Annotated in this window: 62 protein-coding genes and 1 pseudogene (1 of these 63 cut by a window edge); 22 read left to right on the top strand and 41 right to left on the bottom strand. The window is 58.9% G+C overall.

Features of this window, described 5'->3' with window-relative positions; all coding sequences use genetic code 11:
- The 3 genes from ileS to murJ form a co-directional block, all read right to left on the bottom strand.
- A protein-coding gene (gene ileS / locus MKI83_RS15310; RefSeq protein ID WP_241588089.1) for an isoleucine--tRNA ligase crosses the window boundary here: on the bottom strand, nt 1-1,728 show its 5' portion. Its footprint begins 1,092 nt before the window's first position; the window shows 1,728 of its 2,820 coding nt (coding positions 1-1,728); it begins with the start codon at nt 1,726-1,728; the stop codon falls past the left edge of the window.
- Between the two features lie 40 nt (nt 1,729-1,768).
- Nucleotides 1,769-2,716 (bottom strand): bifunctional riboflavin kinase/FAD synthetase, encoded by a 948-nt coding sequence (ribF, locus tag MKI83_RS15305; protein WP_241588088.1) that lies wholly within the window; start codon nt 2,714-2,716, stop codon nt 1,769-1,771.
- A gap of 79 nt (nt 2,717-2,795) precedes the next feature.
- Entirely contained in the window at nt 2,796-4,343 is a 1,548-nt protein-coding gene (murJ, locus tag MKI83_RS15300) for a murein biosynthesis integral membrane protein MurJ (RefSeq protein WP_241588086.1), read from the bottom strand.
- A 154-nt stretch (nt 4,344-4,497) separates the two neighbouring features.
- Here murJ and rpsT point away from each other — a divergent pair, with 154 nt between their 5' ends.
- On the top strand, nt 4,498-4,770 hold the full coding sequence (rpsT, locus tag MKI83_RS15295) for a 30S ribosomal protein S20 (RefSeq protein ID WP_241588084.1): 273 nt from the start codon (nt 4,498-4,500) through the stop codon (nt 4,768-4,770).
- A 62-nt stretch (nt 4,771-4,832) separates the two neighbouring features.
- Here rpsT and MKI83_RS15290 read toward each other — a convergent pair whose 3' ends face one another.
- The 5 genes from MKI83_RS15290 to rplU form a co-directional block, all read right to left on the bottom strand.
- Nucleotides 4,833-5,309, bottom strand: coding sequence for a CreA family protein (locus MKI83_RS15290; protein WP_241588083.1), 477 nt, complete (start codon nt 5,307-5,309; stop codon nt 4,833-4,835).
- Between the two features lie 37 nt (nt 5,310-5,346).
- A complete protein-coding gene (proB, locus tag MKI83_RS15285; RefSeq protein WP_241588082.1) occupies nt 5,347-6,465 on the bottom strand; it encodes a glutamate 5-kinase in 1,119 nt (372 codons plus the stop codon).
- Between the two features lie 68 nt (nt 6,466-6,533).
- On the bottom strand, nt 6,534-7,757 hold the full coding sequence (gene cgtA, locus MKI83_RS15280; RefSeq protein WP_241588081.1) for an Obg family GTPase CgtA: 1,224 nt from the start codon (nt 7,755-7,757) through the stop codon (nt 6,534-6,536).
- Between the two features lie 101 nt (nt 7,758-7,858).
- On the bottom strand, nt 7,859-8,116 hold the full coding sequence (gene rpmA, locus MKI83_RS15275; protein WP_241588080.1) for a 50S ribosomal protein L27: 258 nt from the start codon (nt 8,114-8,116) through the stop codon (nt 7,859-7,861).
- Between the two features lie 23 nt (nt 8,117-8,139).
- Nucleotides 8,140-8,451 carry a 50S ribosomal protein L21 gene (gene rplU / locus MKI83_RS15270; protein WP_241588079.1) on the bottom strand — a complete coding sequence of 104 codons (312 nt, stop codon included), beginning with the start codon at nt 8,449-8,451 and terminating at the stop codon, nt 8,140-8,142.
- A gap of 319 nt (nt 8,452-8,770) precedes the next feature.
- Between rplU and MKI83_RS15265 the strand changes: the two genes are divergently transcribed.
- Nucleotides 8,771-9,739 carry a polyprenyl synthetase family protein gene (locus MKI83_RS15265; protein ID WP_241588078.1) on the top strand — a complete coding sequence of 323 codons (969 nt, stop codon included), beginning with the start codon at nt 8,771-8,773 and terminating at the stop codon, nt 9,737-9,739.
- 131 nt (nt 9,740-9,870) lie between these two features.
- Nucleotides 9,871-10,110, top strand: a complete 240-nt coding sequence (locus MKI83_RS15260) for a PA4570 family protein (RefSeq protein WP_241588077.1) — start codon at nt 9,871-9,873, stop codon at nt 10,108-10,110.
- A gap of 30 nt (nt 10,111-10,140) precedes the next feature.
- Here the strand turns inward: MKI83_RS15260 and MKI83_RS15255 are convergent, their stop codons facing one another.
- On the bottom strand, nt 10,141-10,776 hold the full coding sequence (locus tag MKI83_RS15255; protein ID WP_241588075.1) for a TetR/AcrR family transcriptional regulator: 636 nt from the start codon (nt 10,774-10,776) through the stop codon (nt 10,141-10,143).
- 214 nt (nt 10,777-10,990) lie between these two features.
- On the opposite strand from MKI83_RS15255, the gene MKI83_RS15250 reads away from it, so the two are divergent.
- From MKI83_RS15250 to MKI83_RS15240, 3 genes are all read left to right on the top strand, one after another.
- The gene (locus tag MKI83_RS15250; protein WP_241588074.1) at nt 10,991-12,514 is read left to right on the top strand and encodes a phytoene desaturase family protein; all 1,524 of its coding nucleotides are present in this window, start codon (nt 10,991-10,993) and stop codon (nt 12,512-12,514) included.
- The gene (locus tag MKI83_RS15245) at nt 12,507-13,673 is read left to right on the top strand and encodes an FAD-binding oxidoreductase (protein ID WP_241588073.1); all 1,167 of its coding nucleotides are present in this window, start codon (nt 12,507-12,509) and stop codon (nt 13,671-13,673) included. Before MKI83_RS15250 ends, MKI83_RS15245 begins: the two co-directional genes overlap by 8 nt.
- 62 nt (nt 13,674-13,735) lie before the next feature.
- A complete protein-coding gene (locus MKI83_RS15240) occupies nt 13,736-14,833 on the top strand; it encodes a DUF2855 family protein (protein WP_241588072.1) in 1,098 nt (365 codons plus the stop codon).
- A gap of 73 nt (nt 14,834-14,906) precedes the next feature.
- Here the strand turns inward: MKI83_RS15240 and bamJ are convergent, their stop codons facing one another.
- The 6 genes from bamJ to MKI83_RS15210 all read right to left on the bottom strand — a co-directional run bounded on the left by bamJ (nt 14,907) and on the right by MKI83_RS15210 (nt 20,263).
- Complete coding sequence (bamJ, locus tag MKI83_RS15235; protein WP_241588071.1) at nt 14,907-15,524, bottom strand: BamJ family beta-barrel-assembly machinery protein; 618 nt, start codon at nt 15,522-15,524, stop codon at nt 14,907-14,909.
- 90 nt (nt 15,525-15,614) lie between these two features.
- A complete protein-coding gene (locus tag MKI83_RS15230; protein WP_241588070.1) occupies nt 15,615-15,923 on the bottom strand; it encodes a DUF6482 family protein in 309 nt (102 codons plus the stop codon).
- A gap of 133 nt (nt 15,924-16,056) precedes the next feature.
- Nucleotides 16,057-16,545: a TIGR00645 family protein gene (locus MKI83_RS15225; protein WP_241588069.1), complete on the bottom strand. Its 489-nt coding sequence runs from the start codon at nt 16,543-16,545 to the stop codon at nt 16,057-16,059.
- Nucleotides 16,546-16,714: 169 nt separating this feature from the next.
- The gene (locus MKI83_RS15220) at nt 16,715-17,068 is read right to left on the bottom strand and encodes a PA4575 family protein (RefSeq protein ID WP_241588068.1); all 354 of its coding nucleotides are present in this window, start codon (nt 17,066-17,068) and stop codon (nt 16,715-16,717) included.
- Nucleotides 17,069-17,291: 223 nt separating this feature from the next.
- A complete protein-coding gene (locus MKI83_RS15215; RefSeq protein ID WP_241588066.1) occupies nt 17,292-19,829 on the bottom strand; it encodes a Lon protease family protein in 2,538 nt (845 codons plus the stop codon).
- Between the two features lie 101 nt (nt 19,830-19,930).
- Complete coding sequence (locus MKI83_RS15210; protein ID WP_241588064.1) at nt 19,931-20,263, bottom strand: TraR/DksA family transcriptional regulator; 333 nt, start codon at nt 20,261-20,263, stop codon at nt 19,931-19,933.
- A gap of 206 nt (nt 20,264-20,469) precedes the next feature.
- Between MKI83_RS15210 and ppa the strand changes: the two genes are divergently transcribed.
- From ppa to MKI83_RS15195, 3 genes are read left to right on the top strand one after another with little or no spacing between them, the layout of a single operon-like run.
- On the top strand, nt 20,470-20,997 hold the full coding sequence (ppa, locus tag MKI83_RS15205; RefSeq protein WP_241588063.1) for an inorganic diphosphatase: 528 nt from the start codon (nt 20,470-20,472) through the stop codon (nt 20,995-20,997).
- A gap of 59 nt (nt 20,998-21,056) precedes the next feature.
- A complete protein-coding gene (locus MKI83_RS15200) occupies nt 21,057-21,371 on the top strand; it encodes a MazG-like family protein (protein ID WP_241588061.1) in 315 nt (104 codons plus the stop codon).
- Nucleotides 21,368-22,126: a methyltransferase domain-containing protein gene (locus tag MKI83_RS15195; protein WP_241588060.1), complete on the top strand. Its 759-nt coding sequence runs from the start codon at nt 21,368-21,370 to the stop codon at nt 22,124-22,126. The genes MKI83_RS15200 and MKI83_RS15195 overlap by 4 nt, the downstream gene beginning before the upstream one ends.
- A 56-nt stretch (nt 22,127-22,182) precedes the next feature.
- Here MKI83_RS15195 and lipA read toward each other — a convergent pair whose 3' ends face one another.
- From lipA to MKI83_RS15130, 13 genes and pseudogenes are all read right to left on the bottom strand, one after another.
- Nucleotides 22,183-23,160: a lipoyl synthase gene (gene lipA / locus MKI83_RS15190; RefSeq protein WP_241588059.1), complete on the bottom strand. Its 978-nt coding sequence runs from the start codon at nt 23,158-23,160 to the stop codon at nt 22,183-22,185.
- On the bottom strand, nt 23,150-23,809 hold the full coding sequence (gene lipB, locus MKI83_RS15185; protein ID WP_241588058.1) for a lipoyl(octanoyl) transferase LipB: 660 nt from the start codon (nt 23,807-23,809) through the stop codon (nt 23,150-23,152). The genes lipA and lipB overlap by 11 nt, the downstream gene beginning before the upstream one ends.
- Entirely contained in the window at nt 23,810-24,082 is a 273-nt protein-coding gene (locus MKI83_RS15180) for an HP0495 family protein (protein ID WP_241588057.1), read from the bottom strand. It lies immediately after the preceding gene.
- Between the two features lie 66 nt (nt 24,083-24,148).
- Nucleotides 24,149-25,222: pseudogene (locus MKI83_RS15175) on the bottom strand (D-alanyl-D-alanine carboxypeptidase family protein); the annotation flags it as partial.
- 170 nt (nt 25,223-25,392) lie between these two features.
- Nucleotides 25,393-26,364, bottom strand: coding sequence for a septal ring lytic transglycosylase RlpA family protein (locus MKI83_RS15170; protein ID WP_241588055.1), 972 nt, complete (start codon nt 26,362-26,364; stop codon nt 25,393-25,395).
- Nucleotides 26,364-27,359, bottom strand: coding sequence for a lytic murein transglycosylase B (mltB, locus tag MKI83_RS15165; protein ID WP_241588054.1), 996 nt, complete (start codon nt 27,357-27,359; stop codon nt 26,364-26,366). Before mltB ends, MKI83_RS15170 begins: the two co-directional genes overlap by 1 nt.
- 16 nt (nt 27,360-27,375) lie before the next feature.
- Entirely contained in the window at nt 27,376-28,479 is a 1,104-nt protein-coding gene (rodA, locus tag MKI83_RS15160; protein ID WP_241588227.1) for a rod shape-determining protein RodA, read from the bottom strand.
- 31 nt (nt 28,480-28,510) lie between these two features.
- Nucleotides 28,511-30,427: a penicillin-binding protein 2 gene (gene mrdA / locus MKI83_RS15155; RefSeq protein WP_241588053.1), complete on the bottom strand. Its 1,917-nt coding sequence runs from the start codon at nt 30,425-30,427 to the stop codon at nt 28,511-28,513.
- Nucleotides 30,428-30,441: 14 nt separating this feature from the next.
- Nucleotides 30,442-30,909 (bottom strand): 23S rRNA (pseudouridine(1915)-N(3))-methyltransferase RlmH, encoded by a 468-nt coding sequence (gene rlmH, locus MKI83_RS15150; protein WP_241588052.1) that lies wholly within the window; start codon nt 30,907-30,909, stop codon nt 30,442-30,444.
- Between the two features lie 5 nt (nt 30,910-30,914).
- The gene (gene rsfS, locus MKI83_RS15145) at nt 30,915-31,274 is read right to left on the bottom strand and encodes a ribosome silencing factor (RefSeq protein WP_241588050.1); all 360 of its coding nucleotides are present in this window, start codon (nt 31,272-31,274) and stop codon (nt 30,915-30,917) included.
- A 14-nt stretch (nt 31,275-31,288) separates the two neighbouring features.
- On the bottom strand, nt 31,289-31,939 hold the full coding sequence (gene nadD, locus MKI83_RS15140) for a nicotinate-nucleotide adenylyltransferase (protein ID WP_241588048.1): 651 nt from the start codon (nt 31,937-31,939) through the stop codon (nt 31,289-31,291).
- Entirely contained in the window at nt 31,939-33,198 is a 1,260-nt protein-coding gene (locus MKI83_RS15135) for a glutamate-5-semialdehyde dehydrogenase (RefSeq protein ID WP_241588046.1), read from the bottom strand. The genes nadD and MKI83_RS15135 overlap by 1 nt, the downstream gene beginning before the upstream one ends.
- 77 nt (nt 33,199-33,275) lie before the next feature.
- Entirely contained in the window at nt 33,276-34,166 is an 891-nt protein-coding gene (locus tag MKI83_RS15130) for an SdiA-regulated domain-containing protein (protein ID WP_241588044.1), read from the bottom strand.
- A 291-nt stretch (nt 34,167-34,457) separates the two neighbouring features.
- Between MKI83_RS15130 and MKI83_RS15125 the strand changes: the two genes are divergently transcribed.
- Nucleotides 34,458-35,690, top strand: coding sequence for an alpha/beta fold hydrolase (locus MKI83_RS15125; protein WP_370867417.1), 1,233 nt, complete (start codon nt 34,458-34,460; stop codon nt 35,688-35,690).
- Nucleotides 35,691-35,708: 18 nt separating this feature from the next.
- On the opposite strand, the gene MKI83_RS15120 is transcribed toward MKI83_RS15125, so the two are convergent.
- On the bottom strand, nt 35,709-36,563 hold the full coding sequence (locus MKI83_RS15120) for a class I SAM-dependent methyltransferase (RefSeq protein ID WP_370867416.1): 855 nt from the start codon (nt 36,561-36,563) through the stop codon (nt 35,709-35,711).
- 51 nt (nt 36,564-36,614) lie between these two features.
- Here MKI83_RS15120 and MKI83_RS15115 point away from each other — a divergent pair, with 51 nt between their 5' ends.
- Entirely contained in the window at nt 36,615-37,967 is a 1,353-nt protein-coding gene (locus MKI83_RS15115; RefSeq protein ID WP_241588038.1) for a DedA family protein, read from the top strand.
- Between the two features lie 14 nt (nt 37,968-37,981).
- Here MKI83_RS15115 and MKI83_RS15110 read toward each other — a convergent pair whose 3' ends face one another.
- From MKI83_RS15110 to MKI83_RS15100, 3 genes are read right to left on the bottom strand one after another with little or no spacing between them, the layout of a single operon-like run.
- The gene (locus MKI83_RS15110; RefSeq protein ID WP_241588037.1) at nt 37,982-38,575 is read right to left on the bottom strand and encodes an LON peptidase substrate-binding domain-containing protein; all 594 of its coding nucleotides are present in this window, start codon (nt 38,573-38,575) and stop codon (nt 37,982-37,984) included.
- Nucleotides 38,572-39,285, bottom strand: a complete 714-nt coding sequence (locus MKI83_RS15105) for an LrgB family protein (protein WP_241588036.1) — start codon at nt 39,283-39,285, stop codon at nt 38,572-38,574. The genes MKI83_RS15110 and MKI83_RS15105 overlap by 4 nt, the downstream gene beginning before the upstream one ends.
- Nucleotides 39,278-39,655: a CidA/LrgA family protein gene (locus MKI83_RS15100; protein WP_241588035.1), complete on the bottom strand. Its 378-nt coding sequence runs from the start codon at nt 39,653-39,655 to the stop codon at nt 39,278-39,280. The genes MKI83_RS15105 and MKI83_RS15100 overlap by 8 nt, the downstream gene beginning before the upstream one ends.
- A gap of 186 nt (nt 39,656-39,841) precedes the next feature.
- On the opposite strand from MKI83_RS15100, the gene MKI83_RS15095 reads away from it, so the two are divergent.
- Nucleotides 39,842-40,297 (top strand): MaoC family dehydratase, encoded by a 456-nt coding sequence (locus MKI83_RS15095; RefSeq protein ID WP_241588034.1) that lies wholly within the window; start codon nt 39,842-39,844, stop codon nt 40,295-40,297.
- A gap of 170 nt (nt 40,298-40,467) precedes the next feature.
- Entirely contained in the window at nt 40,468-41,124 is a 657-nt protein-coding gene (locus MKI83_RS15090) for an oxidoreductase (RefSeq protein ID WP_241588033.1), read from the top strand.
- A gap of 22 nt (nt 41,125-41,146) precedes the next feature.
- On the opposite strand, the gene MKI83_RS15085 is transcribed toward MKI83_RS15090, so the two are convergent.
- Complete coding sequence (locus MKI83_RS15085; protein ID WP_241588032.1) at nt 41,147-41,419, bottom strand: HP1242/YdcH family protein; 273 nt, start codon at nt 41,417-41,419, stop codon at nt 41,147-41,149.
- 131 nt (nt 41,420-41,550) lie between these two features.
- Here MKI83_RS15085 and mscL point away from each other — a divergent pair, with 131 nt between their 5' ends.
- The 4 genes from mscL (at nt 41,551) to MKI83_RS15065 (ending at nt 44,383) form a co-directional block, all read left to right on the top strand.
- Entirely contained in the window at nt 41,551-41,955 is a 405-nt protein-coding gene (mscL, locus tag MKI83_RS15080) for a large-conductance mechanosensitive channel protein MscL (protein WP_241588031.1), read from the top strand.
- A 72-nt stretch (nt 41,956-42,027) separates the two neighbouring features.
- Complete coding sequence (locus tag MKI83_RS15075) at nt 42,028-43,152, top strand: methyltransferase (RefSeq protein WP_241588226.1); 1,125 nt, start codon at nt 42,028-42,030, stop codon at nt 43,150-43,152.
- A gap of 9 nt (nt 43,153-43,161) precedes the next feature.
- On the top strand, nt 43,162-43,569 hold the full coding sequence (locus MKI83_RS15070) for a group II truncated hemoglobin (RefSeq protein WP_241588030.1): 408 nt from the start codon (nt 43,162-43,164) through the stop codon (nt 43,567-43,569).
- A gap of 91 nt (nt 43,570-43,660) precedes the next feature.
- Nucleotides 43,661-44,383 (top strand): CTP synthase C-terminal region-related (seleno)protein, encoded by a 723-nt coding sequence (locus tag MKI83_RS15065; RefSeq protein WP_241588028.1) that lies wholly within the window; start codon nt 43,661-43,663, stop codon nt 44,381-44,383.
- On the opposite strand, the gene MKI83_RS15060 is transcribed toward MKI83_RS15065, so the two are convergent.
- The 5 genes from MKI83_RS15060 to MKI83_RS15040 all read right to left on the bottom strand — a co-directional run bounded on the left by MKI83_RS15060 (nt 44,380) and on the right by MKI83_RS15040 (nt 48,347).
- Nucleotides 44,380-44,679 carry an EF-hand domain-containing protein gene (locus tag MKI83_RS15060; protein WP_241588026.1) on the bottom strand — a complete coding sequence of 100 codons (300 nt, stop codon included), beginning with the start codon at nt 44,677-44,679 and terminating at the stop codon, nt 44,380-44,382. The two genes, MKI83_RS15065 and MKI83_RS15060, sit on opposite strands and share 4 nt — an antisense overlap.
- Nucleotides 44,680-44,829: 150 nt before the next feature.
- Entirely contained in the window at nt 44,830-45,312 is a 483-nt protein-coding gene (locus tag MKI83_RS15055; RefSeq protein WP_241588024.1) for a hypothetical protein, read from the bottom strand.
- A 93-nt stretch (nt 45,313-45,405) separates the two neighbouring features.
- Complete coding sequence (locus MKI83_RS15050; RefSeq protein ID WP_241588022.1) at nt 45,406-46,101, bottom strand: response regulator; 696 nt, start codon at nt 46,099-46,101, stop codon at nt 45,406-45,408.
- A gap of 15 nt (nt 46,102-46,116) precedes the next feature.
- Nucleotides 46,117-47,577 carry an ATP-binding protein gene (locus tag MKI83_RS15045; RefSeq protein ID WP_241588020.1) on the bottom strand — a complete coding sequence of 487 codons (1,461 nt, stop codon included), beginning with the start codon at nt 47,575-47,577 and terminating at the stop codon, nt 46,117-46,119.
- A 137-nt stretch (nt 47,578-47,714) separates the two neighbouring features.
- Nucleotides 47,715-48,347, bottom strand: coding sequence for a TetR/AcrR family transcriptional regulator (locus MKI83_RS15040; protein ID WP_241588019.1), 633 nt, complete (start codon nt 48,345-48,347; stop codon nt 47,715-47,717).
- A gap of 141 nt (nt 48,348-48,488) precedes the next feature.
- On the opposite strand from MKI83_RS15040, the gene MKI83_RS15035 reads away from it, so the two are divergent.
- From MKI83_RS15035 to MKI83_RS15020, 4 genes are all read left to right on the top strand, one after another.
- Nucleotides 48,489-48,929 carry a hotdog fold domain-containing protein gene (locus tag MKI83_RS15035; RefSeq protein WP_241588018.1) on the top strand — a complete coding sequence of 147 codons (441 nt, stop codon included), beginning with the start codon at nt 48,489-48,491 and terminating at the stop codon, nt 48,927-48,929.
- A gap of 143 nt (nt 48,930-49,072) precedes the next feature.
- Complete coding sequence (locus MKI83_RS15030; RefSeq protein WP_241588017.1) at nt 49,073-50,413, top strand: MATE family efflux transporter; 1,341 nt, start codon at nt 49,073-49,075, stop codon at nt 50,411-50,413.
- Nucleotides 50,377-51,474: a sensor domain-containing diguanylate cyclase gene (locus MKI83_RS15025; RefSeq protein WP_306423269.1), complete on the top strand. Its 1,098-nt coding sequence runs from the start codon at nt 50,377-50,379 to the stop codon at nt 51,472-51,474. Before MKI83_RS15030 ends, MKI83_RS15025 begins: the two co-directional genes overlap by 37 nt.
- A 4-nt stretch (nt 51,475-51,478) precedes the next feature.
- Entirely contained in the window at nt 51,479-51,913 is a 435-nt protein-coding gene (locus MKI83_RS15020) for a DUF2214 family protein (RefSeq protein WP_241588016.1), read from the top strand.
- Nucleotides 51,914-51,922: 9 nt separating this feature from the next.
- On the opposite strand, the gene MKI83_RS15015 is transcribed toward MKI83_RS15020, so the two are convergent.
- Genes MKI83_RS15015 through MKI83_RS15005 form a run of 3 tightly spaced genes read right to left on the bottom strand, consistent with a single transcriptional unit; the run spans nt 51,923 to nt 54,180 of the window.
- A complete protein-coding gene (locus MKI83_RS15015) occupies nt 51,923-52,453 on the bottom strand; it encodes a DUF1569 domain-containing protein (protein WP_241588015.1) in 531 nt (176 codons plus the stop codon).
- Between the two features lie 42 nt (nt 52,454-52,495).
- Complete coding sequence (locus tag MKI83_RS15010) at nt 52,496-53,398, bottom strand: alpha/beta fold hydrolase (RefSeq protein WP_241588014.1); 903 nt, start codon at nt 53,396-53,398, stop codon at nt 52,496-52,498.
- The gene (locus tag MKI83_RS15005; protein WP_370867408.1) at nt 53,398-54,180 is read right to left on the bottom strand and encodes a class II aldolase/adducin family protein; all 783 of its coding nucleotides are present in this window, start codon (nt 54,178-54,180) and stop codon (nt 53,398-53,400) included. Before MKI83_RS15005 ends, MKI83_RS15010 begins: the two co-directional genes overlap by 1 nt.
- Nucleotides 54,181-54,300: 120 nt before the next feature.
- On the opposite strand from MKI83_RS15005, the gene MKI83_RS15000 reads away from it, so the two are divergent.
- Complete coding sequence (locus MKI83_RS15000) at nt 54,301-54,528, top strand: cyclic nucleotide-binding domain-containing protein (protein WP_241588012.1); 228 nt, start codon at nt 54,301-54,303, stop codon at nt 54,526-54,528.
- Nucleotides 54,529-54,583 lie beyond the last annotated feature (55 nt).

The raw sequence follows: 54,583 nt of genomic DNA, 5'->3' as shown, positions 1-54,583 counted from the left end.
CAGTGACGACTGGAACCAGCCGCGATGCTGGTCGGAGCCTTCCAGGTACAAGTCGGCGGGGAAGCCAAGCTCTTCGCGGCGCTCCAGCACCGCCGCATGCGTGACGCCGGAGTCAAACCAAACATCCAGCGTATCGGTGACTTTGACGTATTCAGCGGCATCGGCACCGATAAGCTCGGCGGCATCCAGCTCAAACCAAGCATCGATGCCATTCTCGGCAATACGCTGCGCCACCTGTTCGAACAGCTCCTGCGTGCGCGGGTGCAGCTCTTCGGTGTCTTTGTGGATAAACAGGGTGATCGGCACGCCCCATGTGCGCTGGCGCGACACACACCAATCAGGGCTTTGCTCCAGCATGCCCTCGATACGGTTTTGGCCCCACTCCGGCACCCAGCGCACGCCTTTGACGGCGGCTTTGGCGTCATCCAGCAGGCCTTTCTCGTCCATCGAGATAAACCACTGCGGCGTGGCACGGTAAATCAGCGGCGTTTTGGTGCGCCAGCAGTGCGGGTAGCTGTGCTGGAATTTCTTCACGCACACCAGCTTGCCACTCTCACGCAGGGCACCGAGTACCGGCTCATCGGCCTTGTACACGTGCACGCCGGCAAATTGGCCGGCCGCCGCACTATAAGTGCCATCAGCTTGAACCAAATTTAACGTGCCGAGACCATAGGCTTGGCCGACTTGGAAGTCTTCAATACCGTGGTCGGGGGCGGTATGCACCGCGCCGGTACCGGCATCTAAGGTGACGTGATCACCGAGGATCACCGGCACTTCGCGGTCAAACACTGGATGCGTCAGCAGCAAGCCTTCCAGCGCGGCGCCACGGCAAACACCCAGCTCTTGCCAGTCGTCTACACCCCAGCGCGGCATGATGTCTTTGAGCAAGTCGGTCGCCAGCACCAGGCGCTCGACACCGTTACCGGCGTCCAACTGCACCAAGCTGTACTCCAGCTCGGCATTCAGGGCCACGGCTTGGTTGGCTGGAATGGTCCACGGTGTGGTGGTCCAGATCACCAGCGAGGCAACACCTTGGCCTGCGGCATCAGGGAAGGCGGCCAACAATTTGGCTTGATCGACGGCGGTGAAACGCACATCGATGGCGGTCGAGGTCTTGTCTTGGTATTCCACCTCGGCCTCGGCCAGAGCACTCTGCCCGACCACGCTCCAGTACACCGGCTTGTAGCCTTTGACCAAGTGGCCATTGGCAACGATGCGACCTAGGCTGCGCACGATGTCGGCTTCGGTCTGGAAGTTCATCGTCAGGTAGGGGTTGTCCCAGTCACCCAGCACGCCCAAGCGGATAAAGTCGCGCTTCTGCCCGGCCACTTGGGTGGCGGCATACTCTCGGCACTTTTGGCGAAACTCGCGGTAGGGCACCTTGTCGCCGGCACGACCGATCATCGTCTCGACTTTGTGCTCAATCGGTAGACCGTGACAGTCCCAGCCGGGCACGTAGGGCGCATCGAAGCCAGCCAATGTCTTGGACTTTACAATGATGTCCTTGAGGATTTTGTTCACTGCATGGCCGATGTGGATATCACCGTTGGCATACGGCGGGCCATCGTGCAGCACGAACTTGGGCCGACCGGCGCTAATCGCACGAATCTTCTGGTACAGGCCAATGCTGTCCCATGCCTTGAGCATGTCGGGTTCGCGCTGGGCCAGACCGGCTTTCATGGGAAAGTCGGTTTCCGGAAGATTGAGGGTTGCTTTGTAGTCGGTCATGGCTCTGGGCTCATTCCTGCTTGCATAAAGAACTGCCCTGTCACACAGGGCGCGATAATGGGTGTTGCTGCCAGTAGGCGCGTGCCGCGGCGATATCTTGCTCAATCGCGGCTTTGAGGGCGTCTAGTCCAGCAAATTTTTGTTCGTCACGTACTTTGGCATGAAACTGCACGCTCAGGCGCTGGCCGTATAAATCACCGGCAAAATCCAGCAAATGCACCTCAAGGTGGGCCTGCCCGTCGCCCTGCACTGTCGGGCGCTCGCCAATGTTAGCCACGCCAGCCCAACGCTGCCCGCCGCGCTCGGCGCTCACCACGTACACCCCATGCAGCGGCGCACGCAAACGCTTGAGTTGGATATTCGCCGTCGGCACACCAATTGTGCGGCCGAGCTTTTGTCCGTGCAGCACGCGCCCTTGAATCACATAAGGACGCCCCAGCAGGCTTTCTGCCGTCGCGAAGTCGCCACTATCAAGCGCTGCGCGAATCCGTGTGCTGCTGACTCGCTCAGCTCCCAGCGCCACGGTTTGATTGTTTTCGACGCTAAACCCCAGCTGCGTGCCAGTCTGCTGTAAAAAAGCAAAATCACCGGCACGGTCGCAGCCAAAGCGAAAATCATCGCCCACTTGCAGATGCTGAACACCCAAGCCGTCGCAGAGAATTTTTTGCACGAAGGCGTCGGCGGTCAGTTCACGCAAGCGCTCGTTGAAGGCCAGACACAGCACACGATCGACACCCGCCTCAGCCAACAGGGCCAGCTTGTCACGCAAGCGACTCAAGCGCGCCGGCGCTTGTTTGCCGGCAAAAAACTCCCGCGGCTGCGGCTCAAACAACACCACGCAGCTGGGCAGATCGGCGCGCGCGGCAGCGTCATGCAAACGCGCCAGAATCGCCTGATGCCCCATGTGGACACCATCGAAGTTACCGATGCTGACCACATGCCCACGGTGCCTTGGGCGCAGATTGTGCAAACCTCTAACCAACTCCATAGTGCTTTGCTTTAGCAGCGCCTTACCAAAATCAAAAGAGGGCGATTATAGCCTTGCCACAAGCTCACTGACCAACCGCTCAGTGACGCAAATGCCGCGGACGCAACCCCGCCAACAGCAAAGCCAAGACATAAGCGGCCCCGCCGGCAGCCACCAAGACACTCATCCAGCCAGCTCGCATCTGCCAGCCCCACGCAAACCAGGTGGCATGTTCAGGATTTAGCCACACCACCACGGCCAACATCGCCGCGCAAGCCAGCAGCAACTGCAACAAGAAGCGCCCCCAGCCCGGCGCAAACTCGTACACGCCGGCCTTACGCAGCCCCCACAGCAATAGCGTGGTGTTGAGCATCGCCGACAGCGACGTCGCCAGCGCCAAGCCCACGTGCTGCAACGGCCAGATCAGAATCAGGTTCATCACCATGTTGGCGACCATGCAAATAATCGCGATGCGCACTGGCGTTTTGGTGTCTTGCCGCGCAAAGAAGCCGGGCGCCAGAACCTTGATCAGCATGAAAGTCAGAACGCCGAGCGAATACGCCTGCAGCGCTAAGGCCGATTGTTCGACCGCCACTTGCGTCATGGCGCCGTAAAAAAACAAGGTCGCGATCAAGGGCTCCGCCAACAAGGCCAAGGCCAAGGCTGCCGGCACGCCAACCAGCAAGACCATGCGCAGCGCCCAGTCGATGGTTTTACTGAACGCCTTGGGATCGCTACTGGCATGCTGCCGCGACAGCGACGGCAAAATCACCGTGCCGATGGCGATACCGAAGGCTCCCAAGGGCAATTCCGACAAACGGTCAGCGTAATACAGCCACGACACACTGCCCGTTTGTAAGAACGAAGCCAGCACAGTATCGAGCAACAAATTGATCTGACTGACCGACACGCCAAACAACGCCGGCAGCATCAAGGTCATGATTTTACGCACGCCCTCGTCTTTAAAGCCCCAGCGCGGGCGCGGCAAAAGGCCGATACGCGCCATAAATGGCAGCTGAAACAGCAACTGCGCTACCCCAGCAATGAACACCCCCCACGCCAAGGCAAACACGGGTTCAGCAAAGTACGGGGTTAAACCTACGGTGGCGGCAATCATGCAGATATTCAGCAGCACCGGGGTAAACGACGGCACGGCAAAGCGCCCATAGCTGTTGAGCACGCTGCCGCAAAACGCGGTCAGTGAAATCAGCAATAGATAAGGAAAGGTGATAGCCAGCATCTCGCCAGCCAACGCCAGCTTGGCCGGCTCGCTATGAAATCCTGGCGCAAACACTGTGATCAACACCGGCGCGCCAGCCACCCCCAGCAGGGTGACACCACTGAGCACCACCCCCAGCGTACCGGCGGTGCGCGCCACTAACAGCTTGACCTCGTCAAAGCTGCGCTGCGATTGGTACTCCGCCAGCACCGGCACGAAGGCTTGCGCAAACGCCCCTTCGGCAAATAGTCGGCGCAAAAAGTTGGGGATTTTGAACGCAACAAAGAAAGCATCCGCCGCCGAGCCGGAGCCAAAATAGGCAGCCACCACCATGTCGCGGACCATGCCCAAGACGCGCGACAACAGTGTCATGACACTGACCACCGCACTGGATCGCAACAAGCCGCTTTTTGCCGGCGCCGTCGTCATAGCCTACCCCTAAGAATTTACGGCGCCGAGTGTAACCAACTGCAAGGCCGTCACTCCAGCACGACGCATTATTTAGGGTTGACAGCACGACGCATGGGCGGCATCATCTGCCGCCTTATTTGGTAACCCCCCCAGTATTTCGAGGAGCTCGACGGTGGCTAATATCCCCTCCGCCAAGAAACGCGCTAAGCAGGCTGAGAAGCGCCGCAGCCACAATGCTAGCCTGCGTTCTATGGTTCGCACTTACATCAAAAACGTCGTTAAGGCCGTTGCTGCCAAAGACGCCGAAAAAGCCCAGGCTGCATACGTTGCTGCTGTTCCGGTCATCGACCGCATGGCCGACAAGGGCATCATCCACAAGAACAAGGCTGCTCGTCATAAGAGCCGTCTGAACGCTCAGGTTAAAGCGCTGTCACAAGCCGCCTGATCGGTTCTACCGGATGCAACAAAAAAACCAGCCTAGTGCTGGTTTTTTTGTTGCCGTAACACTTATTCGGCGGAAGCCTGCGGCCACGGCATCAGTGGGATCGCAGTAATACTGTTTTGCGGACTCCCCTCGATCAGACGATCGCTGTACACCAAATAGACCAGCACCCCACGCTTTTGATCATGAAAGCGCACCACCTGCATGCTCTTGAACACCAGCGAAGTGCGCTGCTTAAACACCTCTTCACCGTCTTTAAGCGGCTCAAGAATACGGATCGGCCCAACCTGCCGACACGCAATCGAAGCTTCCGAGCGATCTTCCGCCAAGCCCAGCCCACCTTTGATGCCACCGGTTTTAGCCCGCGACAAATAACAGGTCACACCCTCGACCTTGGGGTCATCAAAGGCCTCAACCACCACCTTGTCATTCGGCCCCAGCCACTTGAACACCGTGGCCACCTCGCCGATTTCCTCTGCCGGCGCAGCCACAGAAAAACCCAGCGCGCCTAACAAGCCAACAACCAATCCGTATTGCTTCATCGCATAGCCCTCATAACCGCAGCGTGACAACACCGAGTTACACCAGCACCAAGTTGTCGCGGTGCAGCAACTCCAAGTCATCGACATAGCCCAACAAGCGCTCAATCGCCTCACTGGGCTGGCCGGCAATTTTCGCCGCCTCAAGCGCACTGTAATTGACCAGCCCGCGCGCCACTTCAGCGCCTTGCACATCCACACACGCTACCATCTCACCACGGCGAAATTGGCCGCGCACTTCGCGCACACCCACAGGCAGCAAGCTCTTGTGCCCGTCACGCAAGGCGCGCACGGCGCCATCATCCAGCACCAAGGTGCCGCGCATTTGTAAATGCCCAGCCAGCCACTGCTTACGCGCCACCAACGGGGTGCGCTCAGGCGTTAGCAAGGTACCAATACGCTCGCCAGCCTTTAGGCGCGTGATCACCTGTTCAATGCGCCCACCAATGATGACCGTGTGACTGCCCGAGCGCGCCGCCAGTCGTGCCGCACGCAACTTAGTCGCCATGCCGCCACGACCTAAGGCGCCCGCACTGCCGCCAGCCTTCGCATCCAAAGAGGGGTCATCGGCGCGCGCCTCAAAAATCAGCTGCGCATCGGGATTGCTACGCGGATCGGCCTCAAACATACCGTCACGATCAGTGAGAATGACCAGCAAATCCGCCTCAACCAAATTGGCCACCAGCGCCGCCAAGGTGTCGTTATCACCAAAGCGGATTTCATCGGTGACCACGGTGTCATTCTCGTTAATCACCGGAATAACGCCAAAATCCACCAGACTGCGCAGCGCGCTCCGAGCATTGAGGTAGCGCTTACGATCGGACAAGTCGTCGTGCGTCAGCAGCACTTGCGCGGTGTGCAAACCATGCTGTTTAAAGCTCGATTCCCACGCCTGCACCAAGCCCATTTGCCCCACTGCGGCAGCTGCCTGCAGCTCATGCATGGCCTTGGGCCGCTCACTCCAGCCCAGCGTACGCATACCCGCCGCGACCGCACCGGAAGACACCAGCACCAGCTCCACGCCCGCCTGATGCAACGCCACCAACTGCTCGACCCACACCGCCATGGAGTTGCGGTCCAAGCCCTTGCCGTCATCGGTCAGCAATGCACTGCCGATCTTCACCACCCAACGCTCTGCCTGTTGAACCTTCTCGCGCATTGCCTTCCATCCACACAAACGAAGGGCGGTCAGCGACCGCCCATCCAATCCAACGTTACGCCACGCGACTAGTCACGCACGTAGATGATCTCCGGACCATCTTCGTCGTCTTCACCCCAGTCATCGTCCAGATCTTCGTCTTCTTCACCCTTGGGCAGCAAGCCCTGCTTACGCAAGGCGCGACGATCATCCAGCTCCTGAATGTGAGAACGAGCCTCAGCCTCGATGCGCTCATCCAGCTCTTTAAGCTCAGCAGCGAAGGCTTCGTCTTCTTCTAACAACTCACCACGACGCTCAATGTAGCTCATGATTTCGCGGCAAAGCTGCTCGGTGCCTTCGCGCTCCAGCGCAGACACCACATACACCTTGCCCTGCCAGTTCAAGCGATCAACCACCGCCTGTACGCGCTCTTGTTGCTCATCCTCGAGCAACTGATCGGCCTTATTCAGCACCAGCCAACGCTCGCGCTCCATCAGCGCCGGGCTGAACTTCTCCAGCTCATTGAGGATGATTTCGGCCGCATCCGCCGGATCAGACAAATCCAGCGGCGCCATATCGACCAAATGCAGCAACAAACGTGTGCGCGACAAGTGCTTCAGGAAGCGCGTGCCCAAGCCTGCGCCACCAGCAGCCCCTTCGATCAAGCCAGGGATATCCGCCAACACAAAGCTGCGATGCGAACCAACCCGCACGACACCTAAGTTCGGCACGATAGTGGTGAACGGGTAGTCCGCCACTTTCGGCTTAGCCGCCGAGACTGCGCGAATAAAGGTGCTCTTGCCCGCATTCGGCATACCGAGCAAGCCAACATCGGCCAACACCTTGAGTTCCATCTTCAGGTCACGGGCTTCGCCCAATGTACCCTTACTGGTTTGCCGCGGCGCGCGGTTAACACTGGACTTAAACCGCGTGTTACCCAAACCATGCCAGCCGCCCTTGGCTACCAGCAAACGCTGACCATCTTCTTTGAGGTCACCGATGATTTCTTGCGTGCCCGCATCGATCACTGTCGTACCGATCGGCACCGTCAGGATGACATCTTCACCCTTAGCGCCGGTGCAGTCTTTACTGCCGCCATTTTGCCCACGCTGCGCTTGAAAGCGCCGCGTGTAGCGGTAATCGACCAGGGTATTGAGGTTAACGTCAGCTACCAGATAAACCGAGCCGCCGTCACCGCCGTCGCCACCATCCGGGCCGCCTTTTTCAATGAACTTTTCACGGCGGAAGCTCATGCAACCATTGCCGCCATCGCCAGCCTGAACGCGGATGCTGACTTCGTCTACGAATCTCATGGGAATGTCTCCCATCCTGTGGGGATGGGCTCACTGTAGAACAATATGACTAGAAACAAAAAAGCCCCGTCATCGACAGGGCTCTTTCACTCAAGCAGTGATTAGGCGTTAACCACGGTCACATACTTGCGGTTAAAGGCGCCCTTAACCACGAACTTGATCACGCCGTCAGCCTTAGCGAACAGGGTGTGATCTTTGCCCATGCCAACATTGCTGCCAGCGTGGAACTTAGTACCGCGCTGACGCACGATGATGTTGCCGGCTTTGACCACTTGGCCGCCGTACATTTTCACGCCTAAGCGTTTAGCTTCTGAGTCGCGGCCGTTACGTGTACTACCGCCAGCTTTTTTGTGTGCCATGGATGCAATCCTCCAAAAAAGGTTTAGGCCTGAATGCCGGTGATCTTGATTTCAGTGAACCACTGACGGTGGCCCTGACGCTTCATGTGGTGCTTACGACGACGGAACTTGATGATGCGAATTTTTTCGCCGCGACCATGAGTAACCACTTCAGCAGTTACTTTGGCGCCTTCAACAACCGGCGCACCGATTTTAACGTCATCACCGTTGCCAACCAGCAACACGCGATCGAAAGCAATGGCTTCGCCAGTAGCGACTTCCAGCTTCTCGACCTTAAGGAACTCACCTTCGGCAACTTTGTATTGCTTGCCACCGGTAACAATTACTGCGTACATGTATGTTCTCCGTTAATCCTGCTCACCCGGCGCTTTATAGAAAGAATAATCGACCGGCATGGCTGTCTGGTTTGCGAGACCTCCCGCTTACCAGACGATTGCGTTGGCAGGGAAAACCTGGGTAATAGATTCAGGGGCCGCGATTTTACGCAAACCCTCAAGCGCAAGCAAGCCTGAACTCGCGATAAAGCAACAGCCACGCCGCACCACGCCTTTACCCAACGGATGCAGTCTTGCCTCTTTAGTTTAAGCGCCCGCCTTGACACCCCTCGCCCCCACACCTAGCATGCCGCGCATCTCTAGAGGAAGCCCGCCGCCCATGCAGCCACAGGCCATTATTGAACTGGTTGCCGACGACTTCAGCGCCGTCGACAGCGAAATCCGCACCCGTTTGCAGTCGCGCGTACCGCTGGTCGGCAAAATTGGCGACTACATTGTCTCGGCGGGCGGCAAGCGCCTGCGCCCCCTTTTGGTGCTCTTAGTTGCCAACGCGCTGGGCACCTCGCCTGGCAATCACCGTTTGCTCGCGGCCATCATCGAGTTCCTGCATACCGCCACCTTGCTGCACGACGATGTGGTCGATGCGTCCGGCATGCGTCGCGGCCGCTCAACCGCCAACGCTTTATGGGGCAACGCGCCCAGCGTGCTGGTCGGTGACTTCTTGTATTCACGCTCGTTCGAAATGATGGTCGAGCTCGGCTCGATGCCGGTGATGCAGGTGCTCTCGCAGGCGACCCGCGTGATCGCTGAGGGCGAAGTCCTGCAGCTGTCTAAAGTGCGCGACGCCAGCACCAGCGAAGAAACCTATATGGAAGTGATTCGCTGCAAGACCGCCATGCTGTTTGAAGCCTCCACGCATACCGCCGCGATCCTCTGCGGCGCCAGCGATGAGCAACGCGAAGCCTTACGCCAATACGGCGACGCGCTCGGCATCGCCTTCCAGCTGGCTGACGACTTGCTCGACTACCGCGGCAATGCCGATGAAATGGGCAAAAACGTGGGCGATGATCTCGCCGAAGGCAAGCCGACACTACCGTTGATCTTTACCATGCGCGAAGGCACTGCCGAGCAGGCCGCACTGGTGCGTGAAGCGATTCAAAAAGGCGGCAGCAGCGACATCACTGCGATCGGCCAAGCCGTCGAGGCCAGTGGCTCGCTTGATTACACCGCCAAGCTGGCCCAGCAATTCGCCAATCAAGCTGTAGAACTACTGCAAACCCTACCCGCCTCGCCCTACCGCGAAGCCCTTGAAGCGCTAGCCCGTTTCTCGGTAGCGCGCACGCACTAAATCGCCGGCGGCCAACGCGGCCGCCCTTGCCACCATGACACTCACGCAGCAGCGACCGTTGGTCATTCTGCATTTGCCTTGCGCTTAAATGGTAATTATTATCATTTGCAATTAAAGCAAGGAGGTGTGCCATGACTTATCTCATTGATGCTTGGCTTGAGCGACCGGAACCCCGTTTGCGCATTTTGCATTGCGGCAGCGGTCGTGTGTGCGCAGAGTTTGATAGCGCCGCGATTCGCGAATTGGTCGATCAAGGCGATCTTGATCTGCACGAGCTAGAGCAAACCCCACCACACGCGCTCAAAGAAACCGTGCGCCAGCTGTTTTTACTCTGCTACGCCCGTGCCTTAGGGCAAAGCCATTGGCTGTAGCGTCAACCCGCACTCGGCAGGCATCCCGTATTAGCCTGCCGCCACATCGCGCAATCCAGCGTCGAGCAGACGACTCAAGCCTTGCAGCGCCTTCTCAACAAACCGCTCATCACTGGCGCCCGTCGGCAGCGGCAACACGCCATGAATCACCAACGCCGCCAAGCCATGGGTATAAGACCAACTGGCCAACGCCGCGCTGCGGACCTCGGTGGAATCAACAGGCTTGGCCAATACCTCGGCAATGATGCGGTGCAGCTCACCGAAGGCTTCAGTGCGCGCATGCAACAGCGCCGGAATGAGATCTTCCGGGGTTAACTCGGGGCCAAACATCAGCTGATACAACGCCGGATTAGCGCGTGCGAAGGCAAAGTAAGCCAGCACGCCATCGCGCATTTTCTGTGCCGCACTGGCGGAGGCCGCACGCCGGCTTAATGCCGCGCCCAGCTCACGAAACCCTTGCGCTGCCAACTCGCCCAGCAGCTCGCTGCGGTTGGCGTAATGGTGATAAGCCGCGGTAGAGCTAACCCCCACACGCTCGGAAACAGCGCGCAGCGAGAGCTTGCTCGGCCCCACCTCAACCAGCAGTTGCCGCGCCGCTGCTAACAGCTGCGGGGCTAAATTACCGACGTGGTAGGTATCGCGCTTACGGGGTTTGGCCTGACTCATCGACTCTCATGCTTGTACGTGCAAGGTGGTACGACATCCTATCACCAGAAAGAATCTTAACACTGATAAGATAGCACTCGTACTCTTGCCCAACGATTTGGCCCACGTCGCCTCATTCGATTCGTCGTCCAGCCATGATCAATACACACGCAGCAAGTGCGCCGAGGCGCTCTTTTTTGCCCAAATCTTAGCACTGTTAAGTTGAGGTTAAGACATGCACCAGTACGACGCCGTGGTGATCGGCGCCGGCAACGCCGGCCTAACCGCAGCCACCGCCTTACAGCGCGGCGGTAGCAAAACGCTGCTGTTAGAAAAACACAATATTCCTGGCGGCTGCGCCACCTCGTTTGTGCGTGGTGAGTTTGAGTTTGAAGTCGCCCTGCATCAGCTCAGCGGGCTGGGTACTGCAGAGAAGCCCTTCATCATGCGCAAGGTGTTCGACACCCTAGGCGTGCTGGATAAAGTCGAGTTCATTCAAGAGCACTCGCTGTACCGCTTGGCCGTGCCGGGGCAGGTCGACATTACCCTACCCGCAAGCTGGAGTGGCTTAAAGCGCACGCTGGTTGAGCTTTTTCCCGCCGAAAGCGACGCCATTGGCCGCTTTCTGAAACTCTGCGAAACCATTTGTCTAGAAAGCTTTATGACCCTGCCGCAAGCCCGCCGCTCCGGCAGCGAGGCGACACTCAAGAGCATGTGTCCTCACTACGTTGAGTACGGTTTCCAAAGCGCCAAAGCAGTGATCGACAGCTTTTTTAGCGACCACACGCTGAAAACCGTCATCTCGGCCTACTGGTGCTACCTTGGCGTGCCACCGAGCCAAATTCCTTTTCCCGACCTAGCCGTGATGATTTACGCCTACGCGGCCTTCAAACCTTGGCATATCAAGGGTGGCTCGCAGGCGATGTCCAACGCCTTGGTTGAGTCATTTCTTGAGGCCGGCGGCGAAGTCCGCTTTAACTGTGGCGCTGAAAAAATCCTCACGGAAAACGGCGCAGTGTGTGGTGTAACACTAGAAAGCGGTGAGACCGTGCGCTGCAAAGCCGTAGTTTCTAACGCCAGCCCGCTGCACACCTTCAATGAAATGCTCGACAGCGAGCAGCCACCGCTGGCCATCCAGCAAGACATGAAGTCGCGCCGCATGGGCACCTCCGCCGTGGTGATCTACATGGGGCTCGACTGTACGCCGCAAGAATTGGGCGTCACCACGGCCTCCAGCTTCATCTACGAAACCATGGATGACGAGGCCATCTACCGCAGCATGAACAGCTTGGAAGCCCCCATGGGCGGTATGTTCACCTGCTACAACTTTGAAGACCCAGACTGTGCGCCTGCGGGTAAAAGCCAAGTCGTTTTGGTGTGCCTGCAGTACGGTGACGTATGGAAAGACGTCGCCGCCGAAGACTACGCCGCCACCAAGTACGCCTTTGCCGAGCGCCTGATCGACATGGTGGCCAAGGTCTACCCCAAGCTGCGCGAGCACATCGAAGAAGTCGAAGTCGCCACTCCGCTGACCATGATGCGTTACCTCAACACGCCCAGCGGCGCGATCTACGGCTTCCGCCAAAGCACCGAAGATTCCGCCTTACTGCGCGAGCGCCTCAAGGGCGTACCGGGCTTGTACATGGCCGGCTCGTGGACGGGCATGGGCGGTTTTCAACCCACCTACATGGCCGGCGAATCCACCGCACGCGCCGTGCTTAAACACCTAAAAAAGGCTGGCGAGGTGCAACATGTCTGACTTTGAATTACTCAAGACCATCAAGGGCTACAGCGAAGCACTCGCCGCCAAGCAAGCACTCGAACGCAGCGGCAGCGGCTTTCAAGAAGTGAAAGGCGCGGTGCGCAATGCCGTTGTGCAGCTGCACCCCAAGCGTTTGCCGTTAGTCGTCAGCGCGATCATTGACGACACGCCCAGCACGAAAACATTGCGTGTGAAGGCCGCCGATGGCCATCGCCTGCCGCCGTTTCAGGCTGGGCAATACATCAACGTGTTTGTTGATATCGATGGTGTCGCCACCGCGCGGCCTTACGCCATATCCTCATCACCGCTGGAGCGTGACTTTTACGACCTGACCGTCAAGCGCGCCGAAGGCGGCTATGTCTCGCATTACCTGCTCGATCGCGTCGCGCCCGGCGAGCGCTTACTCAGCTCCGGGCCGATGGGCAGCTTTCACTACAACCCGATCTTCCACGGCCAAGACTTAGTGTTTATCGCCGGCGGCTCCGGCAGCGCACCGGCACGCAGCATGTTGCTGAACATTCTCGAGCGCGATCAACCGCTGCACTTTCACATGATTTACGCCAACAGCTACAGCGATGACGTGATCTATGCCGAGCAACTGCGCGCCTTAGCCGCCGAGCACGCCAACTTCACCTTGGATGAGCTGATTTCGCGTCCCGAGCCCGGCTACAGCGGCCGCAGCGGACGCATCAGCAGCGAGTTACTGCAAACACTGCTGGGGCCAAACCTCGACGGTAAAATGTTCTACCTGTGCGGCCCCACGCCCTTTAACGAAGCCTGCTTGGCGCAGCTATTGGCCTTGGGCGTGAAGCGTCGCCGCATCCGCATCGAGGCCAACGGCGCCCCCAAAGCACCGCAGCTCAACGCCGACTGGCCAGCCGGCGTCAACGTGGACGACGAAGTGACCATTGCCGTTAAAGGCCGTGGCAGCTTCAAAGCACGCGTCGGTGAGCCGCTGCTCAATAGCCTTGAACGCAACGGCTACTCGGCCGAAAACGCCTGCCGCTCCGGTGAATGCAGCCTGTGCCGGATCAAGCTGCTGTCCGGCGCCGTGCACAATCCGCCAGAAGCCCACTTACGCAAATCTGACCGTGATTTTGGTTGGATTTACGCCTGCGTGGCCTTCCCCACCGAAGACATTGAAGTCTTGCTCTAAGCTGCTTGGGCTGAGTGCGCCACGGCTCAGCCCACGCTTAAGCGTCCGCACGGAGTTACCCTATGAGCAATGCCCAGACCTTTACCGTCACTCGACAGCCGCTTGGCGCACACCAATTGCAAACCCAAGCGTTACCGTCAACCTTGCGCGACGGACAAGTCTTGCTGCACATCGAGCACTTCGCCCTCACCGCTAACAACATCACCTACGCCGCACTGGGCGATGCGCTGGGGTATTGGCAGTTTTTCCCCGCCAGTGACAGCCAAGGGGTGATCCCGGTGTGGGGCTTTGCACAAGTGCTGCAGTCCAGCGTTGCAGGCATTAGCAATGGCGAGCGGTTTTACGGCTACTACCCCATGGCCACCCATCTGCTGGTGAATGCACAGCACATCACCGCACACGGTTTTACCGATGGCAGCGTGCACCGCCAAGACTTACCGGCGATCTACAACCAATACCTGCGCACCAGTACGGATCCGCTGTACCAAGCCGACAGCGAAGCGCTACAGATGCTGTTACGCCCGTTATTTACTACCTCATTCTTGCTGGATGACTTTTTCGCCAGCCAAGCGTGCTTTGGCGCCACCCAATTGTGCGTGACCAGCGCCTCCAGCAAGACGGCCATTGGCACGGCTTACCTGCTGCGTAACAACCGTGAGCACCGTGGGCAAAACTATGAGGTTGTGGGCTTAACCTCGGCGAGGAATCGCGCCTTTGTCGAAGGGCTTGGCTGTTACGATCGCGTACTGTGTTACGACGATCTCAGCGCGCTGTCCGCGCAAATCCCTTCCGCGATCATTGATCTGGCCGGTAATGCAGCGCTGTTGCAACGGCTGCACCAACAGCTCGGTGATGGTTTGCGTTATAGCTGCCGTGTAGGCGCCGCACACTGGACGCAAGCTTCTCTCAGCGCGGCGCCCTTGCACGGGCCAAAGCCGGTGATGTTTTTTGCCCCTAACGAGGCCTTGCGCATGGCCAAGCAACACGGCGCAGCCGCCTTTCAGCAGCAATTGGCGGCACAGTGGCAGACCTTTAGCGGCTTTGCGCAAACTTGGCTGAGACTCGAATACGGTCACGGCGAGGCGGCAATCGCCAGCGTGTACCACGACTTACTCAAGGGCCAAACGCGTCCAGAGGTCGGCCATCTGCTCGCACTCTAAAACCACACGCAAAAGCCGCCGGCATAAAAAACGGCCGCCCATGGGCGACCGTTTTAATGCAGCAAACGTAGCGTTACAGCACGTTGAGCAGCTCAACATCAAACACCAGCACCGAGTGCGGCGGAATGCTGCCAGCGCCTTGTGCGCCGTAGGCCAACTCGCTCGGCACGTGCAAGCGCCACTTGGCGCCTTCGCCCATCAATTGCAGTGCCTCAACCCAACCGGGGATCACGCCATTCACCGGGAACTCTGCCGGCTCGCCACGCTGATAAGACGAGTCAAACACGCTGCCGTCAATCAAGGTGCCGTGGTAGTGCGTGCGCACCTGATCGGTGGCGGCAGGCTTGCGGCCTGTGCCTTCCGTCAGCACTTCATATTGCAGGCCTGAGGCCAGCACGGTAATACCGTCGCGCTTGGCGTTTTCTGCCAAGTAATCCACACCGGCTTGCTGGGCTTGCTCAGCGCGGGCGGCGGCTTCAACCTGCATTTTTTCGCGGATCACTTTAAAGCTAGCACCTAAGGCCGCCACATCGACAGCGCTCGGCTCGTTATTAAAGGCTTGGCTCAAGCCAGCCAGCACTTGCTCCAACACCATGCCTGGCACAGGGTTGTCACGCAGTTGATCACCCATCTGGCGGCCAATGCCGTAGCTTACGCGGGCTTCATCGGTATCAGGTACTTGGTGCGACATGCGCGACTCCTAAATCATTACAAATACAAAGAGCCGCGCAGCCTACCATATTCGCCGGCCGAACTTGGGTCTTGGCCTGCGAAAATCCAGTTACCACGAGGGCTGGTTGTGCACCGGCACGCGCAGTGGCTCAGCCGCCTTGCCGGGCAGGCCGATCATTTCGTCGTGCACCACCGCGTGAACCAAATGCAACGGCACCTCAACCGGTATGCCTTGCAGCACTTCCCGCGCATGCTCAACCGAACGCAAGCGCAGCGCATGGCCATCGCCCTGCAATACCGGCAGCTTGCGGCCATCCATTTGCGCCTCCAGCACATAAATGCCGCCCTCGAGCGAGACGAGGTCCAGTGCTTCAATCTGCCCACCGTGGGCCAATACCGAGAGTTCTTGTACGTTCATGTCGTTCTCCTCTGCTAGTCACTTTATCTATACATCAAAAATACACATGTACAAGTTTTAAGCAGAAAACCCGACCAACGCGCATAAAAAAACCGCAGCCTACGCCGCGGTTTCTAGACCCAACACCCATGGATCAGTGCTTGGTTAGCTTATCCAGATAGCCCATAAAGAAGGCGGATGCGACAAAGGTCATGTGGATGATCACGTACCACATCAAATACACCGGCTCGATGTTCTGGGCATCCATGAACACCCGCAGCAAGTGAATCGACGAAATCGCCACAATCGAGGCGGCCACTTTGCTCTTCAGCGAGCTGGAGTCCATCTTGCCTAGCCACGACAGGCGCTCTTTACCTTCGGCTAAGTTGATCTGCGAAACGAAGTTCTCGTAGCCCGAGATCATCACCATCACCAGCAAACCGCCAACCAGCGCCATATCCACCATCGACAAAATGGACAGCACCAAGTTGGCTTCAGACATGGCGAACACGTTGGGGATGACATGCACGGCTTCTTGGAAGAACTTCAGCGCCAAAGCCAACAGGGCCAGCGACAAGCCGAGATAAATCGGTGCCAGCAACCAACGGGCGGAATACATAGCGGTTTCAATAAGACGTTCCATAACGCTCCTCAGTCAGGGATGAACGATGCGGCGCGAGTATACCGGCACGCTGTCGACAAACAAGTTGCAGGTAATCCCCAGCTTCTGTGGATAACTCTGTGGGCGAGCTTAGGGTAACCGGCTCGGGCCTTAGTGCGGCGCTGCTTATAGCCGATTGTTCAAGAAATGCTCACAACGGCGGCACATCGTCGGGGCTGAATTGGTAATTGCCCGCATGCTCGCGGCGTTCGGCTTGAATCCGCTTGCGCTCAGCGGCTAAGGACAAGCGCCAAGTCAGCGGCTCGTCGATCAGCGCGTAGCCTTGCTTCAACAAGGCTTGAACGATCTGCGACAACTGCGCCACACCCAGCGCAGCCCCGTGATACGGGCCTTGCGCCTTAATGACACTGGGTAACTGCCCAGCGCGACCGGCGGCCAGTAACCCCACCCACAAGCCCTGATCGGCGTCTAACGACGCCAGCTCGACCTCAACCCGAAGCGGCGGGCGTTGTGCTGGATGCTGTAAACACCAAACGTGCGGCATGGCTCCTCACTGCTGATGTGGCAACACGCGGTAACACAGTCGTCACGCGTTTGTCTTCCTGCGAGTTGATTCGCGCGTGTTGCGGGTTATCCCCGTTAGCTGTGGATAACTCTGTGGATGTCCTTGGGGAAAGCCGAGCAAAGCGAGTCTGGCCGGTACTTGCCGCACACTGTGCAGTGACCGACCAGACAGACTGTGGCGCACCAGCCAGTCAGGCGCCTGATCAGTCGCATTCCTCATCGGGCTCGGCCGACTTAGCGCGGCGTGCGGCCGGCTTGCTGCGCGTACGCTTGGCCGGCGCTGCCGTCTCACTGTTGCCCTCACTGCCGGGCTGGCTGGCGGCCTCCGGCTCGTCAGCTTCCTCCTCGCTGGGGTCTTCGCCCAGGTGCGCAATTTCCTGCAGGCGCTCCACCACGCGCGCGTTCACCGAACCGGCAACAAACTGGCCGTTGTCGTCCAAGGCGCCTGCGTCCTCGCCCAAGAGCAAGCCCAGCGCCTCATCAACCTGATGCACGGCGTACACATGAAAACGCCCAGCCGCCACGGCATCCAACACTTTCTGCTCCAAAATCAAGCTGGGTACGTTGGCTCGCGGAATAATGACGCCTTGTTCGCCGGTTAATCCGCGCGCTTCGCACAAGCGGAAGAAGCCTTCGATCTTCTCGTTAACGCCGCCCACCGCTTGCACTTCCCCGAACTGGTTGATCGAGCCGGTAATCGCAAAACACTGTTTCAGCGGCGTGCGTGACAGCGCCGAGATCAGCGCACAAACCTCGCCTAAAGAGGCGCTGTCACCGTCAACGTAACCGTAGGACTGCTCCAGCGCGATACTGGCGGAAATCTCCAGCGGGAACTGCTGGGCGTAGCGGCTGCCGAGGTAGCCGGTGAGGATCATCACCCCCTTGGAGTGAATCGATTGCCCCAAGCTCACTTCGCGCTCGATATCCACAATACCGCTGGCACCGGGGTAAACCGTGGCCGAAATCCGCGCGGGGATACCAAACGCCGAGTCGCCGACTTCCAGCACAGTCAGGCCATTGCACTTGCCCACCGCCGCGCCTTCGCTGTCGATCAGGATCACCCCATCGAGCATGTCGTCCAAAATCCGCGCCGAGACACGGCCCGTGCGCGTGGCTTTCGCCTTTAGCGCACGCTCAATGTGATGCACATCGGTGAGCGGGTCGTTGGCTAAGTTGCGTAAGAAGTCGGCTTCGCTGACTAACTGAAACACATCGGCAATCCGCGCCGACAAGCGCCGCTGGTGTTCGGCCAACCGTGCGCTGTAGATCACCAAGCGTTGCACCGCGGCGCGGGTCAGCGGGGCTAAGCCCTCTTCGCTGCAACGGGTTTTCAGTAGCTGGGCAAAGCTTTCGAGGCTTTCACTGTTGCACGGCAGGTCTTCGTCGAAGTCCACCAGCACGCGGAACATCTCTTGGAAGTCCGGGTCGAGATCTTGCAGGGTGTAATACACATGCCGCGAGCCAATCAGAATCACCTTAATGTGCAGCGGGATGACTTGCGGCGCCAAGGTCACCGCGGCCAAGCGACCCAGTTCGGCCAAGGGCGATTCAATCTTCAGCTGGCGCGAGTGCAACGCGCGTTTGAGCGCCTCCCACACAAAGGGCTCGGCGAGCATCTTCTCGGCTTCTAACACCAAGTAACCGCCATTGGCACGATGCAGCGCGCCGGGCCGAATCTGCCGGTAGCTGGTCGACAGCGCACCTTGGTCGGACACGTACTCCACGCGACCGAACAGGTTGTCGTACGAGGGATGCGCCTCAAACACCACCGGCGCACCGGACTGCTCGCCATGCCCCACCACCAGGCTTGGGGCATACATCTCGGTGAGGATCTGCTTCTTGTACGCATCCGGGCGCGACTCCAGCGGGCGCTCCTCGACCAACAAGTCGATCACGACTTTCTGCAAATTGCTTTGCATCGCCTCGATATAGGCCAGCACACAGGCTTGCGCTTGATAGCTTTCGCGCAAGGGGTCGAGCAGCGGCTGCAGCGCTTCGGTGATCACTTCTTCATTCAGCTGGCGCAGCTGGTTGCTGTTCTCCCGCTTCCATTGCGGTAGGTTGGACAGCTCCGCACTGAGGAAGTCCTCCAGCGTGCTGATGTCTTCGTGAAAACGCTCGCGCTCGGCTTCGGGCAGCAAGGCAAACTCGGTTTCATCCACCGCCTTGCCATCTTTCATCGGCGTAAAGGCCACGTTATTGCTGTCGCGATACAAGGCGACTTGCTTCTCCAACGCCTTACGCTCGACCTTATCCAGTGCGCGGTCGTATTGCTGATTAAACACGCGCTCGATAGCGGCTTTACGTTGTTGGAAGGCCGGCGTTTCAAACACCGCTGGGAAGGTGGCCAGCAAGTTATCGATCAACTGGCTGATATCGGCCTGCAAGCGCCCGGCACTGCCGGAGGGCAACTGCAGCATCTGCGGCTCGCGCGGCTCGTCAAAGTTATTCACGTAGCAGGCGTCGCACGGCGTGGCTTGGCGCTTGGCCTCGGCCTTGAGGTAGCGCTGCACGTAGGAGAAGCGCCCCGTGCCAGACTCGCCCATCACATAGACGTTGTAGCCGCTGCGCGGCATCGCCACGCCAAACTGCAGGGCCTCGACCGCACGCTCTTGTCCAAGCACACCGCGAAACGGCTCCAGCTCGTCGGTGTGGCTGAAGTCGAGCGCGCGCTCATCCAGCTGAATGGTCAGCTCATTAACGGTGAGTTGTAACGCGGACGCTTTTTTCTTAGCCGGCATGCAAAATCCTTAACCGTGTGCGCAACTGAGCCTGCTGCGCCTCATCGTGAGTAAAGACGCATTGTCGCCCTGCTCGCTGACAGGCGCCAGCACCAGTGCGGTTATTGCTGCTCGGCCTGCTCGGCACACGCGATGCACCACTCTGCCAGAGGCATGGCTTCTAAGCGCGCGGTTTGAATGGCCTCGCCACAACGCCGACACGTGCCGTACTCACCACTGGCGAGCCGCTCTTGCGCGTGCTGCAGCAAAATCAGGGTTTGCTCGGTCTCCAGCAGTAAGGCATTGAGCACGTCGTCGTTCTCACGCTCGCTCGCCTGCTCGGCAAAATCGGCCGAGCGGGTTTGGCTCAAGTCACGGCGCAGTGCCTCACGCCGTGCTTGATATTCGGCAGTCATCGCCGCCAATTGCTGCTGCGCCAACGGTGTATGGGTCATGATTAGCTCCTCCGTCACTCTCTACAGTATTGGCCAAGCTCAGTGGCCGCGCCTGCGTTAGCCTGTCAAAGCCGCTAATTCGTTGCGATGACCTAGGTTAAGCGGCCGCGATCTTTTGCGACCATTGGCCATACGCGGCAAATAGCCTTAGCGGCCAATTGCCCCTATAATTCGCGGCAATTTTGACCTGCGCTGAAGGTAAACCCATGAGCTACAGCAAGATCCCGGCCGGCAAAGACCTGCCTAATGACATCTACGTTGCCATCGAGATTCCGGCCAACCACGCGCCGATCAAGTACGAAATCGACCATGACATGGACTGCCTGATGGTTGACCGCTTCATGGCCACCCCCATGTTCTACCCAGCCAACTACGGCTTTATCCCGCACACCTTGGCTGACGACGGTGACCCGCTGGACGTGCTGGTCGTGACTCCGTACCCCGTTGCCCCAGGCTCAGTGATTCGTTGCCGTCCCGTGGGCGTGCTGAACATGACCGACGAAGCCGGCGGCGACGCCAAGCTGGTTGCCGTACCGCACGACAAGCTGAGCCAGCTGTACAAAGACGTGCAGGAATACACTGACCTGCCGGCCCTGCTGCTGGAGCAAATCAAGCACTTCTTCGAGAACTACAAAGACCTCGAAAAAGGCAAGTGGGTTAAGGTCGAAGGCTGGGAAGGCGCCGACGCCGCCCGCGCCGCCATCGTCAAAGCCGCTGCTGCCTACAAGGGCTAAGCACTGCGCTGATCAAAGGCTGGCCGCCATGGCCAGCCTTTTTTATGCCCGGAGAAAACATGGACACTGTCGCTATCACGCAACGCCTGCACGCCCTACGTGACCGCTTAGGCTGGCAGCCGCTGCATAACCCGAAAAACCTCGCCATGGCCGCCAGCGTGGAAATGGCCGAGCTACTGGAGTGTTTTCAGTGGTTAAGCGACAGCCAAGCGCGCCAACTGGACAGCCAAGCCCTCGAGGCCTGCGGCGATGAAATTGCCGACGTAACGCTGTACCTGTTACTGCTGTGCGCCGAACTGGGCTTGGATTTGCCAAGCTTGCTGGAGCGCAAAATGCGCATCAACGAGAGCCGCTATCCGGAGCACGCGCCATGAGTGCCGACCAACACTTTGACGAACTCTCCAGCCGCTTTGCGCGCAAAATCTACGGCAGCACCAAAGGCGCGATTCGCCTCAGCGTGCTGCAACGCGACTTAACCGAGGCCCTGCCAAGCGGCCCGCTCAAGGTATTGGATATTGGCGCCGGCCAAGGCCACATGGCGCTGTGGTTAGCGCAGCAAGGGCATCAGGTCACCGTGACCGAGCCCTCAACACCGATGCTCAGCGAAGCCCAACAAGCCTTTAGCGCTGCTGGCTGCAGCGCACGCTTTATCAATGCCGCGTGGCAGCAGTTGGATGACCACTTAGCCGATGAGCAATTCGACGTGGTGCTGTGCCACGCCGTGCTGGAATGGCTCGCCGAGCCGTTTCTCAGCCTGCCGGCATTGAAAGCGCGGCTTAATCCTGCCGGACTCTTGTCGTTGGCCTTCTATAACCAAGACGCGCTGCACTACCACAACCTGCTCAAGCGCAACTTTCGCAAAGTCAGCTCGGCGCGCTGGGCTGGCGACAAAGGCGGCCTAACGCCGCAGCACCCACTGGACCCGCGCCAGCTAGAAGCAGCCCTGCACGATACCGGGCTCGCCATTCAACAGCGCAGCGGCATTCGGGTATTCCACGACTACATGCCGCGCGAATTTCGTCAACTGGCCAGCGCCGACAGCTTGGTCGAGCAAGAGTTACTGCACAGCCGCCACCCCGCCTTCATGGGCTTAGGCCGCTACTTGCACTGGCTATGCCGCGCGCAATAAAAAACGCCCTCAACGGCACGAGCCAGTGAGGGCGTTTGTTGCAAAGCGCTTAGACGTCAGTTGATCTTAGTACCGTGCGCTTGCTGATCGGCATGGTACGACGAGCGCACCAACGGGCCAGAGGCGACGTTCTTAAAGCCCATCTCCGCGCCCTTGTCGGCAAACATGGCAAAGGTGTCAGGGTGGACAAAGCGCTGCACCGGCAAGTGGCTACGTGACGGCTGCAGGTACTGGCCTAAGGTCAGCATGTCGATGTCGTGCTCGCGCATGCGCTGCATTACTTCCAACACTTCGTCGTCGGTTTCGCCTAAGCCCAGCATCAAACCAGACTTGGTCGGCACGCCGGCAACCCGCTGCTTAAACTGCTGCAGCAAATCCAGCGACCACTCAAAGTCAGAGCCCGGACGCGACGACTTGTACAGGCGCGGCACGGTTTCAAGGTTGTGGTTAAACACATCCGGCGGCTCAGTGGCGGTGATATCCAGCGCAATCTCCATGCGGCCACGGTAGTCCGGCACTAAGGTCTCAAGCTGCACACCCGGCGACAGCTTGCGAATTTCACGCAAGCAATCGGCAAAATGCTGTGCCCCGCCGTCGCGCAGATCATCGCGGTCGACCGAGGTAATTACCACGTACTTCAAGCGCAGGTCGGCAATCGCCTTCGCCAGATTGACGGGCTCATTGGCATCCAACGGATTGGGCCGGCCATGGCCCACATCGCAGAACGGGCAGCGCCGTGTGCAGATGTCACCCATGATCATGAAGGTGGCGGTGCCGCTGCTAAAGCATTCGCCAAGGTTTGGGCAGCTGGCCTCTTCACAAACACTGTGAAGTTTGTGACCACGCAGCAATTGCTTGATGCGATCTACCTCGGGCGACACCGGCATACGCACACGAATCCAGTCCGGCTTACGCGGCACGTCATCGGTGGGGATGATTTTTACCGGAATACGCGCGACTTTTTCGGCGCCACGCAACTTAACCCCAGCTTCAACCTTGCCCGGCCGCTTGCCGGCTTCTTGATTACTGCTCATGTTGATCGTTTCCTGCGCCGCGCAGCTCAGTGGCGGCATAATTCAAATGGCGAACAAGATGCGCGGTTAATTGGGCACGTACCTTGTCCATCGTCACGACCGGCGTTAACACACGCATCTGGGTCATGGCCATACCGGCGTAACCGCAGGGGTTGATGCGTGAAAAGGGCTCAAGGTCCATATCCACATTCAAGGCCAGCCCATGAAACGAGCAGCCACGACGAATGCGCAAGCCCAGCGAAGCGATCTTGGCGTTATTGACATAGACGCCCGGTGCATCGGGTTTAGCCACAGCTTGAATGTCAAAATCAGCCAATAAGGCAATCAAACTGTTTTCAATCTGGCTGACCAGTTCGCGCACGCCCAAGCCTTGGCGTTTGACGTCGATCAGCAAATACACCACCAACTGGCCGGGGCCGTGGTACGTCACCTGCCCGCCACGATCCACCTGCACCACGGGGATATCGCCCGGCGCCAACACATGCTCGGCCTTGCCGGCTTGCCCTTGGGTAAATACCGGCGGGTGCTCCAGCAACCAGATTTCATCGAATGTGGCCGCATCGCGCTGCTCGGTAAACGCCTGCATCGCCGTCAGCGTGGGCGCGTAATCAACCAACCCCAGATCACGAACGATCAAGGTCTGGCTCATTTACAGCACCATGTGCACGCGGCCAGTGGCACGCAGATCGTCGTGAAGTTGTTTTAGCTGCTCTTCGCCGGTCGCCAATATCCGCACTTGTACCGAGACAAAGCGTCCATTGCTCGACGGGCGCAAGTTCACGCACGCGGGGTCGAACTCAGGGTCATGGCGCTTGAGGATTTCCACCACCACCTGGCTGAAATCATCCGCGGCCTCGCCGATCACTTTGACCGGGTAGTTCGCACAGGGAAACTCAATTTTGGGGGCTTGTGGTTCGCTCATACATCCTCAGGCTTGTGGCCCATGGCCATGCCCGCTGGGTCAGCCGGCATGGCGACAAAGCGGCAATCAGTTAAAGAGATTAAAGAAGAACAGACGCACGCCGTCCCATAGGCGACGGAAGAAACCACCTTCTGGCACCTCTTCCAACGCTACCAATGGCGCGCTATGCAGCACGGCATCATCCAAGCGCACTTCCACCTGACCAATGGTCTGGCCTGCCTTGATGGGGGCGATCAGTGGGCTTTGCAAGGTCATGCTGGCTTTAAGCTTTTGCAGCTGGCCACGCCCGACGGTCAAGGTCAGGTCTTCGGTCAGACCGGCTTTCACCTGGGCGGTCGCGCCTTTCCACACTTGGCTCTGCGCCAATTCAGCACCCTTCTGGTAGAAGGTTTGTGTTTCAAAGAAACGGAAACCATACGTCAGCAGCTTTTGCGTTTCAGCCGCGCGAGCTTGCTCGCTGCTGGTACCAAACACCACCGCAATCAAGCGCATGCCATCGCGCACGGCCGAGGCCACTAAACAGTAGCCGGCTTCTTCGGTGTGGCCGGTTTTCAGGCCGTCAACGGTCTTGTCGCGCCACAGCAGCAGGTTACGGTTGGGCTGTTTAATGCCGTTCCAGAAGAACTCTTTCTGCTTGTAGATCGCGTAATGCTCAGGGTCTTCATAGATGATTGCTCGGGCCAGCTTGGCCATGTCCATGGCTGAAGAGTAGTGCTCTGGATCAGGCAAGCCGGTGGCATTCATGAAGTGGCTGGTGGTCAGCCCCAGACGCGCCGCGGTGCTATTCATCATGTCGGCGAAGGCCCCTTCGCTGCCGGCGATGTGTTCCGCAATGGCCACGCTGGCATCGTTACCCGACTGAATGATGATGCCGTGCAGCAGGTCATCCACCGAGACCTCTTTGCCCACATCGATGAACATGCGCGAGCCGCCTGTGCGCCAAGCGTTTTCGCTGATCAGCACCATGTCGGCTTCTTTGATCTGCCCACGGCGAATTTCTAGCGTGGCCAAATACGCGGTCATCAGCTTGGTCAAGCTGGCCGGCGGCAGCGCTTCACTGCCGTTGGATTCCACCAAGATATTGCCGCTGGCGGCATCCATCAGCACAAACGACTTGGCGGCTAACTGCGGCGGCGCAGGAACGGCCACTTGTGCCGGTGCCGGCGTGGGCAAAGGCGTTGCCGCCAGCGCCAAGGTGGAAGAAAGGGCAAACAGTACAGCGATAAAGCGATTCGTTGTTTTCAACATGGCACACAGTCTAGTGATGCAGTGGGTCGACAGCCCTGCGGACAGGGCTGATGAAAAAGGGCTTATTGCTGAGTCACAACATGGCCGGCATCCAAGTTAGCCATACGCAACTCATCCTGCAGGCGGACAGCTTCCTCGCGACTGGCAAGCGGACCGATCCGCACCCGATGCAGCGCTGTCTCGCTGGCTTGCACGCTGACGCTGGTGTTCAGCTGTTGAGATAACTTGGCGCGCAATAGCTCCGCCGCGTCCGGGTTGGCGAAGGCTCCGACTTGGAGATACAGCCCAGCGGGCAATGCAGTGGGCTTTTTTTTTGCGTCATCCGGCGCTTGGCTAACAGCGACGGGAGCGGCAGGCGGCGGCGCATAACTTTCTGCAACGCTGCTCGTGCCCTCTGCCTTGGGCGGCAGAGCCAGCACTAAAGGCGCGGATTGACCCCGTTCGGCCCACCACTGCTGCGGATCAATGGCTTCGACACTGACCGGCGCAACACCCTTTTCCGCATAGCCGAGCTTTTTTGCCGCAGCAAAGGAAAGGTCAATCACGCGATCGGAGTAAAACGGCCCGCGGTCGTTCACGCGCACAATCACGCTGCGCTGATTCTCAAGATTGGTCACGCGCACATAGCTAGGCAGCGGCAAGGTTTTGTGCGCTGCGGTCATGCCGTACAGGTCATACGTTTCACCGTTAGCGGTGGCCTGACCATGAAACTTAGTGCCGTACCACGACCCTGTCCCTTGCACTTTGTAATTGCGCGAGCTGGTCAGCGGAAAATAACGCTGCCCCATCACAGTATACGGGCTGTTTTTGTAGGCACCGTTGTGCGGTGTGGGTACCGCATCTTGGATTTGCGATACGTCTACATCCCACCACGGCGCGCCATCGCGGTGCGGCCGAGAGAACGCACCAGGGCCGCTGATCGGCCCAGCACTGTATTCAGTAGGCGTTTGTTGCTGTTTGCCACCACAACTCGCCAGTAATGCGGCGCTGGCGCCGAGTACCAACCACTGTGCTAGCGGGTGCAGCTTAGGCATTACTGCCCTCCTCGCGCACGGCGAATTTCCTGCGACAACTGATGGACCGCCATGGCGTACATCACACTGCGGTTATAACGGGTGATGACGTAGAAGTTCTTCTGCCCCATCCAGTATTCGTTACCTTCAGCGCCTTCCAAGCGAAACGCGGTGATGGGCAGGTCGGCGGCCAAGCCGTCTTGATTCTGCCAGCCCAACTCGGCCAGTTCGCCGACGTTTTTCACTGGGTCCAGCCCTTGGGTCAAACCTTCATCGACGCGAGCGCCGTTGACGCTGGCGCGACTGACCACAGCGCCGCCGGTTTGCCAGCCATGCACCTTGAAGTAGTTGGCCACACTGCCGATGGCATCCACCGGGTTGCTCCAGATATTGATATGGCCGTCGTTATCAAAATCCACCGCATAGGCGCGATAGCTGGACGGCATAAACTGCGGCATGCCCATCGCGCCGGCGTACGAGCCTTTGAGAGTCAGCGGATTAACCTGCTGATCACGCGCTAAGAGCAAAAACTCACGCAACTCTTTGCGGAAGAAATCGGCACGCGGCGGGTAGTCAAAGCCCAAGGTCGACAGCGCATCAATCACGCGGAAGTTGCCGGTGATGCGGCCGTAGAAGGTTTCGACGCCGATGATCGACACGATCACCTCGGCCGGTACGCCGTAGGTTTGTTCGGCACGCGCCAGGGTGACGGCGTGTTGCTTCCAGAAATCCACGCCACGCTGGATGCGCTGATCGGTGATAAAGATCTTGCGGTAGTCCTTCCACGGCTTGGCGCGCTCAGCCGGGCGCGAAATCGCATCCAGAATGCTTTGCTTGCGCTCTACGCTGGTGAACAGGCCATGCAGCTGCTCTTGAGCAAAACCATGTTCGTTGGCCATTTGCTGAATGAAGGCCTGCACCTGCGGCTGGCTTTCATAATCAGCCGCCTGAACGCTGGTGGTGCCCACGGTGGCTAACAAACTGGCCGCGATAAATCCTGTGCAAAGCTGACGCATTAACTCGTTCTCTTATTTAACCTTGGGCGATCCATTTACGGTGCGTGTGGATCGACATCATCACGCCAAATCCGGCCAACAGCGACACCATTGAGGTGCCACCATAACTGATAAAGGGTAAGGGTACCCCCACCACCGGCAACAAACCGCTAACCATGCCTATGTTAATGAACACATAGATAAAAAAGGTCAGGGTGATGGTACCGGCCATCAATTTGCCAAACAAACTCTGCGCTTTAGCGGTAATTACCAAACCACGCGCCACCAACAGCAGATACAAAAGCAGCAGCAGGCAGATGCCCACTAGGCCGAACTCTTCGCCAAGCACGGCAATGATAAAGTCCGTATGGCTTTCCGGCAAAAAATCCAAGTGCGACTGGGTGCCTTGCAACCAGCCTTTACCGTAGACCCCACCCGAGCCAATCGCCGCTTTGGACTGAATAATGTTCCAGCCGGAACCCAGCGGATCACTTTCTGGGTCGAGAAAGGTCAACACGCGCTGCTTCTGATACTCGCGCATGACAAAAAACCACATGCCGATAGCAATCGGCACCACGGCGGTTACCGCACCCATAATCCAGCGCCATTGCAGGCCCGCCATAAACAACACGAAGCCGCCGGAAACAATAATCAGCAGCGAGGTGCCCAAATCCGGTTGAATCAAAATCAACCCAAAGGGCATCAACACCAACGCCAGCGCGATGACGATGTTTTTAAGTCGCGGCGGCAACGCACGGCGACCCATGTAGCTGGCCACCATCATCGGCACGATCAGTTTCATGAATTCCGACGGCTGAAAGCGAATCACCCCCGGAATGTTGATCCAGCGCTGTGCGCCTTTGGCATCATGCCCCGCTAACAGCACCGCACCCAGCAAACACAAGCCTGCCACGTAAGCGATCGGCACCCAGCGCGCCATAAAACGCGGCTCAAACTGGGCGATAACGATCATCCCCAGGATTCCAACGCCGAAGGAAATCGCCTGCCGCGTGACCATGCCCCAGTCTTTACCGCTGGCCGAATACAGCACGAACAAGCCAGTCCCTGCGATCAGCATGAGCAAAAACAACAACTGACCATCAACGTGAATGCGCTGCAAAAAGCTTGCGCGGCGGCGCATTAAGTCTTCGCGGGTGAGATTGCGATCAAAGTTACTGGGCATGAGCTTCCTCGACAGGCGGTGGTGGCGGGAAGTACTCAACCTTGCCGGTGGTCTCTTTCACTTGACCCTCAGCGTTTAACAGCCATGCATCAATGATCTTCTTCACCACCGGCGCGGCCACGCCGCTGCCAGATTCGCCATTTTCCACCATCACAGCCACCGCAATGCGTGGTGCATCGACGGGGGCAAAAGCGATAAACAGCGCATGGTCGCGGTGACGCTCGTTAATTTTAGTGCGGTCATACTTTTCGCCCTGACGAATGGCCACCACCTGCGCGGTGCCACTTTTACCAGCCATGCGATAAGCGGCAGTACTACCGACGCGATACGCGGTGCCGCGCGGGAAGTGCAACACGTTTTCCATACCGGCGATGACACGATCCCAGTTCTGCGGATCTTTGATGCTAACGTCGGGCGGCGTGTCGTCGACTACTAAGGCTTGGTCTTGCAGCGTGCGCACCATCCGCGGGCGCACCCATTGACCCCGATTAGCCAGCACCGCCGTGGCCTGTGCTAACTGCATCGGCGTGCTGAGCATGTAACCTTGGCCGATACCGGCGATCAGAGTTTCCCCCGGATACCAAGACTGATTGCGCACGGCGCGCTTCCACTGCCGCGAGGGCACCAAGCCTTCGCTCTCTTCGCGCGACAAATCCACCGAGACACGCTGGCCAAGGCCGAAAGCCTTCATATAGTCAGCCAAACGATCGATGCCCAACTTGTGCGCCAAATCGTAAAAATAGGTGTCGTTGGAGCGATAAATCGCCATGTTCACATCCACCCAACCATCGCCCGTACGGTTCCAGTTGCGGTACAGATGCTTCACATTGGGCAACTTGTAAAAACCGGGATCAAACACGCGACTTTGCGGGGTAATCACTCCCGAATCGAGCCCTGCCAGCGCCACAATCGGCTTGATTGTCGAGCCTGGCGGATACGAGCCGCGCAAGACGCGGTTAAACAAGGGGCGGTCAATCGAATCACGCAACTCCGCATACGCGCCGAAGCTGATGCCGGTAACAAATAAGTTAGGGTCGTAACCGGGCTGGCTGACCAAGGCCAAAATGCCGCCGGTGGAAGGCTCAATCGCCACCACCGCACCGCGACGCCCGCCCAAGGCTTGCTCTGCCACCTCTTGCAGGTCGGCATCCATATACAAATGCAAGTCGGCACCGGGCGTGGGGTCGGTGCGTTTCAAGACGCGCATCACCCGGCCACGGGCATTGGTCTCCACCTCTTCGTAGCCCACTTCACCGTGCAGCTGGTCTTCATAGAAGTACTCAATACCGGTTTTACCGATGTGGTGCGTGCCGGAGTAGTTCACGGGGTCGAGTTGTTTCAGCTCTTGCTCGTTAATCCGCCCGACATACCCCACCGAATGGGCGAAGTGCTCTTTAAAGGGGTAGTAACGCACCAAGTTGGCCTGCACCTCGATGCCGGGCAGGCGATACTGGTTCACCGCAATGCGCGCGATTTGTTCTTCAGTCAGATTGAAAATAAACGGCACAGGTTCAAACGGCCGCCGACCTTGGCGCACGCGTTTTTCAAACAGGCGCCGCTCGCTGGGCGTTAACGCCAGCACTTCCACCACATCATCCAGCAGCGTGGGCCAATCGCTGCCGGCACGCTCGCGGGTTAGGGTCAGACTAAAGCTGGCTCGGTTGTCCGCAATGATCTTGCCGTTGCGATCAAAGATCAGCCCGCGACTGGGCGGAATCGACAGCAAGTGAACGCGGTTACTTTCCGACAAGGTGCTGTGGTGTTCGTACTGCGTCACCTGCAAGTGATACAGGCGAGCAAACAGCACGCTAACCAAAATCAATACCAACAAGGCTCCCACCCAGATACGCGCGCGCACCACACGGGCGTCACGTTCATGGTCTTTCAAGCGAATGGGAGAGGCCATCGAGGGGTCTGGTCTTATTTGTGATAAGGGTGGCCGGACAACACCGTCCAGGCACGATACAACTGCTCAACCAACAACACACGCACCAAGGGGTGTGGCAAGGTCAACGGCGACAGCGACCAACGTTGCTCACTGCGCGCGCAAACTTCCGGCGCTAGGCCTTCCGGCCCGCCCACCATTAAATTGACCGTGCGCGCATCCAAGCGCCAGCCATCTAATGATTGCGCCAGCTGCTCGGTACTCCAAGGCTTGCCTTCGACCTCAAGGGTGACAATCCGTTCACCGCCGCCGACCTTGGCCAACATGGCCTCGCCTTCTTTATGGATCAGACGCGCCACATCGGCATTTTTACCGCGCGTGGATAGCGGGATTTCCACCAACTCCAGCGTCAGCTCCGGCGGCAGACGCTTGGCGTACTCTTGCCAACCGTCCTCCACCCAACGCGGCATGCGCGTGCCGACGGCAATCAGGCGAATCTTCACCGGGCTTATTCGCCTTGCGGGGCTTGCTGCGCACGGTGCTGCGCAGTGTTCTGCCACAGACGCTCAAGGTCGTAGAACTCGCGCGCCGTCGGCTGCATCACATGCACCACCACGTCACCAAGGTCGATCAGCGCCCACTCGCCACTGTCCAAGCCTTCGGCCCCCAGTTGCGACACGCCCTGCTCTTTGGCGCGCATCATCACGTTGTCAGCCAGCGACTTCACGTGACGGCCCGAGGTACCACTGGCGATCACCATAAAATCGGTGACGCTGGTTTTCTCGCGCACATCGAGGGTGATGATGTCCTTACCCTTAATTTCTTCGATGGCCGCTACCGCCAGTTCAACCAATTGTTCCGCTTGCATAACCCGTTAAAACCTCATGAGTGTGCCGCGGCACGGTACAGTCCGTGAGCGGCAATGTAGTGCTGCACAGAAGACGGCAGCAAAAAATCGATAGACTGGCCCGCCTGACACAACGCACGAATGTGCGTGGCCGAGATAGCCAGCGGTGTTTGTTGCATAAAACTAATCTGCCCCGCCGGCCCCGCCAGCGCGGCAGGACTCGACACCGTTCGGGCAGCGAGTAAATCTTTCAGCGCCTCGGGTAATTCCACCGACTGATCTGGGCGCTGCAGCACCAATAGGTGTGCAAGTTCGAGCAAGCTTTGCCAGCGATGCCACGTGGGCAAGCCACAAAAAGCATCCCAGCCCAGCAATAAAATCAGCTGCACCTCGCCACCCAACTCGGCACGCAACGAGAGCAAGGTGTCAACGGTGTACGACGGCGCATCGCGTTCTAGTTCACGCGCATCGGCAAACAGACCTGCCACATCAGCAATCGCCAACTGCACCATTGCCAAGCGTTGCTCGGCATTGGCGCCCGGCACAGCGCGATGCGGTGGCCGCGCGCTCGGAATCAAGCGCACCTGATCCAACCCCAGCGCATCACGCACCTCGAGCGCAGCGCGCAGGTGGCCATGATGGATCGGGTCAAAGGTGCCGCCGAGCAGGCCGATGCGCTGGGTCATTAGCCGCGCGTCTGTCCGCTGCCAATGACCACATACTTCTCGCTGGTCAAACCTTCTAAGCCGACGGGGCCACGCGCGTGGATTTTGTCGGTAGAAATACCAATCTCGGCGCCCAAGCCGTACTCAAAGCCATCGGCAAAGCAGGTCGGCGCATTGACCATCACCGAGCTGGAGTCGACCTCGGCCATAAATGCGCGCGACTGGTTCAAGTTATCGGTCACGATCGCGTCGGTGTGGTGTGAGCCGTAATGGTTGATGTGCTCAATGGCTTGCGCCATGTCATCCACTACGCGAATGGCCAAGATCGGCGCCAAATACTCGGTCGCCCAATCTTCGTCGCTGGCCGCTTGGCAACTGATCAGCTGCTGGCTGCGCTCACAGCCACGCAGCTCGACGCCGTGCTCAGCAAAGCGCGCCGCCATCGCCGGCAAAAAGGCGTCGGCAATCGCTTGATCAACCAGCAAGGTTTCCATCGCACCACAAATGCCGTAGCGATAACACTTGGCGTTGAAAGCAACCTCTTGCGCCATGACCAAATCAGCGGCCGCACTGACATACACGTGGCAAATGCCATCCAAGTGCTTGATGACTGGCACGCGGGCATCACGGGAGATTCGCTCGATCAGCCCCTTGCCGCCGCGCGGCACGATGACATCGACAAACTCCGGCATGCTGATCAGCGCGCCAACCGCCTCGCGATCGGTGGTCTCAACCACTTGCACCGCTGCCGCCGGCAAACCAGCCTCGGCTAGCCCTTGCTGAATACACACGGCAATCGCTTGATTGGAGTGAATCGCCTCGGAGCCGCCGCGCAAAATCGTTGCATTGCCAGACTTTAAGCACAGGCTGGCGGCATCAATGGTCACGTTGGGGCGCGACTCATAAATAATCCCGATGACGCCCAGCGGGACGCGCATACGCCCGATCTGCAAACCCGACGGGCGGTAGGTCATGTCGCGAATAGTACCGACCGGATCCGGCAGCGTGGCGACTTGGCGTAGCCCCTCGATCATGCCGTCGATACGCGCCGGCGTTAGCGCCAAACGATCCAGCAAAGCCGCATCCAAACCGTTGGCGCGGCCGTTTTCGAGGTCTTTAGCGTTGGCCGCCGCCAGCTCAGGGCGTGCAGCATCCAGCGCCGCAGCCGCGGCCAGCAAGGCTTGGTTCTTTTGTGCCGTACTGGCTTGCGCCACCACACGGGCGGCGGCACGGGCAGCACGACCTAGGCTATGCATGTAGGCGAGGACAGACTCAGTCATGGGGCTTCCCAAGAGCATTCAGCGAAACGGCTGAGTATACCTAGCCTACAGGGTGCTTTTCGAGCGTCGCCGCGAAATCAGCGGCCTTGCCGTGCAAACACGTACAACAAGTTTGGCTCGCTGATCACGTACAAGTTGCCCGCAGTGTCCATGCTGACACCCTCGGCTTGTGGTATCGATTGACTTAACCCCGCCTGCCCTCGACGCAACGACAAGCTGCTTTGCGGACGCCCAGCCTGATCCACCTCCACCAACAATTGCGACTCATCCGACAGCAACAACAGATTGCCGCTAAGCGAATCAACATGCAGCCCTGACAAGTCGCGCACAAACAAACGGCGATCACGCTCGGCATCACCCTCAATCGCCACGTTGCCCGCGGCCATATCGGGAAAGCCCTGCACATAAAAAAGCTGCTTAGGATCACGCTCTTTGGCCACCCACAGCCGCTGCTGCGACTCGTCCCAGCCAAGGCCCTCAAACCCTTTGTTGCCGTTACGCCCTAAACCCAATGTCAGCTGTGGCAAATCCGCCACATCGAGACTCGCCGGCAACTGGTCGATATCCAGTGAGTACAAACGCTGCAGACGCTCATCCGCCACCACCAGCCGATGCTCACCCGCCAAGGTCAAAGCCTCCGCATCGCCCATGCCGTTAAGCTCAATGCGCTGCAACACTTCGCCTTGTAGCGACAACCGCAACAGCTGTGCAGGACGATCAATCAAGGCCCACAACTGCTGCCGCTGTGGGTCGTACTGCACATCCGACAAGCCTTCTACATCAGGCAGCGCCACGCCATCGAGCACGACCTGATAGTCATTCAACCAAACACCGGTGCCCACAGGAGACGAACCCTGCCACCACGTATTTAAGCTAAACCAGCTATGGGTTAACCACGGCAATTCGCCCGCACGGACCGCGCCCCAGCTACCTAGCATCAGCAGCAAGGCCAACACACCGGCTTGCACACCTCGTTTATTAGCAACACTTACAACCCTCGTTTGCACGACTGCACCTCTGCTCAAACTGATAGGCAGCCAGCCTATGCACGCCGCATGACGCTTGCGTGAAAGCACTGCCAAAGGTTACTTCCGACCACAACGCCAGCGGACAAGTTCCCAAGCGCGCCCGCGACGCCCCTTGCACCCAAAAAAGGTTGGGTGAACAAGGGCAAGCCTGCGCCGTAACGTGACCCACTCATAAGAACGATAACGCGCTGGCCACTGCCGCCAGCCGCGCGCCCCAGGGAACTCCGGATGTTGCATTATCAGCTCGACTTCAACCCGCAGCGCTTGAGCGAAGCGCCCGAGCAACTGCTGATCGGGCCATGGCAAGTGCATTACCAAGCCTTCGCACGAGACGCCGCCGACCAGCGCGCGCCAGTGCTATTGCTTGGTGGGGCGTTCCAAAGCTTTCGCTCGTTCGCCAGCGAAATTGAAACGCTGCTTGATGAGCATCCGGTGCTGTTGATCGATCTGCCATCACAGGGGTGTAACGAACAACAAGCCCCTGATTTAACCCTGGAAGACTTGGCCGACTTACTCAATGCCAGCTTGGCTGCGCTGGACGTGACCCACGTCAAGGCGGTGGGCTTGTCTTACGGCTCGGCCTTGGCCGCCCTGTTTGCCGTGCGTCACCCTGCGCGTTGCGAGCGCTTACTGTTGGCTGGCGTCACCCAGTTTGGTCGCGATGGTTCGCGGCGCCTGCTCGAGCAAGCCCTCGCCTTGCTGGAGCGTGGCGAGCTGGAGGCTTTTGCCAACGGTGCGCTGGCTGGGCTGATTAATCATCTCGCCCTTGCGCAAACGGATGTCAGCGCGGGATTTCGCAAGGCCTTACATCGACAGATTTTGCGCATGGACGACTCCGCGCAGCAGCGTTACCGGCAAAACAGCCACCGCTTATTGAGCTTTCAAGGCTTTAGCGGCTACCCGCAATGCCCCACGCTGGTGTTTACCGGCGAGTACGACCACTTCACCCAACCGTGGGAAAACGCCGCCTTTGCCGCCAACTGCGCGCAAGCCGAAGCCTACTTGATCCACAAGGCCGATCATTTGGCGCAATTTGAACAGCGCGATGCTTGCCTGAGCCTATACGGCCCCTTTCTGCATGGTCTGCCTGTCAGCGCCCAAGCACCGCACACCTCACGCATCAACCTAGCCTCACTCGACGGACTGGAGCGCCGCCAAGAACCGCACATCACCACAGCGCTGACGGCAGAGTTAAGCCATCCGACACTTGGCGTTTTTAACGCACAGTTTGCGCAGATTAACTATTTTGGCGGCCTACTCCGCGCCGAACTTCCGCCTTGCGCGGCCACGCTCGATTGGACATTGCGCTGCCCAGCGTTGGGCGAGCAAAGCCTTGCCTTGATTCGCCCCGACGCGCACGGCGCCACCTTTGTGTTTACCCACTTAAACCCTGAGACTGACGCACAACTACAACGCTGGCTCAGCACCCAGCATACTGAAGCGGCCTTGCGCGCCAGCGCTTAGGCCGCCGCCCAACGCCAATCAGCAGCGCGCCTCGACAATTCGTACCAAGCTGGCCAACGGCCCGCGCGGCAAGCCCAAGGCTGCCGGTTGTTGGTCGGGATTCAACACCTGCACCGCTCGGAAACCACACGTCTTACCGGCCTCAGCAATCGCCGCCTCGGTCTGGTAATGCAAGGGATAGCCACCGCGCGTGAGCTTGCCTATCAACCAGACACCCCAGCGTAACTGTCGGTAACGCGGGTGCTCCGTCAGGTCTGGATACAGCTCCGTCAGGTAGGTTGCCGCGGGAAACGCCTGTAATTGCTGCGCCAATGCGCGCCAAAAACGCTCCACCACAGGCCGCTCGAAGTAATTCAGCAGGCCCTCGGTAATCACCACTACAGGCTTGCTGCGATCAAGACCGGCGAACAACGCGCTCAAACTCAACTCGCCGCTGTCGGCCAAGATATCCACCGCCTCGACGCGGTGGCGTGGCCCCAGCCAGCCCTGCACTCGCAGCAGTTCGCGCTTACTGCTGGCCATCTCCGGCAGGTCGGCCTCCACGTAAGTCAGCTGCGGGTATTGCTTGCGCATCCGCCGCCCACGCGGCGACAAGCCGCAAGCAATTTCAACCACTTGCGTAACCCCGTCACGCGCGATGGTCTGCTCCAGTCGGGCATCGATCAACAAATGCCGTTGCAGCAAAAAACGCTCGATGTCCAAACCAAAAAAACGCCGCGCACCCCACGTCACCGGCCGCAACACGCGATGCGCAAAGCGGCCAAAGTCACTGGCGAACGGCGCCTCGCTCAAGCCATGGCGAAACCAGACAAAGCCGGTGTAATGCGCACTGGGGGAGATGTGCGCGCTCTCGCGTCGTGAGGTAGCGGGCAACGGAATACTGGGCATGGACGGGTCCGGCTTTTTGTTATGATCGCCCAGCCTATGCCCCTGCCGATGGCCACACAATCGCCATCGCCGTGCGCCCAACCTTGGTTTGCCCACCGCCACCGCGAAGACGACCCGACCACCATGAGTTTTGACGCCGTCATCAGCCTGCTCACGCTTCACCCGATATGGCTCGGGCTAGCAATTTTTTTAATTGCCTGCCTTGAATGCTTGGCCGTGGCCGGCGTGCTTATTCCGGGGGTCGTGCTGCTGTTTGCGGCCAGTAGCTTGGCCGGTGCCGGCGCGCTTAGTTTACCCAGCGCCTTGGGCTTGGCCTACGCCGGCGCCTTGCTTGGCGATGCGCTGTCGTTTGCTTTAGGGCGTTACTTTCATCAAGACATTCGCCGCCTAAAGCCCTTTCGCCAGCACCCTGAGTGGATCAGCCATGCCGAGCGCTTCTTTGCCCGCTACGGCATGCTGAGCTTATTAATTGGCCGCTTTATTGGCCCTTTGCGCCCGATGCTGCCGATGATTGCTGGCATGCTGGACATGCCCCGCATGCACTTCATCTTCGTCAGCCTGCTCGCCGCCGCCGGCTGGGCCGTGGCGTATATCACACCGGGCTGGCTGACCGGCGCCGCCATGCAGTTGGACATCCCGCAGGCGGTATGGTGGCAGGCGGGAGCAAGCACGTTGCTGTTGTGCTCACCGCTGGCGATAGGGATTGGCCTTGGCGCGCGCAACTACCGCCACAGCGCGGCAGTGACGGCATTGGCCAGCGCCTTGTGCTTGATCGTGTTACTGGTTAGTCGCAAGCACTTTGCTGAGCTAGATAGCTTCGTCTTACAGGCTTTGCCAGCACTGCAGAGTGCAATGCTTGCGCGCGGTGCAGGTTTTGTCGTGGCGATGCTCGATGTCCCTGCACTGCTCGCCGGCTTAGCTGCTTTATGTCTGGCGTTGTGCGCTGGCCGCGCACCGTTGCCGGCGCTGTTTATTGTCTGCGCAGGGCTAATCAGTACTGGGATACAAGCGCTGCTTGGCCTCACCCTTGCGCCACCGGTGTTAAGCGCAACGCACGTCGCGCTCACCCTGGCCTTAATGGTGCCGCTCACGCTCGGCGTGTTACTCGGGCGTCGTTTACCGGCGCGGGCGCGTCTTGCTTGGCTTGCCACGCTCAGCTTAGTGGCCATGCCGCTATTGCTTGCGCCGCTCTATGCTGGCGATTGGCAAACCGTTAGCGCGCCGCTGAGCGAAGTCCACGCGGTCGCGCTAATCGCCTGCACGGGCGTGGCCAGCAGCCAAGCGCTACTGCAATGGCGCACGCCCTTGCCAGCGCTGAAAGGCTCGACGCTATGCATCGGCTTAGTCGGCTTGGTGCTGGGAATAGCCGCAGGCGTGACAACGGGTTAGATCGGGCTGCTGCGCTAGTGCTGCATCCAGGCGATGAGTTCCTCAATGCGCGCCAAGCGCTCGGCGGCATGGTTCAGCGACAGCAGTTCTAGCTTGTGCTCTTGCTCTAGGGGTAACAAGTACGCCAAAGCGTAACTCAACGCCTGTTGCGAATCGGCCACGCTGGGCATGCCCAAAGCCTTGACGCTCGGGTGCTCAGCCAAGGCCTGCATGATCGCCGCCAACTCGGTGTGTTCGCGCTGCAACGGCAGGGGCTCTTCTTCGCTGAGCCAATCGACCTGCGCTTGATTCAAGTTGGCCGCATTGACCTCGGTGTCGCGCACAATAAAGCGCCGCACGCCTTGCACGGTAATGCCCAGCAAACCGTTGTCACGCTGATCAAAGTCGATGATGCGCGCCTCGCAGCCCAGCGCAGCAAAGCGCACCGTCGCGCTTGCGCTGCTGGGCGCTTCCGCGCCTGCCATCAGACTGACCACACCAAAGCCTGCACCATCGCGCAAGCAGCGGCTGACCATATCCAAGTAGCGGGCTTCAAAGATCTGCAAACTCAAGCGCATGCCCGGGAATAACACGGTGTTAAGCGGAAATAACGGCAGCCAAAGAGTCATACCCACAATGCCACCAACAACGGCAACAGCACCGCTGTGCTCACGCCCATCAAACTCATGGCGAGGGCGGAGAAGCCGCCGCATTCCTCGCCTTCTTGCAGCGCGCGAGCCGTGCCGATGGCGTGCGAGGTCAGCCCCAAGGCCAAACCTTGTGCGGCCGGATGCGTAATGCCACAACGGCGCAAAAACTCAGGCCCCAACAACACCCCGATAATGCCGGTGATAATCACAAACACAGCGGCCAGCGCCGCCACGCCGCCGATTTGCTCGGCCACCAACATGGCGATTGGCGAGGTGACCGACTTAGGCGCCAAAGTCAGTAACAGCCAAGACTCCAAGCCCAACCACCAAGCCAGCAGCACGCCCAGCACCGTTGCCACGCTGCCCGCCACTAACAAGGTGACCACCGTGGGCAGCAAGAGCTGGCGCACGCGGCGCAGGTTCAAAAATAGTGGCACCGCCAGCGCCACCGTCGCCGGCCCCAAGAGCAGGGTCAGCAGCTCACTGCTGGCGGCATAGCGCGCATAGGGGATTTGCAATAGCCACAGCACCAAGCTCAGCAAACACACGCACACCAGCATGGGCTGCAAAAATACCCAACGGGTTTTCTCGTACAGCGCCAGCGCCAGCTGATACAAGCCCAGCGTTAGCCCCAAACCAAACAACGGATGTTCACTCACCGCCAACCATGCGCCAGCCCAATCAGTCATGGCGGTGCTCCTTGGCGTGCTTTAAGCGCTGTTGCCGCTCGATCAGGCGCTGCATCAAAAAACCGCTGAACCATAACGACAGCACCAGCGACAACGACAACACAAACGCCAACGCCAGCAAGTCATCGGCCAGTTGCTCGGCATACAAAATCACCCCTGCCGACGGCGGCACGAGCAGCAAGGGCAAGTACCGCAGCAAAGCACTGGCACCCTCGTTAATCGCCGGACTCACTTCGCCATTGAGTAACAGCCAAGCAAACAACAACAGCAAGCCAATAATCGGCCCCGGCAACATCGGCAGCAGCAACACCTGCAAGGCGCTGCCCAAAAGTTGAAACAAAACCAGTGCTGTAATACCGCGTAGCAACATCGTCAAACCTCGCTAAACCGAGCTCGATTATGGCAGTAAGCAGCGCCCTGCTGATAACTAAACATTTGACCACGCTTTGCCGCTTGACCCCTCTGCGCGAGCATGGTTTCTTAACCCGAAGGGTTGGCGCCAAGACGGCAGCCAGACAATAAAAACAATCGCAGTAAAACCCGCCATGGAGGAATTATGGCACTCGTACCCGTTACCGAATTGACCAGTTATATCGGCAAAGAACTCGGCACATCCGAGTGGATGACCATCGAGCAAAGCCGCATCGATATGTTTGCCGAGTGCACCGGCGACCACCAGTTCATTCACGTTGACCCCGTCAAAGCCAAGCACACACCTTTTGGCGGCACCATCGCCCACGGCTTTTTGAGCCTGTCGTTGATCCCCGTATTGATGGAAGGCCTGATGATCATGCCGGAAGGCCTGAAGATGGCCGTCAACTACGGCCTCGACAGCGTGCGTTTTGTCCAGCCAGTGCGTGAAGGCTCCCGCGTGCGCTTAAAAGTCAGCATCACTGACGTCACCGAGAAAAATCCGGGACAGTGGCTGATCAAAGCCCGCGCCGAGATGGAAATTGAAGGTCAGGCCAAGCCTGCCTATATCGCCGAGCCGTTGACCCTCTGCTTTGTGTGATGCCCCCTGGCTGCCGGTTCGCCGGCAGCCCATACCCCGCCGCCCAGAACTCAGATTGGCGCACCGCAAAATCGCACCGATGGCTTATGCTTAAAACAACCAGCTTGGTTGAAGGCAGCCAACACGCTGGTTAGGGCATAAGCCTGCCTAACGCCACGGCGGAGAACTGCATGCATCACACCCCCACTCGCGTATTACTGGCCGGCGCCACCGGCCTGACGGGCGAGCACCTGCTCGACCGCCTGCTGGCTGTGCCCGCCATGCAGCAAGTCATCGCGCCGACACGGCGACCACTGGCCAAGCACAGCAAGCTACTTAACCCAGTGGGCGATTTAGCCGCGCAGTTAGCTGCATTACCCACACAGGATCACCCGCCCTTAGAAGCCGCCTTCTGCTGCCTGGGCACCACCATCAAGCAAGCCGGCAGCCAAGAGGCTTTTCGCGTTGTGGATTACGATTTGCCACTGGCCGTGGGCGCGGCCGCCAAAGCCATGGGCGCTCGCCATTACATTGTGATCAGCGCGCTGGGTGCCTCGGCCCGCTCGCGGGTGTTTTACAACCGCGTTAAAGGCGAACTGGAAGACGCGCTGCAAGCCCAAGGCTGGGAGCAACTGACCATCGTGCGCCCCAGCTTATTGCTGGGCGAACGCCGCGAGCAGCGCCTTGGCGAGCAACTCGCCGCGCCCCTGATGCGCTTAGTGCCGGGTAAGTGGCGCGGGATTGAAGCCTCTGTGCTGGCGCGCGCCATGTGGCGTCTCGCCTTAGAAGAAGGCCAAGGCGTGCGCTTTATTGAGTCCGACCAACTGCGCCACTTGGGTAAGGATTAACTGACCCAATGCACAGCACCGATTAACCGCCGCAAGAACCACAGCAGGTAGGCTTGGTCGCCTTGCGCAACAAGCCAGCCAACTCGTCTTTACGCTGCACGCGCTCGGTCTTTAGCTCGGTCAACGCCGCATCATCCAGCAGCTCGACACCGTCTTCGATGCGGCAAATCTGCTTATCAAGCGCCTCGTACTCACCGGCTAAACGAGCAAAGTGCTGATCATTAGCGCGTAATGCCTGTAACTCGGCACGCAGCTCTGGAAAGTCATTGATCAAGGGGTGATGTTCAACGTGCATGGGTTTTCCTCCGACTGGGTTTAGAGGCACTATGCAGAGCACTCAACGCGCAGGCATTGATGCGTATCAAGCGACAGCGCAATTGAGCACCGCACACAAACGCCCAACATAATAAAACCAAGGAGTGCCCCATGAGTTTTTTGAGTGAATTCAAAGCCTTCGCCGTTAAAGGCAACGTGGTCGATATGGCTGTCGGCATCATCATCGGCGCGGCGTTCGGCAAAATTGTTTCATCGTTCGTTGGCGATGTGGTGATGCCGCCGCTGGGTATTTTGATTGGTGGTGTCGACTTTTCTGATCTCGCCATCGTGCTCAAGGCCGCCGAAGGCGATCTGCCGGCGGTGATGCTGAGTTACGGCAAGTTCATCCAAACCGTTATCGACTTCACCATCGTTGCCTTCGCCATCTTTCTGGGCGTGAAAGCCATCAACCGCTTGAAACAAGAAGAAGAGGCCGCTCCCGCCGCCCCGCCAGCCCCCAGCGCCGAACAACAGTTGCTGAGCGAAATTCGCGACTTACTCAAAGCCAAGCAGTAAGCCTCGGGCGCGACACACAGGGCTGAGGTACAATCGCCAGCCCTGTGTTGAACCCTTGTCGCCATGTCCAGCCTGCCCCGTTTAATCACCCCGTTTGCTGAGCTTGCCCTCGCGCGCATGCCGCTCAAGCGCGACGACACCTTGCAAGCCTTTGATGCCGCCGATGCTTATCTGCTGGAGCAATTGCACAGCTTGCAACTGCCCGCCGCTAGCCGCGTACTGATCCTTAACGACAGTTTTGGTGCTCTGGCGTTATCGCTGGCCGAGCACTTTAGCGTCACCTCCAGCGGCGATTCGTATTTGGCCGAGCAGGGGCTACGGCACAACCAAACACTGAACCAGCAAGCGGCCGAGCGCGTGAACTTTGTTCCTGCTTGCGAGCGCTGGCAGGGCCCGTTTGCCGCCGTGCTGATCCGCATTCCCAAAACACTGAGTTTGCTAGAAGAACAATTGATTCGCCTGCACGGGCATCTGGCCCCGCAAGGCGTGGTGATTGCCGGCGCCATGCTGAAACACTTGCCGCGCTCAGCCGGTGACTTGCTGGAGCGTTACATCGGCCCGGTACAGGCCAGTCTGGCGCAGAAGAAGGCGCGTTTACTCACCGCCACGCTGCAGCACGGCGGGCCGTTTATTTCGCCGTACCCCAGCCGTTATGCGCTGGACGAGTACAACCTTGAGCTGCGCAATCACGCCAACGTTTTCAGTCGCGATAGCCTCGACATCGGCAGTCGCGCGTTTTTACCGCACCTACCGCACGACTTAGGCGACGCTCACGTCGCTGACTTAGGCTGCGGCAATGGGGTGCTGGCGCTGGTGTGCGCACAGCACAACCCGCACGCGCAGTTCAGCCTGTTTGATGAGTCGTACATGGCGGTGCAATCCGCCGCCGAGAACTGGCGTAATGCTTTTGGCCCACGAGCGGCCCACTTCATCGTCGGCGATGGTTTAGCCGATGCGCCCGCAGCCAGCTTGGATGCTGTGCTGTGCAATCCACCGTTCCATCAACAACAGGTGGTCGGCGATCACTTGGCACTGCGCATGTTTAGCCAAGCGCATCGCGCCCTCAAAGCCGGCGGCAGTTTATGGCTGGTGGGCAACCGCCACTTGGGCTATCACGCCAAGCTTAAGCGTCAGTTTCGCGAGGTCCGCTTGGTCGCCAGCACGCCCAAATTCGTCATCTTGCAAGCGCGCAAATAAGGAGCCCCGATGCAGATTACCGACCAAGCCGGTTACGGCTACCGCGATACGTCTTTTCAAGCCGCGGGCGGCGAGGCGGGCATTACGCAGTTGGTGCGCGACTTTTATCAGATCATGGATGCGCAAGCTCCCAAGATCAGCCAGATGCACCCGGCAGATCGTGACGTCACGATCGATAAGCTGGCCAAATTTCTGTGTGGCTGGCTGGGCGGGCCACGCTTGTTTAGCGAGCACTACGGGCCAATCAGCATTCCGCAAGCCCACGCCCACCTCAGCATTGGCATTGCCGAGCGCGATGCGTGGCTGGCCTGTATGCAACAAGCCATTGCCCAGCAGCCTTATGCGGCCGACTTTGCTGACTACCTGCTGGCACAACTGCGGATTCCCGCCGAACGGGTTTATCAGGTCAGCCAGTAGCCCGTGAATCAGCACGCACATCGTCAAGTAATCGCAGCAAAGGCGGTGCGTAACAGCTAAGCTCAGGCAAACACCTCAAGGACACCCGCGCATGCTGCACATCGGACTGATCGGCGACTACAACGCCAGCGTAACCGCGCACCAAGCGATACCTACCGCGCTCACGATGGCGGCCGACAGTTTGGGCCTGATGGTCAGTTTTGAGTGGGTGCCGACACTACTGATTAACGACGAAGAACGGCTCAAGCGCTTTCACGGTTTGTGGTGTGTACCGGGCAGCCCTTATGACAACACCGAGGGCGCCCTGCTCGCCATTCATCACGCGCGCCTGCACAAGGTACCGTTCTTAGGTACTTGCGGTGGTTTTCAGCATGCGCTGCTGGAGTACGCGCGCCATCACCTTGGCTGGGCCGATGTCGAACACGCCGAACTCAACCCTAAAGGCCGCCAACTGCTGATCAGCCCTTTAAGTTGCGAGCTGGTGAATGTCAGCGACGAAATTCATCTCGTCGCCGGCACCCACCTTGCCCACGCTTATGGTCAACTGGAGTGCCACGAAAGCTATCAATGTCGTTACGGGCTGAACCCTGCGATGCAAGAACAGTTGCTGCAACCGCCCTTGCGCATCGCCGCCGTAGACCAGCACGGCGAAGTCCGTGGCATTGAGCTGCAAGAGCACCCCTTCTTTGTCGCCACCTTGTTTCAACCCGAGCGCGCGGCCCTCAAAGGGATCGTGCCGCCAATCGTCAAAGGCTTCTTAACCGCCTGCGCGAAAAAGCTCGGCGCTAGCCCAAGCACCGCCCGCACCGCTTAAGGGCGTGGCCCCTGCGGCGGTCTGGGTGGGCGCGGCGCATCCTCAAGCTCGGCCTTGCTCACAAAGCCATCGCCGTCTTTATCCAGCATCACGAAGAGTTTTTCTGGTGTTTGTACCGGTGGTGCAAACTGCAAGAACTCACGCTCGCTCAGACGGCCATCGCCGTCCACATCCATCTGTTTAAAGTCTAATTTCGGCGGCGGTTGGTGGCGCCCTTCCCGTGATGATGAAGGCCCAGAGCAGCCCAGCAGCAACACCGAAACCCCCAGCAGCAATAACGATTGCGATGACAGCATTGTTTCCCCTCAGTGCTCAGCACGCCCACACAACGCCATAACGCAGGCGGCTGCGGCCGTGATGGTGAGATTAAAAACGGCTTGCCGGCCACCTGACGGTGACGGGCAAGCCTAAGTTCGAGCAGGTCGATGGTTGCTCGTTAACGTGGATTACGCAGTGGTGCGCACCAACCCGCCTTCGGGGGCGGTTTGCGCGAAAATATCTTTGATCGCGCTCAAGGTCGTTGCTTGCTCATCGGCCGACAGATCGCCGCTGTAATAGCTGTTGAGCAGTTCATTGAGCGACTGCAGCATGTCGTCGGTAATCTCCAGCCCCTGCGAGGTCGAAGGTGGCGGGGGAGGAGGATTACCTCCCCGTTTCCCCTCCTCAACCCCTGCCAGATCGCCAACCGCTTTGGCATCAAAGCCTAACGAAGCCATGAGCTTTTCCATCTCACGCCCCGGCTGGATGCCCGCACTGCTAAAGGTTTCCACGATGGACTGAGCATCGCTGGCGGAGAGCTGCTCAGGGTCGAAATTGCTTAATGTTTCCTCGATCAACTGACGTTGCTCGGTAGATAACGAGGGTGCCGCATTGCTTCTTTGCACGGCACCTGAAGTCATTGAGGCCGCACCGGATACGCTATTAATCATGTCACCACCTCCTTGCTTGAACTGAAGCTCAGACTAGCGCGGGGCGGCCGCGAGATTGTGAAGACAGTAAGGAATCGAGCACCGGCAGAATGACTAGGCGCTCGGCGCTTGAAACACATAGCCCAAGCCATACACCGCACGAATCACGTCTTGCTCTGGCAGGTGATGTTGAATCTTTTTGCGCAGGTTTTTTACGTGGGTATCCACCGTGCGCTCGGAGACCAAACGGTAATCGTCGTAGATCACATTGAGTAGATCATCCCGCGCAATCACCACCTGCGGGTGGTTGATAAAGTAATGCAGCAGGCGAAACTCAACTCGCGTTAAGCCCAAAGGCTGACCGTGCAAGTTAATGCTCATCATGGCCGTATCCACATGAAACACCGCCTCGCTGGCGGCGATCGGCGTTGAGGACACCTCGACACGCCGCAGGATGGTTTTCACCCGCGCGACCATCTCCCGCAAGCTGTAAGGCTTGCACACGTAATCGTCGGCGCCTTGCTCTAAGCCTTGCAGCCGACTGGCCTCCTCGACCCGGGCGGTGGCCATGATGATGGGCACCTGACACTGCTGGCGGATCATCCGACACAAGGCCAAACCATCAACACCGGGCAGCATGACGTCCAAAATCAGCAAATCCGCGGTGTGCTCGGCAAGCCAATCCAGCACCTGATCGCCGCGCGACAAGAGCACCGTGGCAAACCCTGCGGCCGCCAAATACTCCGCCAGCAGCTGCGCCAATTTAGGCTCGTCTTCGACAATCAGAATCCGTTTTGCCGTATCACTCATCGTCGCCACCTCGTCTTAAGCGCTAGACCGTGCGCCGCCTTTAGGCAGCGTGATGCAGATCTGCAAACCGCCCAAGGCGCTCGGCGCGGCAACAATGCTGCCGCCATGCGCCTCAATAATGGTTTTGCAAATCGACAAGCCCAACCCCGAACCACCGGCAAGCCGGCTACGTGAACTGTCCACGCGGTACAAGCGGTCAAAAATCTTGTCGATATCCGCCGCTGGTACCGCCGGTGCGCTATCGCTAATCACCAACCGCACCTGATCGGCCGTGGCGCTCAGATGCACTCTCACTTCGCCGCCGGGATCGGTATAGCGGGCGCTGTTGTGTAACAGATTATTCAGCACCTGACTTAAGCGCCGAGCATCGGCGCGCACCCAGCAAGATGACGCGCCATCGGCCTGCACGCTAAGGCGCAACTGCTGCGCGGCCATTCGCGGGGTAAACAAGACCCCATGCGACTGCACTAGCGCGTGTAAATCCACGCTGGCCCACGTCAGCGCCAGCGCCCCCTGATCAGCCAAGGACAATTGATGGAGATCTTCAATCAGCACGCCTAACGCGCGCAGGTCCGCGTACAAGGCCGCAATACGTTCGGGGGTGGGCTGGCGGATACCGTCTTGCAGCGCCTCGACCTCCGCACTGATCACCGCAATCGGGGTACGCAGCTCGTGGGAGATATCGGCCAGCCATTGGCGGCGACGCTGATCATCGCGCCCGAGTGCCTGCGCCATGGCGTTGAAATGCTGCGCCAAGTCCGCCAACTCATCCTGCCCGCTGACACTCACCCGCGCTTGATAATTGCCCAGCGCCACTTGTTGCGCGCCTTGTGCCACACGCCGGATCGGCCGCACAAACCACTGCGCCCAAACCACCGCCAACAACAACGCCAAACCCAACACCAGCAAAGCGGCCCAACCGGCACTGGCACGTTGCTGCTGGATAAAATTACTGGCCAGCTCATCTTGCTCAACCACCATCGGCAAAAACGCCAGCCAACCGACCACCGCGCCCTGCACCTGAATCGGCAACCACTGTGTCGGCGTGCCGGGCTTGGGGCCGAAGAGTGGCTCACGCGCGGCATCCGTCACACTAAGACGCAGCGCCAGCGGCCGCAGCGTTTTGCTGGGCTCGTTATCGTTCGGCGGCGGGCGGCGCGCGGCACCCGGTGGCGGCGGGCGACGCGGCGGCTTGGCGGGGGCGGCAATACCAGCTTGCTCGAGCAATTGCGGCCAGCGCGCAGACGGCCCCGCCCGCTCGGCAGACTCACGCAGCCAATCCCAGTCACCTTCGCGGCGATAGCTACTGACCAAGGCATCGCGCAGCAGCGTGACGCGCGCCAGCTCAGCCTGTTGGATATACGCCGCGAAGCCTTGCTGAAACGACCAGTTGACGACGACCAAGATGACCGCGACCGCCAACAGCAAGGTCAGCAGCACACTGAGCAATAATTTAACGAAGATGGTTAAGCGCACGGACATTTCACTGAGCAGGCAGACGGCCGAAGACTAAAAACGCTGCAGCTTAGCGCACAACTGTGGAGACATTGTGTGCGCCTCACACGACAGCTCGCCTTTACCGGCTGAGCGTGCGCCAGCCACAGGCTTGATCGTTAGTGGGCTGGGCTCTCAAGCCCACCGAGCGCGCGCCAGACTGCGGCCGCCAACGCATCACGGTACGCACTCGGCGATGTACTCACCCGCCCTGACAACCAAGCTCGGCAGTAATTTTCTGCTGGCCCAACAATCAGTGAGGCGATCAGCTCCTTGGGTAAGTCCTGCAAAAGCTCCGCGCCGTGCACACTCAAGCGCTCGCGCAGCTGTTGATTGCGTGTGCGGTTGCGCGCCAGCAGCTCATCCTGCAATGGGCCTTTGCTCACGGCAAAACGCGCCAAAAATTGAAATCTGGCCCAATCCGGCTGCGCACTGACCCAATCGACATAACTGTGCACTAGTGCGTGCACCACCTGCTCAAGGGTGTCGGCCTTGGCCAAGTAGGCTTCACGCAGCGCCGCCTGATCATCCAAGGCGGTAAAAAACAGCGCCGCCACTAAGCCTTCTTTATTACCAAAGTGGTGATAAATCGCGCCAACGCTGGCATCGCACTGCGCACGCACCTGCTCAATGGTGGTGGCCTCAATGCCGTGCTGGTTAAAGCACGCCAAGGCCGTGCGCAAAATCGTGCGTTTAAGTTCCGCGCGGCGGCTGGGGTAGCACCGCTGCAGTAAATCCGTTGTTTGTTCCATGCTCAATCACGCCCAAGCCAGAGTTTCCGCGCACTGTATTACCAGCCACAGCCCAGTGGAATCTTGACACACTCCGCACAAGCAGAATATTGTTCTTTTACAGAATATTATTCTGCAAATTCACAAGCAACGGAGCCCACCATGAGCCAGATTCTTAAAATGTATGAAAGCGCCGGCGCAGAAGCCTTCAGCAAAATGGCCTGCCAGATGGCCCCTTACTTCAGCACCATCAACCCACTCATCAGCGAACTGCGCCAAGGCGCGGCCACCGTGCAGGTGCCGTTTTGCCGCGAAATCACCAACCACCTCGGCACGGTGCACGCCATTGCTATGTGCAATGCCGCCGAGCTAGCTGCCGGCACCATGACTAACGTGTCGATTCCCGAAGGCGGCCGCTGGATACCGAAAGGCATGACCGTGGAATACTTAGCCAAAGCCAAAACGGATCTCACCGCCGTTGCCGACGCTAGCGCGATTGATTGGCTCAGCGCCGGCGATAAAGTGGTGCCCGTCACCATCACCGATACCGCCGGTGTCGCCGTGTTCAGTGCGCGCATCACCATGAATGTAAAGCTGGCCTAACGCACCCTCGCTGATCTTGCGGGGTCGCCTTGCTCGCCGGCTGACCGGCGCGCAGGCGGGCAAGCTACCGGCATAGGACAACGCCACCGGCCCCACGCGGCGCCGGCGTATACTGCCCAGCCCTGCCCGCTGCCGAGCCTGCTATGTCGAGCGCTTTGATCACCGACCTTCGCCACCGCCCCACGCATCGTCGGGTGTGGGCGTTGGCGGGGCCTATGTTGTTGTCCAACCTCACCGTGCCCTTAGTCGCGCTGGTGGATACCGCCGTGGTGGGCCATTTACCGCACGACTACCAACTCGCCGCCGTGGCGGTTGGCGGCAGCTTGTACACGCTACTGGTGTGGGCCATGGGCTTTTTGCGCATGGGTACCACAGGCTTTGCCGCGCAAGCCTGCGGCCGTCAAGATGGTTCCGCCTTGCGCACCCTGCTCGCCCAAGGCTTAGCCCTAGGGGCCGGACTTGGCCTGTTGTTGGCGCTTGCCCTATTGCCCCTGATGCCGTGGCTACTGAGCGTGATGAACCCCAGCGCCGCGCTCGACACGCTCGCGCGGGAATACCTGTCCCTGCGCCTTCTCGGGTTACCGGCCGCGCTGTGCAGCTTCGCTCTGATTGGCTGGTTGCTGGGCACGCAAAACGCGCGCATTCCCTTGCTGATGCTGCTCACTAGCGCCCTACTCAATACCGGCTTAGACATTCTGTTTGTCTGGGGACTGGGCTTTGGTGTGGCCGGGGCGGCGTGGGCCTCGGTGATTGCCGAGTGGAGCGGCATGCTACTGGGCCTGTGTTTAGCCTTACCGACCTTACGTCCCTACACCGGCCAGCTGGATCACCGCCGCTTACTCCGCTGGTCGAGCTGGACGGCCTTGCTGGCGGTCAACCGCGATATTTTTATCCGCACCCTCGCCCTTGAAGTCGTGTTCTTGCTGCTCACCGTGTACGGCACTCGGCTGGGGGACGCCACCGTGGCCGCCAATGCGCTCCTGCTCAATGGGTTGCTGCTCACCGCCAACGCCTTGGATGGCCTAGCCCACGCCGTTGAGGCGTTGTGCGGCAAAGCTATCGGCCGCCAACAGCCGCGTGAGCTGTCGCGCACCTTGCGCGTAGCCAGTGCGTGGTCGCTGCTGTTCAGTGCCGGCTTGAGCCTTGGCTTCGCGCTGGCCGGCGAGCACTTTATTGACCTGCAAACCAACCTGCCCGCTGTGCGCGCCATCGCCCTCGTCCATCTGCCTTATTTGGCGGCACTGCCGCTGATTGCGGTGACCAGCTACGTGCTTGATGGCTTGTTTGTCGGTGCTACGCGGGCACGCGAGATGCGCAACGCCATGCTGATCGCCCTCGCCTTGTATCTGCCGCTGTCATGGCCCTTGATTGAGCTGGGCAATCACGGTTTATGGGCGGGGTTTTTGCTCTTTATGGCGATGCGTAGTCTACTTTTATTAGCAATGGCATGGCGCATCACTCGCTCGCCAAAGGGCTTTTGCTAAATTCCACTAAGGTCTTATGTATGCAGTCTCCAGCCCCTCACCCAGAAGAAGTCGCTCGTCAGGCAAGCTTGAACGAGCTAGACGTTCTGGATACACCATCAGATCCCTATTTCGACAGTATCGTCACGCTGGCTAAAAATATATTCGGCGTGCAAACCGCGCTCATTTCGCTGGTAGATCAAAACCGTCAATGGTTTAAGGCCAGAGTAGGGCTTGATTGCATTGAAACCGATCGGGATGTGTCGTTCTGCGGGCACGCCATTTTACAAAACCAATGCCTGATTATTGAAGACACGCTCAACGATCAACGTTTTTTTGATAATCCACTGGTTACCCAAGCCCCCTTTATCCGCTTTTATGCGGGGGTACCTTTGGTATTTCTAGATCAACCCATTGGCACTTTGTGCCTTATTGATCCGACGCCACAAAAGCTCAGTGAAAAGCAACTCTTAAACCTTAAACACCTAGCTAATTTGGCCGAAGGGTTATTACGTTTGCATCACAAAAATGTGCAGACAAAACGCTTGCGCACAGCTCTTAATCGCGAGCACCGCCAAACCTTGCTTGACCCCTTAACGCAACTGTGGAACCGCCGCGGCCTAGATGAGCAATGGGATGCACTTCAAGTTACCAGCAAAGCCTGTAACCAACACTTAGGCGCCATTCTGATGGACCTAGACCACTTTAAGCGCGTCAATGATGAGCTCGGGCATCTAGCTGGTGACCGAGTGCTATGGGCTGTAGCACGACGCTTAACCGCCAACATCAGGCCTGATGACTTGCTGATTCGCTTTGGTGGCGAGGAATTTCTCTTAATCACCCGCGTCAAGGACCAGCACGAACTTGAACTAATCGCCGAGCGTTTGCGTAGCAGCATCGCCAGCACGCCCGTTCACTTAATACCGCACAGCAGGCACATAACTCTCAGTCTTGGTGCCGCTCTAATGCTGCCAGATGAGCCCCAAGAATCACTGCTAACCCGCGCCGACTCAGCCCTTTATGAGGCCAAAGCTAATGGCCGCAATCGCGCTTACAGCGCTCCCTCGACGCACGAAGCATAAATCTTTGTCGCTCGCAAACCATACCCACAGCGCCAGCATTGCGCTTTTGCTGGGCTTATTGCTGTGGGAGCAGCACTTATTTCGCCCAAGCCTGAGCGCCGCTCAGGCACGGCGTTTGGTTTGGGTTGATTTGGCCTACGGCGCCAGCGCGGGGCTGGTCTTGCTCACCGGCGCCATCCGTGTGATGTGGCTGGGGAAAGGCTGGCAGTACTACCTGTACAACGGTTGGTTGCAAAGCAAGATGCTGATCTTTGTGCTGATCAGCATGCTCTCGCTGCTGCCTACGCTGACTTTTCTTAACTGGCGCGCGCAACTACAAGCGCAACAAGCACCGACCATCAGCGCCCGCAGCGTTTTCTGGGTGACATGGGTAATTCGCGGCGAGCTGGTGCTGCTGGCGGTGATGGCACTACTGGCCACGCGCATCGCACGCGGCTAATAGGTGAGCTTACGCGGCGCTCATCAGTCGCCAGTGATCCAGCACATGCAGGGCGTGAGCTAGGGCGTATTCCTGTTTATCCAGCGCGCCGTAGGCAAAATGCGGCTGCAGCGGACCTTGCCACGCCACAAATTGATCCAACGCGGTGATTAAACGGTTGAAGGCTTGAGCTTCTGCCTCGCCAGCCTGCAGCGCTGGTGCGCTGGGGATTGGCTCATCGAGGCCATGGCGCATCGCGCCGCGCGCGCCGAACACGGCAAACGCCGCTGGCCCAATGCTGCCACGAAACCAGGCGGGCTTCAGTTCAGGAAACCCCTGCATGGAAAACTCAATGCTCTGCGCCAAGTGCTGCCACAGCTCACTCAGGCTCCACGCGCCGCTGTAAGCCAGCGCCTGCTCACGGGTGGCGAGCAAGCGCTCACGCACCGCAGCAAGACTCAACTGCGCACTGGGCAGCGCAGGCCCCAAAGTCTGCCAGACGCCCGCACCAGCACCCACAAAGCCGGCCGCGGCGGCCAACAACAAACGACGTCGATTCACAGACCAGTCCTCATCCCTTGCGCCCTGCGTGGGCATTGATGGTTATGCATTGGCATCACTGCGCAGGCGCTGACGAAACGCCAAGTAATGCTCGAGTACCGCTTCGGGCGCTTCAACCTGCGGATAATGCCCGATGCGTTCCAGCAGCACGGTATCAGGATTGGGGATCAGCTCGCGATAGCGCGCCACCATATGCGCCCCTGAGATCGGGTCCACCGCGCCATCAATCACCCGCAGCGGTACCGCGGTTTGCTGCATCGCCCGTACCCAGCGCTCACGGTGCACGCGGCGCTCGGGCATATAGCGCATCAAACGGTGCAAACCGGCACGGCCATTGTTGTGCTCCAGCATCTGCCAGAACACGTCCAGCTCATCCTCACGCGGCGGCGTGTCGGGGCCAAAAATGCGCTGGAAGTTTTGCTTGAGTTTTTCTCTCGCAAACAAACGCCCGATCAACGCACCCAGCGGGCTGAGCAGCAGTTTCTGCACCAGCACCGGCTTATGGGTTTCCGGAAACAGGCCGCCATTGAGAAACACCAAGCTGGCCAAGGGCGCGGCCAACACGCCGTCTTGGTGACGCGCGAGCAACTCCTGCGCCACGCTGTCCCCGTAATCATGCGCCAGCACATGCAGCGGTTGATTGACCGCAAGCTCATCCAGCAGCGCCTCCTGCAAATCCGCCTGTTCGAGCAAGCTGTAAGCATGCCCGCGCGGTTTAGCCGAACGGCCAAAACCCAGTAAATCACAAGCGATCAAACGATAGCGCTGGGCCAAGGGTGCCCACAGGTAATGCCAGTCCCACGCCAAGGTCGGAAAGCCATGGATCAGCAGCAGCGGCTCACCGCTGCCTGCCGTCCAATAGGCAATGCGCTGGCCACGGAAGCTAAAGTGCTGCTCCGTGGCCAGCCAGTCGGCAAAGGGAATACCGTCTAGTGCCGCCGCCATCAGGTACGGAAGCTCGCGTCTTTGCTATCCAGCAAGCGCAGCAACGCCGGCCACGGCAACGCGCCGCCCATGCCTTGGCTGGTTTTCATCACGCCTGCGACCATCTGCTTGGCACCGGCCAAGATCGGCGCCGGAATCGTAACCAGCTCACCACCACCGCTCTGCGCCATGATTTGAATTTCACACGCGCGCTGGAAGGTAAACATCATCAAGAAGGTATCGGCGATGCTGCCGCCGACGGTCATCAAGCCGTGATTGCGCAGCAACATGAAATGGGTGTCGCCTAAGTCCGCTTGCAGACGTGCTTTTTCATCGTGATTCAGCGCCACCCCTTCGTACTCATGGGTGCTCAGGCTGGACAACACAAACAGCGATTGCTGCGACAGCGGCAACACGCCGCCTTTCTGCGCCGCCACGCCGACACCGGCAGCGGTGTGCGTGTGCAGCACACAAGCCACATCATGCCGCACTTCGTGCACGGCACTGTGAATGGTGTAGCCGGCGGGATTGATATCAAACGGGCTGTCCATCAGCTTGTTGCCGCTTAAATCGACTTTGACCAAGCTGCTGGCGGTAATCTCATGGAACATCAAGCCATAAGGATTGATCAAAAATTCATCACGACCGGGCACCTTGGCCGAAATATGGGTAAAAATCAGGTCATCCCAGCCGTAGTGGGCGATCAAGCGATAGCAAGCTGCCAAGTCCACGCGGGTTTGCCATTCTTCAGGGCTCACTTGGGCTTGTACGTTAAGCTCTTGCAGGGTTTGCGCTAGTGACACGGTACTATCCTCTTATTAGTGTTTTTGCCGGTATTTGGCCGGCAAAGTCAGCCGATCTCGGCGTGCCGGCTCCTAAGCTAAGCAGCCTTAACTGTCTCAGTGTAGAAACCCCCCTTACCGATGACTGTCACCGACTTGACACTGCCCTCGATTGATCAGCGCTGCGCCTACCTGCGCACCTACCGCTGGTTTGCCGAATTGCCCGCCGCCGCGCTAGAGCAGCTGGCCGGCATGGCGCGCATCCGCACCTTGGCCGACGGCCAATGCTTGCACCGCAAAGGCGACGCCGCCGACGGCCTATACGGCGTGCTCAGCGGCTGCATCAAGGTTAGGGATGGTCTGAAGTAGTCATGTATTTCTGGCTGACTTCAGCCCCTGCAGATTTTGAAAGCGGCGAATCGAT

This window comes from Atopomonas sediminilitoris, assembly GCF_022601735.1.
In the GTDB taxonomy this organism is placed as follows: domain Bacteria; phylum Pseudomonadota; class Gammaproteobacteria; order Pseudomonadales; family Pseudomonadaceae; genus Atopomonas; species Atopomonas sediminilitoris.
The sequence above is the reverse complement of the archived record's forward strand: the minus strand, read 5'-3'. Positions and strand labels throughout refer to the sequence as shown.

Excerpts from the sequence above, each read along its gene's own strand:
- ribF (WP_241588088.1), bottom strand. The coding sequence starts at position 2,716 with ATGGAGTTGGTTAGAGGTTTGCACAATCTGCGCCCAAGGCACCGTGGG.
- murJ (WP_241588086.1), bottom strand. The coding sequence starts at position 4,343 with ATGACGACGGCGCCGGCAAAAAGCGGCTTGTTGCGATCCAGTGCGGTG.
- MKI83_RS15290 (WP_241588083.1), bottom strand. The coding sequence starts at position 5,309 with ATGAAGCAATACGGATTGGTTGTTGGCTTGTTAGGCGCGCTGGGTTTT.
- proB (WP_241588082.1), bottom strand. The coding sequence starts at position 6,465 with ATGCGCGAGAAGGTTCAACAGGCAGAGCGTTGGGTGGTGAAGATCGGC.
- cgtA (WP_241588081.1), bottom strand. The coding sequence starts at position 7,757 with ATGAGATTCGTAGACGAAGTCAGCATCCGCGTTCAGGCTGGCGATGGC.
- rpmA (WP_241588080.1), bottom strand. The coding sequence starts at position 8,116 with ATGGCACACAAAAAAGCTGGCGGTAGTACACGTAACGGCCGCGACTCA.
- rplU (WP_241588079.1), bottom strand. The coding sequence starts at position 8,451 with ATGTACGCAGTAATTGTTACCGGTGGCAAGCAATACAAAGTTGCCGAA.
- MKI83_RS15265 (WP_241588078.1), top strand. The coding sequence starts at position 8,771 with ATGCAGCCACAGGCCATTATTGAACTGGTTGCCGACGACTTCAGCGCC.
- MKI83_RS15260 (WP_241588077.1), top strand. The coding sequence starts at position 9,871 with ATGACTTATCTCATTGATGCTTGGCTTGAGCGACCGGAACCCCGTTTG.
- MKI83_RS15255 (WP_241588075.1), bottom strand. The coding sequence starts at position 10,776 with ATGAGTCAGGCCAAACCCCGTAAGCGCGATACCTACCACGTCGGTAAT.
- MKI83_RS15250 (WP_241588074.1), top strand. The coding sequence starts at position 10,991 with ATGCACCAGTACGACGCCGTGGTGATCGGCGCCGGCAACGCCGGCCTA.
- MKI83_RS15245 (WP_241588073.1), top strand. The coding sequence starts at position 12,507 with ATGTCTGACTTTGAATTACTCAAGACCATCAAGGGCTACAGCGAAGCA.
- MKI83_RS15240 (WP_241588072.1), top strand. The coding sequence starts at position 13,736 with ATGAGCAATGCCCAGACCTTTACCGTCACTCGACAGCCGCTTGGCGCA.
- bamJ (WP_241588071.1), bottom strand. The coding sequence starts at position 15,524 with ATGTCGCACCAAGTACCTGATACCGATGAAGCCCGCGTAAGCTACGGC.
- MKI83_RS15230 (WP_241588070.1), bottom strand. The coding sequence starts at position 15,923 with ATGAACGTACAAGAACTCTCGGTATTGGCCCACGGTGGGCAGATTGAA.
- MKI83_RS15225 (WP_241588069.1), bottom strand. The coding sequence starts at position 16,545 with ATGGAACGTCTTATTGAAACCGCTATGTATTCCGCCCGTTGGTTGCTG.
- MKI83_RS15220 (WP_241588068.1), bottom strand. The coding sequence starts at position 17,068 with ATGCCGCACGTTTGGTGTTTACAGCATCCAGCACAACGCCCGCCGCTT.
- MKI83_RS15215 (WP_241588066.1), bottom strand. The coding sequence starts at position 19,829 with ATGCCGGCTAAGAAAAAAGCGTCCGCGTTACAACTCACCGTTAATGAG.
- MKI83_RS15210 (WP_241588064.1), bottom strand. The coding sequence starts at position 20,263 with ATGACCCATACACCGTTGGCGCAGCAGCAATTGGCGGCGATGACTGCC.
- ppa (WP_241588063.1), top strand. The coding sequence starts at position 20,470 with ATGAGCTACAGCAAGATCCCGGCCGGCAAAGACCTGCCTAATGACATC.
- MKI83_RS15200 (WP_241588061.1), top strand. The coding sequence starts at position 21,057 with ATGGACACTGTCGCTATCACGCAACGCCTGCACGCCCTACGTGACCGC.
- MKI83_RS15195 (WP_241588060.1), top strand. The coding sequence starts at position 21,368 with ATGAGTGCCGACCAACACTTTGACGAACTCTCCAGCCGCTTTGCGCGC.
- lipA (WP_241588059.1), bottom strand. The coding sequence starts at position 23,160 with ATGAGCAGTAATCAAGAAGCCGGCAAGCGGCCGGGCAAGGTTGAAGCT.
- lipB (WP_241588058.1), bottom strand. The coding sequence starts at position 23,809 with ATGAGCCAGACCTTGATCGTTCGTGATCTGGGGTTGGTTGATTACGCG.
- MKI83_RS15180 (WP_241588057.1), bottom strand. The coding sequence starts at position 24,082 with ATGAGCGAACCACAAGCCCCCAAAATTGAGTTTCCCTGTGCGAACTAC.
- MKI83_RS15170 (WP_241588055.1), bottom strand. The coding sequence starts at position 26,364 with ATGCCTAAGCTGCACCCGCTAGCACAGTGGTTGGTACTCGGCGCCAGC.
- mltB (WP_241588054.1), bottom strand. The coding sequence starts at position 27,359 with ATGCGTCAGCTTTGCACAGGATTTATCGCGGCCAGTTTGTTAGCCACC.
- rodA (WP_241588227.1), bottom strand. The coding sequence starts at position 28,479 with ATGCGCCGCCGCGCAAGCTTTTTGCAGCGCATTCACGTTGATGGTCAG.
- mrdA (WP_241588053.1), bottom strand. The coding sequence starts at position 30,427 with ATGGCCTCTCCCATTCGCTTGAAAGACCATGAACGTGACGCCCGTGTG.
- rsfS (WP_241588050.1), bottom strand. The coding sequence starts at position 31,274 with ATGCAAGCGGAACAATTGGTTGAACTGGCGGTAGCGGCCATCGAAGAA.
- nadD (WP_241588048.1), bottom strand. The coding sequence starts at position 31,939 with ATGACCCAGCGCATCGGCCTGCTCGGCGGCACCTTTGACCCGATCCAT.
- MKI83_RS15135 (WP_241588046.1), bottom strand. The coding sequence starts at position 33,198 with ATGACTGAGTCTGTCCTCGCCTACATGCATAGCCTAGGTCGTGCTGCC.
- MKI83_RS15115 (WP_241588038.1), top strand. The coding sequence starts at position 36,615 with ATGCCCCTGCCGATGGCCACACAATCGCCATCGCCGTGCGCCCAACCT.
- MKI83_RS15110 (WP_241588037.1), bottom strand. The coding sequence starts at position 38,575 with ATGACTCTTTGGCTGCCGTTATTTCCGCTTAACACCGTGTTATTCCCG.
- MKI83_RS15105 (WP_241588036.1), bottom strand. The coding sequence starts at position 39,285 with ATGACTGATTGGGCTGGCGCATGGTTGGCGGTGAGTGAACATCCGTTG.
- MKI83_RS15100 (WP_241588035.1), bottom strand. The coding sequence starts at position 39,655 with ATGTTGCTACGCGGTATTACAGCACTGGTTTTGTTTCAACTTTTGGGC.
- MKI83_RS15095 (WP_241588034.1), top strand. The coding sequence starts at position 39,842 with ATGGCACTCGTACCCGTTACCGAATTGACCAGTTATATCGGCAAAGAA.
- MKI83_RS15090 (WP_241588033.1), top strand. The coding sequence starts at position 40,468 with ATGCATCACACCCCCACTCGCGTATTACTGGCCGGCGCCACCGGCCTG.
- MKI83_RS15085 (WP_241588032.1), bottom strand. The coding sequence starts at position 41,419 with ATGCACGTTGAACATCACCCCTTGATCAATGACTTTCCAGAGCTGCGT.
- mscL (WP_241588031.1), top strand. The coding sequence starts at position 41,551 with ATGAGTTTTTTGAGTGAATTCAAAGCCTTCGCCGTTAAAGGCAACGTG.
- MKI83_RS15070 (WP_241588030.1), top strand. The coding sequence starts at position 43,162 with ATGCAGATTACCGACCAAGCCGGTTACGGCTACCGCGATACGTCTTTT.
- MKI83_RS15065 (WP_241588028.1), top strand. The coding sequence starts at position 43,661 with ATGCTGCACATCGGACTGATCGGCGACTACAACGCCAGCGTAACCGCG.
- MKI83_RS15060 (WP_241588026.1), bottom strand. The coding sequence starts at position 44,679 with ATGCTGTCATCGCAATCGTTATTGCTGCTGGGGGTTTCGGTGTTGCTG.
- MKI83_RS15055 (WP_241588024.1), bottom strand. The coding sequence starts at position 45,312 with ATGATTAATAGCGTATCCGGTGCGGCCTCAATGACTTCAGGTGCCGTG.
- MKI83_RS15050 (WP_241588022.1), bottom strand. The coding sequence starts at position 46,101 with ATGAGTGATACGGCAAAACGGATTCTGATTGTCGAAGACGAGCCTAAA.
- MKI83_RS15040 (WP_241588019.1), bottom strand. The coding sequence starts at position 48,347 with ATGGAACAAACAACGGATTTACTGCAGCGGTGCTACCCCAGCCGCCGC.
- MKI83_RS15035 (WP_241588018.1), top strand. The coding sequence starts at position 48,489 with ATGAGCCAGATTCTTAAAATGTATGAAAGCGCCGGCGCAGAAGCCTTC.
- MKI83_RS15030 (WP_241588017.1), top strand. The coding sequence starts at position 49,073 with ATGTCGAGCGCTTTGATCACCGACCTTCGCCACCGCCCCACGCATCGT.
- MKI83_RS15025 (WP_306423269.1), top strand. The coding sequence starts at position 50,377 with ATGGCGCATCACTCGCTCGCCAAAGGGCTTTTGCTAAATTCCACTAAG.
- MKI83_RS15010 (WP_241588014.1), bottom strand. The coding sequence starts at position 53,398 with ATGGCGGCGGCACTAGACGGTATTCCCTTTGCCGACTGGCTGGCCACG.
- MKI83_RS15000 (WP_241588012.1), top strand. The coding sequence starts at position 54,301 with ATGACTGTCACCGACTTGACACTGCCCTCGATTGATCAGCGCTGCGCC.